Source organism: Barnesiella propionica (assembly GCF_025567045.1).
Lineage (GTDB): Bacteria > Bacteroidota > Bacteroidia > Bacteroidales > Barnesiellaceae > Barnesiella_B > Barnesiella_B propionica.
In genome coordinates this window covers 1-57,671 of sequence record NZ_JAOQJK010000003.1, presented here as the reverse complement: position 1 = coordinate 57,671, position 57,671 = coordinate 1, and the positions used below count along the sequence as shown (strand labels likewise).

At 42.9% G+C, this 57,671-nt stretch carries 42 protein-coding genes (1 of these 42 running past the window's edge); 30 read left to right on the top strand and 12 right to left on the bottom strand.

Going from position 1 to position 57,671, the window contains the following annotated elements:
* The 13 genes from OCV73_RS04965 to OCV73_RS04905 form a co-directional block, all read left to right on the top strand.
* Positions 1-2,574 carry the 3' portion of a SusC/RagA family TonB-linked outer membrane protein gene (locus tag OCV73_RS04965; RefSeq protein ID WP_147549824.1) on the top strand. Its footprint begins 402 nt before the window's first position, so the window shows 2,574 of its 2,976 coding nt (coding positions 403-2,976); the start codon falls outside the window, past its left edge; it ends in the stop codon at positions 2,572-2,574.
* A 12-nt stretch (positions 2,575-2,586) separates the two neighbouring features.
* Positions 2,587-4,188, top strand: coding sequence for a RagB/SusD family nutrient uptake outer membrane protein (locus tag OCV73_RS04960; protein ID WP_147549821.1), 1,602 nt, complete (start codon positions 2,587-2,589; stop codon positions 4,186-4,188).
* 21 nt (positions 4,189-4,209) lie between these two features.
* Positions 4,210-4,986, top strand: coding sequence for a SusE domain-containing protein (locus OCV73_RS04955; protein WP_147549818.1), 777 nt, complete (start codon positions 4,210-4,212; stop codon positions 4,984-4,986).
* 146 nt (positions 4,987-5,132) lie between these two features.
* The gene (locus OCV73_RS04950; protein ID WP_147549815.1) at positions 5,133-5,702 is read left to right on the top strand and encodes a manganese efflux pump MntP; all 570 of its coding nucleotides are present in this window, start codon (positions 5,133-5,135) and stop codon (positions 5,700-5,702) included.
* Positions 5,703-5,804: 102 nt separating this feature from the next.
* Complete coding sequence (locus OCV73_RS04945) at positions 5,805-6,827, top strand: FAD:protein FMN transferase (protein WP_147549812.1); 1,023 nt, start codon at positions 5,805-5,807, stop codon at positions 6,825-6,827.
* 128 nt (positions 6,828-6,955) lie between these two features.
* A complete protein-coding gene (locus tag OCV73_RS04940; RefSeq protein ID WP_147549809.1) occupies positions 6,956-7,381 on the top strand; it encodes a LexA family protein in 426 nt (141 codons plus the stop codon).
* Positions 7,336-7,935 carry a Y-family DNA polymerase gene (locus OCV73_RS04935; protein ID WP_262512873.1) on the top strand — a complete coding sequence of 200 codons (600 nt, stop codon included), beginning with the start codon at positions 7,336-7,338 and terminating at the stop codon, positions 7,933-7,935. The genes OCV73_RS04940 and OCV73_RS04935 overlap by 46 nt, the downstream gene beginning before the upstream one ends.
* A gap of 27 nt (positions 7,936-7,962) precedes the next feature.
* Positions 7,963-8,679, top strand: coding sequence for a DinB/UmuC family translesion DNA polymerase (locus tag OCV73_RS04930; RefSeq protein ID WP_262512872.1), 717 nt, complete (start codon positions 7,963-7,965; stop codon positions 8,677-8,679).
* Positions 8,680-8,997: 318 nt separating this feature from the next.
* Positions 8,998-11,448 (top strand): FAD-dependent oxidoreductase, encoded by a 2,451-nt coding sequence (locus OCV73_RS04925; RefSeq protein ID WP_147549806.1) that lies wholly within the window; start codon positions 8,998-9,000, stop codon positions 11,446-11,448.
* A gap of 465 nt (positions 11,449-11,913) precedes the next feature.
* Positions 11,914-12,267, top strand: coding sequence for a MarR family winged helix-turn-helix transcriptional regulator (locus OCV73_RS04920; protein ID WP_147549803.1), 354 nt, complete (start codon positions 11,914-11,916; stop codon positions 12,265-12,267).
* Complete coding sequence (locus OCV73_RS04915) at positions 12,264-12,638, top strand: rhodanese-like domain-containing protein (protein ID WP_147549800.1); 375 nt, start codon at positions 12,264-12,266, stop codon at positions 12,636-12,638. The genes OCV73_RS04920 and OCV73_RS04915 overlap by 4 nt, the downstream gene beginning before the upstream one ends.
* 132 nt (positions 12,639-12,770) lie before the next feature.
* Entirely contained in the window at positions 12,771-13,310 is a 540-nt protein-coding gene (locus OCV73_RS04910; protein WP_147549797.1) for an HDIG domain-containing metalloprotein, read from the top strand.
* A gap of 82 nt (positions 13,311-13,392) precedes the next feature.
* Complete coding sequence (locus tag OCV73_RS04905; RefSeq protein ID WP_147549795.1) at positions 13,393-16,158, top strand: putative LPS assembly protein LptD; 2,766 nt, start codon at positions 13,393-13,395, stop codon at positions 16,156-16,158.
* A 187-nt stretch (positions 16,159-16,345) separates the two neighbouring features.
* Here the strand turns inward: OCV73_RS04905 and OCV73_RS04900 are convergent, their stop codons facing one another.
* The 5 genes from OCV73_RS04900 to OCV73_RS04880 form a co-directional block, all read right to left on the bottom strand.
* Positions 16,346-17,938: an efflux MFS transporter permease gene (locus tag OCV73_RS04900; RefSeq protein WP_147549792.1), complete on the bottom strand. Its 1,593-nt coding sequence runs from the start codon at positions 17,936-17,938 to the stop codon at positions 16,346-16,348.
* 2 nt (positions 17,939-17,940) lie between these two features.
* Positions 17,941-18,975 carry an HlyD family secretion protein gene (locus OCV73_RS04895; protein ID WP_147549789.1) on the bottom strand — a complete coding sequence of 345 codons (1,035 nt, stop codon included), beginning with the start codon at positions 18,973-18,975 and terminating at the stop codon, positions 17,941-17,943.
* Positions 18,976-18,986: 11 nt separating this feature from the next.
* Positions 18,987-20,297 carry a TolC family protein gene (locus OCV73_RS04890; protein WP_147549786.1) on the bottom strand — a complete coding sequence of 437 codons (1,311 nt, stop codon included), beginning with the start codon at positions 20,295-20,297 and terminating at the stop codon, positions 18,987-18,989.
* Positions 20,298-20,875: 578 nt separating this feature from the next.
* A complete protein-coding gene (locus OCV73_RS04885) occupies positions 20,876-21,745 on the bottom strand; it encodes a 1,4-dihydroxy-2-naphthoate polyprenyltransferase (protein ID WP_147549783.1) in 870 nt (289 codons plus the stop codon).
* A gap of 9 nt (positions 21,746-21,754) precedes the next feature.
* Positions 21,755-23,317: a DUF4435 domain-containing protein gene (locus tag OCV73_RS04880; protein WP_147549780.1), complete on the bottom strand. Its 1,563-nt coding sequence runs from the start codon at positions 23,315-23,317 to the stop codon at positions 21,755-21,757.
* Between the two features lie 127 nt (positions 23,318-23,444).
* On the opposite strand from OCV73_RS04880, the gene OCV73_RS04875 reads away from it, so the two are divergent.
* Genes OCV73_RS04875 through OCV73_RS04865 form a run of 3 tightly spaced genes read left to right on the top strand, consistent with a single transcriptional unit; the run spans position 23,445 to position 24,988 of the window.
* Positions 23,445-24,053 carry a riboflavin synthase gene (locus OCV73_RS04875; RefSeq protein WP_147549778.1) on the top strand — a complete coding sequence of 203 codons (609 nt, stop codon included), beginning with the start codon at positions 23,445-23,447 and terminating at the stop codon, positions 24,051-24,053.
* 4 nt (positions 24,054-24,057) lie between these two features.
* Positions 24,058-24,603: a nitroreductase family protein gene (locus tag OCV73_RS04870; RefSeq protein WP_147549775.1), complete on the top strand. Its 546-nt coding sequence runs from the start codon at positions 24,058-24,060 to the stop codon at positions 24,601-24,603.
* A 16-nt stretch (positions 24,604-24,619) separates the two neighbouring features.
* On the top strand, positions 24,620-24,988 hold the full coding sequence (locus OCV73_RS04865; RefSeq protein ID WP_147549773.1) for a diacylglycerol kinase family protein: 369 nt from the start codon (positions 24,620-24,622) through the stop codon (positions 24,986-24,988).
* 251 nt (positions 24,989-25,239) lie between these two features.
* Here the strand turns inward: OCV73_RS04865 and OCV73_RS04860 are convergent, their stop codons facing one another.
* Together OCV73_RS04860 and OCV73_RS04855 are read right to left on the bottom strand one after the other, a co-directional pair.
* The gene (locus OCV73_RS04860) at positions 25,240-29,457 is read right to left on the bottom strand and encodes a T9SS type A sorting domain-containing protein (RefSeq protein ID WP_147549770.1); all 4,218 of its coding nucleotides are present in this window, start codon (positions 29,455-29,457) and stop codon (positions 25,240-25,242) included.
* Positions 29,458-30,094: 637 nt separating this feature from the next.
* Positions 30,095-30,691 carry a YqgE/AlgH family protein gene (locus OCV73_RS04855; RefSeq protein WP_167551210.1) on the bottom strand — a complete coding sequence of 199 codons (597 nt, stop codon included), beginning with the start codon at positions 30,689-30,691 and terminating at the stop codon, positions 30,095-30,097.
* 317 nt (positions 30,692-31,008) lie between these two features.
* Here OCV73_RS04855 and OCV73_RS04850 point away from each other — a divergent pair, with 317 nt between their 5' ends.
* Positions 31,009-31,935: a cation diffusion facilitator family transporter gene (locus OCV73_RS04850; RefSeq protein ID WP_147549765.1), complete on the top strand. Its 927-nt coding sequence runs from the start codon at positions 31,009-31,011 to the stop codon at positions 31,933-31,935.
* Here OCV73_RS04850 and OCV73_RS04845 read toward each other — a convergent pair.
* The 5 genes from OCV73_RS04845 to OCV73_RS04825 form a co-directional block, all read right to left on the bottom strand.
* A complete protein-coding gene (locus OCV73_RS04845) occupies positions 31,914-32,453 on the bottom strand; it encodes a GNAT family N-acetyltransferase (protein ID WP_147549762.1) in 540 nt (179 codons plus the stop codon). The two genes, OCV73_RS04850 and OCV73_RS04845, sit on opposite strands and share 22 nt — an antisense overlap.
* 12 nt (positions 32,454-32,465) lie before the next feature.
* Positions 32,466-33,215, bottom strand: coding sequence for a glycosyltransferase family 2 protein (locus OCV73_RS04840; RefSeq protein ID WP_147549759.1), 750 nt, complete (start codon positions 33,213-33,215; stop codon positions 32,466-32,468).
* Between the two features lie 4 nt (positions 33,216-33,219).
* The gene (locus OCV73_RS04835; protein ID WP_147549756.1) at positions 33,220-34,656 is read right to left on the bottom strand and encodes a B12-binding domain-containing radical SAM protein; all 1,437 of its coding nucleotides are present in this window, start codon (positions 34,654-34,656) and stop codon (positions 33,220-33,222) included.
* A gap of 76 nt (positions 34,657-34,732) precedes the next feature.
* Positions 34,733-35,356: a recombination mediator RecR gene (gene recR / locus OCV73_RS04830; RefSeq protein ID WP_147549753.1), complete on the bottom strand. Its 624-nt coding sequence runs from the start codon at positions 35,354-35,356 to the stop codon at positions 34,733-34,735.
* Positions 35,357-35,738: 382 nt separating this feature from the next.
* Positions 35,739-37,727, bottom strand: coding sequence for a fructose-1,6-bisphosphatase (locus OCV73_RS04825; protein WP_147549750.1), 1,989 nt, complete (start codon positions 37,725-37,727; stop codon positions 35,739-35,741).
* Positions 37,728-37,844: 117 nt separating this feature from the next.
* Between OCV73_RS04825 and yihA the strand changes: the two genes are divergently transcribed.
* The 13 genes from yihA to OCV73_RS04760 form a co-directional block, all read left to right on the top strand.
* Positions 37,845-38,441, top strand: coding sequence for a ribosome biogenesis GTP-binding protein YihA/YsxC (yihA, locus tag OCV73_RS04820; protein ID WP_147549747.1), 597 nt, complete (start codon positions 37,845-37,847; stop codon positions 38,439-38,441).
* Between the two features lie 65 nt (positions 38,442-38,506).
* Positions 38,507-38,977, top strand: a complete 471-nt coding sequence (locus OCV73_RS04815) for a nucleoside deaminase (protein WP_147549744.1) — start codon at positions 38,507-38,509, stop codon at positions 38,975-38,977.
* Positions 38,978-39,018: 41 nt separating this feature from the next.
* Positions 39,019-39,474: a DUF4494 domain-containing protein gene (locus tag OCV73_RS04810; RefSeq protein ID WP_147549741.1), complete on the top strand. Its 456-nt coding sequence runs from the start codon at positions 39,019-39,021 to the stop codon at positions 39,472-39,474.
* Complete coding sequence (locus OCV73_RS04805; protein WP_147549738.1) at positions 39,471-40,139, top strand: YggS family pyridoxal phosphate-dependent enzyme; 669 nt, start codon at positions 39,471-39,473, stop codon at positions 40,137-40,139. Before OCV73_RS04810 ends, OCV73_RS04805 begins: the two co-directional genes overlap by 4 nt.
* A 308-nt stretch (positions 40,140-40,447) precedes the next feature.
* A complete protein-coding gene (locus tag OCV73_RS04800; RefSeq protein WP_147549735.1) occupies positions 40,448-41,719 on the top strand; it encodes an MFS transporter in 1,272 nt (423 codons plus the stop codon).
* Positions 41,720-41,840: 121 nt separating this feature from the next.
* Entirely contained in the window at positions 41,841-42,929 is a 1,089-nt protein-coding gene (locus OCV73_RS04795; protein ID WP_147549732.1) for an aldose epimerase family protein, read from the top strand.
* Between the two features lie 36 nt (positions 42,930-42,965).
* Positions 42,966-44,120, top strand: a complete 1,155-nt coding sequence (galK, locus tag OCV73_RS04790; RefSeq protein WP_147549729.1) for a galactokinase — start codon at positions 42,966-42,968, stop codon at positions 44,118-44,120.
* A 147-nt stretch (positions 44,121-44,267) separates the two neighbouring features.
* Positions 44,268-46,301, top strand: coding sequence for a transketolase family protein (locus OCV73_RS04785; protein WP_147549726.1), 2,034 nt, complete (start codon positions 44,268-44,270; stop codon positions 46,299-46,301).
* Positions 46,302-46,597: 296 nt separating this feature from the next.
* Positions 46,598-47,788, top strand: a complete 1,191-nt coding sequence (locus tag OCV73_RS04780) for an OmpA family protein (RefSeq protein ID WP_147549723.1) — start codon at positions 46,598-46,600, stop codon at positions 47,786-47,788.
* A gap of 156 nt (positions 47,789-47,944) precedes the next feature.
* Entirely contained in the window at positions 47,945-49,117 is a 1,173-nt protein-coding gene (locus OCV73_RS04775; protein ID WP_147549719.1) for an ATP-binding protein, read from the top strand.
* A 52-nt stretch (positions 49,118-49,169) separates the two neighbouring features.
* A complete protein-coding gene (gene nifJ / locus OCV73_RS04770; RefSeq protein ID WP_147549716.1) occupies positions 49,170-52,721 on the top strand; it encodes a pyruvate:ferredoxin (flavodoxin) oxidoreductase in 3,552 nt (1,183 codons plus the stop codon).
* A gap of 141 nt (positions 52,722-52,862) precedes the next feature.
* Entirely contained in the window at positions 52,863-56,444 is a 3,582-nt protein-coding gene (locus tag OCV73_RS04765) for an RHS repeat domain-containing protein (protein WP_147549714.1), read from the top strand.
* A 12-nt stretch (positions 56,445-56,456) separates the two neighbouring features.
* The coding region (locus OCV73_RS04760) for a DUF6443 domain-containing protein (RefSeq protein WP_262512871.1) at positions 56,457-57,671 on the top strand (1,215 nt) is incomplete at its 3' end.

Sequence of the window (57,671 nt, the reverse complement as noted above, 5' to 3'; positions counted from 1 at the left end):
GAAGTCTCATCGGGACTGGCTACGTCGGTTCAGGATCTTTTAGTAGGGCAAACTCCGGGTGTTGTGGTAACACTGAATGGAGGGCGACCCGAAGGTAGCGGAGATATACGTATTCGTGGAGGTTCTTCTCTGAACGCTACGAACGATCCTCTTATCGTAATAGACGGTGTGCCTATTGACAATTCGGGAGTCACGGGTATGAATAATTCGTTAAGTATGATCTCTCCCGATAACATAGAGACCTTTACAATACTCAAAGATGCTTCGGCAACGGCTATTTATGGTTCGAGGGCTTCGAATGGCGTAATCATCATTACGACCAAGAAAGGACAGAGCGGTGCTCCCCAGATCAATTTCTCGGCCAATATGTATGTGAATACTCCCCGTAATACGGTAGGGGTATTGGATGCGAATGAGTTTCGCGAGGTGATTGCCCGTCAGTTTGGAGAAAATAGTGGGGCCTATGCATTATTAGGTAAAAGTAATACGAAATGGCAGGATGAAGTACTGCGGACATCGGTAAGTTCGGATTATAATTTGAGTGTGGGCGGCACTCTCAAAGCGTTGCCTTATCGGGTAGCGGTGACTTATACCAACCAGAACGGTATTCTTAAAACCTCGGCGATGGATCGCGCTACCGCATCTATCACTCTTACTCCGAAGTTTTTTGACAATACATTGAGTGTTACAGCGAACGTAAAAGGATTCTATTTGCATAATCGTTTTGCAGATGAGGCCGCGATCGGCGGGGCGGTAGCTTTTGACCCGACACAGCCGGTTAAAGTACCCGGACAAGAAGTCGGTAACGGATATTTTATGTGGTTCCAGCCGGGGACTACCAATCTTATAGGCATTTCTCCTTTAAACCCTGTTTCATTGTTAGACGGCCGTTCTATGAAAGCGAATGTTTACAGGAGTGTGGGTAATTTGCAACTGGATTATATATTACCGTTTTTTCCCGATTTGAGAGCAAATCTGAATATGGGATATGACGTGTTGAAAAGCGTTCAGCATAATATTATGGAACCTAATACTCCTATTACTTATAAAGAAAACAAGAAAATAGGTCTGGGGCAAGACGAACGTTTATTCCAGAAAAAGTGGAATCTTTTACTTGATTTTTACCTGAATTATACTAAGAATATTGAATCTATAGAAAGTAAAATAGACGTAATGGGTGGCTATTCCTGGCAACGGTTTCATAAGGAAAGCAGTACGAATACAACGCTTATGCCCGATAATGCCCCCTGGTACTATACCAGCGCGGCCGATCATCTTCAATTGCTTTCGTTTTTTGGGCGTCTAAATTATAACTATAAGGAAACTTACCTTTTCACTTTTACTTTACGAGGAGATGCGACTTCACGTTTCTCGAAAGATAACCGTTGGGGGGCTTTTCCGGCTGTAGCTTTAGGCTGGAAGATCATTAACGAACCGTTTATGGAAAGAGCGACCTCTTACATGAACGAACTTAAATTACGTTTGGGCTATGGTATTACAGGGCAACAGGATATAAGCGACAGTTATTTCCCGTATCTCCCTTTGTTCTCTTTAGGATATCCTACCGCGGCTTATCCTTTCGGAGACACTTATTATTATACCATTCGTCCTAACGGATACGATCCGAATATCAAATGGGAAGAGACGACTACCTATAATGTCGGTTTCGATTTCGGCTTCCTCAATAACCGAATCAATGGTTCTCTTGATTATTATTACCGGAAAACTAACGACCTTATCAGTCTCATCCCTGTCCCTGCAGGCTCTAACCTGACAAATGAAATATACACGAATATTGGTAGCCTGCGTAACGAAGGTATAGAGTTCAATATCAATACGAAGCCTATAGTTACAAAAGAGCTGACCTGGAACCTGGGATTTAATGTGGCCTGGAATTCCAATAAAATAACCAAATTGAATAAGAGCAACAGTGCCGATTATTTTATTCCTGTCGGCGGTATCGGTGGTGGGACCGGAAATACGGTACAAGCACATAAGGTAGGTTATCCGGCTTTCAGTTATTTGCTTTACGAGCAGGTTTACGATAAAGAGGGTAATCCCATAGAAGGACTGTACGTAGACCGGAACGGGGACGGTATAATAGACGAAAGCGATAAACGTATCGGCAAGAGCCGTGATCCGAAGGTGGTCTTAAGTATTAATACTTCTATAGAATACCGCAATTTCGATTTCGGTATGCAACTAAGGGCTAATATCGGAAATTATGTATATGATAACGTATTATCCCAGAATTCAAGTTATTCTACTATTTATAACAGCGTGGGTATTACCAGTAACTTGATGAAGCGCGGAGCCAAGTTCCAGAATACCCAGTTCATGAGCGATTATTATCTTAAAAATGCGAGTTTCCTGCGTTGCGAAAACATCTCTCTGGGATATACCTGGCATAATCTCCTGAACAATAAAATGAAACTTCGCTTATACGGAGCCGTGCAGAACCCGTTTGTGATCACGAAATATAAAGGTCTCGACCCCGAAGTATTCAGTGGGATAGATAACAATGTATATCCGCGTCCAGTGACATATACATTAGGTGTAGTAATTAATTATTAAATGCTGAAACGTATGAAAAAATCAATTTATAAATATATTGTTATCGGGTGTCTCGGCATGTCGGCAGCTCTTTCTTCCTGTCTGGACGATCTGGACCTGAAACCTATTGATAATAATATTATTCAGTTAGAGGATTTTCGTAAGAACCCTCAATATTATACACAGCTTGTAGCGAAAGTATATGCCGGGCTGGCTGTATCGGGACAGGAAGGACCTGCCGGTAAGCCCGATATACTTGGGTTCGATGAAGGGCAAGCCCAATATTTGCGTGCTTACTGGAATTTGCAGGAATTACCCACGGACGAGGCTTTGCTGGGATGGAATGATGCCGGTTTGCCCGAATTGAGCAAGATGAACTGGTCTGCAGCCAACGGTTTTGTTTATGTAATGTACAGCCGTGTATTTTTTCAGATAGCCATGTGTAATGATTTTCTTCGGAATACTACTCCCGAGATGCTCGCTAAGAATGATGTTTCGGAAGATCTGGCAGCGCAAATAGATAAATACCGTAATGAGGTTCGTATGCTCCGTGCTCTTTCTTACTGGCATGCCATTGATTTGTTCGGGAACGTTTCTTTCGTTACGGAAAAAGATAAAATAATGGATGTTCCTAAGCAGCATTCGCGCCTCGAGATTTATAATTTTTTGTTAAGTGAATTGAACGATATAGAAGGATCTCTGCCTCTTTACCCTGAATACGGACGCGTAGGACGTGGTGCTTTGTGGATGCTGAGAGCTAAATTATATTTGAATGCCGGAGTTTATACAGGTACTCCGCAATATGGTTTGTGTGCGGCCGAGTGTGAAAAGATCATAGCTCAGTACGGAACCGGGGCTACACATGGTCTGGCCGATACTTATAAGTTCCTTTTCTGTGCCGATAACGATCAGTATGCCCGAGGAGGCAGTAAAGGAGAGATCTTGATGGTTGTGCCTTTCGATAAAGATTCTATTCGTTCGTACGGAGGTACGATGTATTTGACGATAGGTTCTTATGGGGGTAAAATGACGCCTTCGAAATACGGTGTAAATGATGGTTGGGGCGGTCCTCGCTCTACATCTACTCTGGTGCAGTCGTTCGAAGCAGACGATAATCGTTCCCTGTTCTTTAGTGAAGGGGCTAATGTGGAAAATACCGACCTTACCCGTTATCAGGACGGATATGGTGTAATTAAATTTACTAATTTATTATCTACAGACTGGGATAATAAGGCCGGAAGAGCAGATCCGTATCCCGACACGGATTTTCCTTTATTCCGTCTGGCAGATGTATACCTGATGTATGCCGAATGTGCATGGCGGGGTGCCGCGAATCAGGGATTAGGATTGCAATATATGAATTATTTAAGGGAGCGGGCCGGTGTGAAACAGTTTGTTCAAGAAGATGTGAATCTGGATGTCATATTAGCTGAGCGGCTTCGGGAACTTTATTGGGAAGGGCATCGCCGTACCGACCTTATCCGTTTTGAGAAATTTACGACAGGTGATTATTTGTGGCCGTGGAAAGGCGGGGTACTTGCCGGAAAATCTACCGACACTAAATACCGGCTGTATCCGATACCAGCCAAGGAAATTGCTGCCAATCCCGGTGTACAACAAAACTTTGGTTATTAATTCAATAAAGAAGATGAGTATATGAAAGCTTATATAAAATATATTTTTATTGTGTTGTCTTTGGCGGGGCTCCTGGTTTCCTGTAACGATGATGACAGTCCGGCGTATGATTTCAAGCAAGCGCCTGTGATTTCTCCTCTTGCTTTCCCGTCTTTAGTATTAAATGAAAATGCGGCGAATTTTATTGCAGAGACGTTCTCTTGGACACTGGGAGATTATGGTTTTTCGGCAGCCCCTACTTTTATTTTGCAGGTAGATGATAGTAAGGAATTTGCCGATCCTATTATTCTGGGAGAATCTACGAAAGACTATGTATCGATTCAGGTTTCCAAATTGAATATGGCAACTATAATATTGGGCGGAGAAGCCGGAAAGCCAAGAACTCTTTATATACGTTTGCAGGCAAATCTGACCCCTTCGGTTTTTGTCTATTCCGAACCCGTAGATTTACAGGTTACCCCTTATGCCATGGTAATCGATTATCCTAAATTGTATGTTCCCGGAAACTATCAGGGATGGAACATAGAACAAGCTCCTACTTTGATCTCATATCGTATGAATAATAAATATGAAGGAGACCTGAATCTCGTGGTTGCCGATGATCCTTCGGGAGCGGTGAAGTTTAAATTAACGACCATGCCGGACTGGACCCAGGGTAATTCTTATGGGGCAGGAAGCGGACCCGGCACTTTGTCGCTGGGAGGAGGAGATATTACTTTTTCCCCTCAGGGCCGATATCATATGAAAGTAGATTTGAATACACTAACTTATACTATGACTCCTATTTCTGTTGATTAATTGATTTGTGTTCGTGTTATTGTGTGTTTTATGTTTGGGAAAAGCTTGTCATTTTTGGCAGGCTTTTCTTTTTGTAGGTAACAGGCTGGGTTTACAAATATAATTTATTTACTTTGCAGCACTGAAAAGTGTGAATAATACAGCTTATGAATCTACTTGAAATAATCATGATAGCTATCGGTCTTTCGATGGATAGTTTTGCTGTTTCGATCACCGGTGGGGTGGTTATGAAAAAATTTCCCGTAAGGCGGGCTATGAAGATTGCTTTTTTCTTATCCGTATTTCAGGCTGTTATGCCTTTACTGGGTTGGTTGCTGGGTAGTAGTTTTAGACAATATATTGTGGATTACGACCATTGGGTTGCTTTTGCCGTGTTGCTGTTTTTGGGAGGCCGTATGGCTTATGAAGGACTGCAAAAAAAAGAAGGGAATGATCTGTGCTGCTTCGATCCTTCCGGAACCCGTACTTTGTTAGGGTTGTCCCTGGCTACCAGTATAGATGCACTTGCCGTGGGAATATCTTTTGCTTTCCTGAATATCAGTATGACCGTTCCCACCCTTATTATATTGATTACGACATTCTGTTTGTCTTTTACCGGCATTTATATCGGAAGATACTGCGGACGGAATTTACAACATACAGCGGAAGTGTTTGGCGGTATTGTCCTTATACTTATAGGTGTAAAGATCTTAATAGAGCATCTTTATTTTTCCTGAAATTAAAGAGTTGTGAGATATTCCCTGATATAAAAAACATTTTTTGTTCCGTTCTTTTGGTTTTTAAGTATGAAATGTGCATAAATTAAACGATAAAGAAATATGAGGCGTGTAAACCGGGGCCTTGTTGCCGCAATTTTGTTTGTAATAATATTTCTGTTGATGTATTTTTTCCGTTCGGCCAAACCTGTTTATCAACGTGACGAAGGATTTATTTTCGGTACAGTCTATCATGTTACTTACCGGTATGATAAAAATTTGTTATCCGAAATACAGCGGGAATTAGAAGCGTTCGATTTATCACTTTCTCCTTTCAATGAAGCTTCCGTTATTTCAAAGGTGAACAGGAACGAAAGTATAGAGGTTGATGATTGGTTCCGCGCGGTATTTTTACGTTCGAAAGAAATATATAAGTCAACCGGAGGGGCTTTTGACCCTACATTATCTCCTCTTATAAACGCATGGGGATTCGGATTTAAAAATGGAGATACTATAACTCCGGTTATGATCGATAGTTTACTCGAGATAGTGGGTATGAATAAAGTGGAATTGAAGGGCGGCAGGGTCATAAAAGAAGACAACCGCGTAACGCTTAATTTTTCGGCGATCGCAAAGGGATATGCAACAGATGTCATCGGCAAATTTCTGGAGAAGAAAGGCATTACGGATTATCTGGTCGAGATAGGAGGGGAGATCATTGCGAAGGGTAAGAACCCGAAAGGAGAGTTATGGTCTGTCGGCATCAGTAAACCTCAGGAAGAAAATGATGTTCAGAACTCGGATATAGAAGAGATCATTCGATTTACCGATGCAGCAGTAGCTACTTCTGGCAATTACAGGAATTATCACCTTGTAAACGGTAGAAAAGTAGCACATACGATAGATCCGGCAAGCGGTTATCCTGTGCGGCATTCGTTATTGAGTGCTACGGTAATGGCTCCTGATTGTATGACGGCTGATGCATATGCTACTGCATTCATGGTATTGGGTGTAGAGCGGAGTAAAGAGATATTGGCTGCAGAGCCGGAACTGGACGCATTACTTATATTTGCATCAAAAGACGATACTCTCGGGAACGAATATTATATGACCCCGGGATTTGCGAAACGGGTACGGGAAAATTAATGACCGAGACGTGTGTACTCTCTGGATTCGGTTTTCACGGACGATATTGTATTGAATTAAGTCTTATCCCTCCTCTTTTTAACGCATTTTATCGGGATGATTGTAGTAAACGGGTATATATTTGTATAATGGAGATAAAGAAAATAGAGAATAATAAAGAAGTGACTCTTGCCCTGCTCGAGCAAGCTGTTCCGGCCGGATTCCCGAGTCCTGCGCAGGATTATACTGGCGATTCTATAGACTTGAACAAAGAGTTGATACATCATCCTTCGGCAACCTTTTGTGCCAGGGTAACCGGCCGCTCGATGCAGGACTGCGGAATTAATGACGGTGATCTGTTGCTGGTAGATAAATCGCTTCCTCCCTTGGATGGAAGCATTGCAGTGTGTTTTATTGACGGGGAGTTTACCCTTAAGCGCATATCCATACGTCCGGACGGTTTATATCTCATGCCCGCCAATCCGGCATATCCTACTTTGCGGGTGGCCGAGGGCAGTAATTTCCAGGTGTGGGGCGTCGTTTCCTATGTAATAAAAGATATGAAGAGGGGATAAATGCCATGTATGCTTTGGTGGACTGCAACAATTTTTTCGTTTCTTGTGAACGGGTATTCAATCCGTCTCTTAATAACAGGCCTGTCATTGTATTGAGCAGCAATGACGGTTGTGTCATTGCAAGAAGTAACGAGGCTAAAGCTGCCGGCATTCCTATGGGTATACCTGTATTCAAGGTGAGACAGGTAATAGAAAAGGGTAAATTTTCGGTGTTCTCGGCCAATCATGTGCTGTATGGCGATATGTCGAGGAGGGTCATGCAACTGTTATCCCGTTTTTCCTCCGAATTGGAAGTCTATTCCATAGACGAGGCATTCCTGTCCCTGGACGGAATAAAGCATGATGAACTTGAAAGTTATGCCCGGCATGTCCGGGAGACAATTTTGAAGCAAATAGGTATTCCTGTGAGTATAGGTATCGCACCTACCAAGACTTTGGCCAAGATAGCTTCTCATATTGCGAAAAAGGGCTCCGTATTCCGGGGGGCCTGTCTGTTGGATAAAGGCGATATGTTGCGGGATGCCCTTCGTTTTACTCCTATTCATGAGGTGTGAGGCATAGGTAGGCGGACAGCCCCGTTGTTGCAGGAAAAAGGGATCGTTACAGCATACGATTTTAGCCGTTTACCCCAGACTTGGGTAAAAAAAATACTGACGGTAGAAGGAGAAAAAACCTGGATGGAACTGAATGGTAAACCTTGTATTTCGCTGGATGTACAATCTCCCGATAAAAAGAGTATCACATCTTCCCGTTCTTTTGGAGATATGGTAACTACCTTTGATAATTTATCGGAGGCAGTAGCAACGTTCACTTCTCATTGTGCCGCCCGTTTACGACGGCAGAAGTCGTGTGCGGGGACGTTGCTGGTATATATACAAAGCAATCGTTTCCGTACCGAGATGGAACAATATGTAAATTCTTTTCAGGTGGAATTGCCTGTTCCTACGAATAGCGATATGGAATTGGTTCATTATGCAAATCTTTCTCTGCGGCGTATCTATCGGGATGGTATTGCTTATAAACGTGCGGGGGTCGTTGTTTCCCGCATTGTGCCGGAAGAAAATATACAGATGAATCTTTTTGATGAGGTGGACCGGGCACGCCACCGGAAATTGATGGATGCTGTAGATACTATAAATCGTAAAATGGGCAGGGACCAGGTTAAGCTGGCGGCCCGGGGAATTGTCTCCCGGTGGAAGCCTCATAACGAATATCTGTCTCCTTGTTATACAACAAACTTTAAAGATATCCTCCATGTGAAAGCCGATGAAGGACTTCCGTTAAAAAAAGAATATTAACCTGTAGACCTGAACGTTTTTAGTCGTATCTGCTTTATTGGCTACGTTTCCGGTTCCCCGATATTTATTATCTCGAATGTTTGCTGCGTATCATATTCCCTGTATATTCCGGAATAGTAATGGAATTATTGTAAAAATGTTGTCAACGAGGCGTTTATCTTAGATGTAAATAATTTGAAGAATTATATGTTCTTTGAATATGAAAAATATTCGGTTATTTTGTTTTCCATTGGAAAATAATTTATATTTTTGCATTGTTATATTCTTATGGAAATTATTTCCGTAGGAATATTTAGTGTAATATTAAAAAAATAAAATATGAAATACGTTATTATAGGAGGAGTTGCCGGGGGAGCTACAGCGGCAGCGAGAATGCGAAGAGCAGATGAATTTGCCGAAATCGTTATGTTCGAGAAGGGAAAGTATATATCTTATGCAAACTGCGGATTGCCTTACTATATAGGAGGGACGATCGGGGATCGAGATAAATTGTTTTTACAGACTCCTGCTACGTTTGGTGATAAGTTTAATGTAGATGTGAGAACCGAAAGTGAAGTTCTTGCAATCGATACAGAGGCGAAAATAGTACAGGTACGCCGTTCTGATGATTCGGTTTATACCGAAAGTTATGATAAATTACTATTATCGCCGGGAGCCTCTCCCGTTCGTCCGCCGTTGAAAGGAATAGATTCTGCAGGCATTTTTACTTTACGTAATGTGGAAGATACCGATCGTATCAAAAATTATATGACATCTTCAAAAGTAAAAGATGCGGTTGTAGTCGGAGCCGGATTCATCGGGCTGGAAATGGCTGAAAATCTGGTTCATGCCGGTGCACAGGTATCGGTAGTGGAGAGAGACAACCAGGTAATGGCTCCGGTCGACTTTTCTATAGCTTCGCATGTCCATCAGCACCTTTTGCAAAAAGGAGTTCGGTTATTCCTGGAAGAAAGTGTCGAACGGTTTGAGAAAAAAGGGGATAAAATAGAAGTGTCCTTTTCATCCGGGATAAGTCTTGTAACCGATATGGTTATACTCTCTATCGGGGTACGCCCGGAAACAGGGTTGGCGAAAGCGGCCGGATTGAAGATTGGTGAGACAGGAGGAATTTGGGTCGATGAGTATCTTGAAACTTCGGTAAAAGATGTTTATGCGATCGGAGATGCTATTGAATTTCCTCATCCTGTAACGGGCAAACCCTGGTTGAATTATCTGGCGGGTCCGGCCAATCGGCAGGGACGTATCGTTGCAGATAATATGGTATTCGGAAACAGGATAAAATATGAAGGGGCTATAGGTACTTCGGTTGCGAAGGTTTTCGATATGACGGTCGCATCGACCGGCCTTGCCGCCAAACGCCTGAAACAACAGGGTATCGAATATGCCAGCTCCACGACTCATTCGGCTTCTCATGCAGGTTATTATCCGGATGCTTTGCCTCTTACGATCAAACTTACGTTTGATCCCCGTAGCGGTAAATTATACGGGGGACAGTGTATCGGTTATGACGGAGTAGATAAACGTATAGATCAGATCGCTTTGGCAATCAAGAATAATGGAACGGTCTATGATTTGGCAAAAATAGAACATTGTTATGCCCCTCCTTTTTCCTCGGCAAAAGATCCCGTTGCAATAGCCGGTTATGTAGCCGGTAATATCGTCAGCGGAGCCATGCCGGTTGTTATGTGGAACCAGGTGCAACAGATGGATCATAAAAATATTTTGTTGCTGGATGTCCGTACGCGTGACGAATTTGCATTCGGGGCGATTCCCGGTTCGGTAAATATCCCTCTTGAAGAACTCCGTAGCCGGATCGATGAGCTTTCGGCCGACAAGGAAATTTATATATATTGTGCCATCGGACTGAGAGGCTATCTCGCTTTGAAAATTCTCACTTTAAGAGGTTTTAAGAATGTGAGGAATCTTTCGGGAGGGTATAAGACTTATCTGGCTGCAACCGCTCCGGTAATCAACCGAACCGCATCCGTTTTAGAAGAGGGTAAAACAGAAGGGAATACCGGGAATATGGATAATATAAAGATAAAAACGGTGAAAATAGATGCTTGCGGATTACAGTGCCCGGGGCCGATAATGAAAGTAAAACAGGCGATCGATTCTATAGGAGAAGGGGAACGTGTGGAGATAGCAGCGACGGATGCCGGTTTTTCGCGCGATGCGCAGGCCTGGTGTAATACTACGGGGAATTTATTGATATCTAATTCAGAGGAAAAGGGGAAATATACCGTAGTTATCGAGAAAGGCTCTCCTAAAACATGTGAGATCGTTACATCGTGCAACGGTAAAGCAAAAACGCTGATTATGTTTAGTGATGACCTGGATAAAGCTCTCGCTACCTTTGTCCTTGCTAACGGAGCGGCAGCGACAGGGCAGAAGGTTTCTATATTTTTTACTTTTTGGGGCTTGAATGTAATTAAGAAAGTTGCTAAGCCCAAGGTGAAGAAAGATATATTCGGGCGCATGTTCGGGATGATGTTGCCGTCGAGTTCACGGAAGCTGCATCTTTCGAAAATGAGTATGCTGGGAATAGGAGATAAGATGATGCGGTATATTATGAAGCAGAAAGGTATCGACTCGCTTGAGTCTTTAAGGCAACAGGCTCTTGACAGCGGTGTGGAGTTCATTGCTTGCCAGATGTCTATGGACGTTATGGGTGTGAAGCGTGAAGAACTGTTGGACGATGTGACCGTAGGTGGCGTGGCAACTTATATGGAGCGTGCCGAAAATGCGAATGTGAATTTGTTTGTTTGATTATATATGGGGAAATATTTTCCGGCCGAAGTTGTTATGATCAAGGTTGTTTTATCCTGAAAGCCCAAGATCGGGACGGACGTTATCATGAGCATTTACAGAGTGAAATAGGAATAAACATCGGGGACAGTTTATGGGATGTCTTAAAGAGTCGGGTTCCGGCATCCGGGCTCATTTATTATTTATCTCTTATGCGGGAGATGCCGATTGCCGGAAAGACACGTTTTTCTCTTCGTACAGAAAAAGGTGTACGAAGCGTTTCGTTTCGGTGATTTTCATTTAAGACCGGTAATAAGTTATGCATGAACAGAAGATTATTCTCATATTTCCCGGGGATTACATGTCGCAATGGCTTTTCAGGTTATATGGAATAATAAAGTGAGGATAGATAATACGGATGCTTTTCAGTCCGGCAAAAGAATAGGATAATCCTGCGGTCGGCTGGCTGTTTATAAGAATAGAAAAATGGAAAAATTGTGTAAGATACGTGACATTCAACGAGCAGTAGTTTGCTTTGAATCGAGATTTGAAAAAACGTACGGCATTTGTTTAAATGAAGGAATGGCGTTATGTTCATTGTGTAAGTCCGTAACACTATCGTCCGGAGAGATCGGAGAACTTTTAGGGCTCACTTCGTCGAATACTTCGAAGGTAATCCGTTCAGTTGAGAACAAGGGACTGGTACAGCGTGTTATAGGATCGGAGGACAGACGCCAGATGTATTTTTCTCTTACGGATAAAGGACGGGATTTGATCTTATCTATTAAATGTGAAGAAATAGAAACACCGGAATTACTTAACGATTTATTGAAAAGATGAGACGATTTTATACAATGATACTTGCATGCCTGATGGGAGGTACTGCATGTACACAGAGTCCGGCAAAGTTCATATCTCAAAATAATATTGATTTTGCCGGAACGGTTGCGGATACCGCCGTCCAGATTGTCGATGTGCGAACTCCTGCAGAATTTGCTTCGGGGCATATCCCTAATGCGGTTAATGTGGATGTAAACGGAATCAATTTCGATAAACAAATTTCTGCGCTCGATAAGAAGAGGCCGGTAGCGGTTTATTGCCGTAGCGGGGCGAGAAGTAAGCATGCGGCCCGAAAACTTTCCCGTATGGGCTTTAAAGTGTATGAGCTCGACCGGGGCATAATGAACTGGAACGGTGAAATCGTAAAATAGAGCGAATCGGGTAATCCGTTACCATTTTTGTTTTCAGGATGAACTTATTTTATTGTTATAATTGTAATAAAATCTTCTGAATAAACGGGTGAAAATTATATCTTTGTCAATAATAAATATATGACCGGATATATGGATGCACAAGCAGTTTTCGATAAGTATTATAAAAAAGGAACCCCTTTATATGATTTGGTATGGAACCATAGCCGGAAAGTCGCTGATAAAGCGCTTTCCATAGTCGATGCGCATCCTGAACTCGGAGCCGACCGGAAGTTTGTGGAGGAAGCGGCATTATTACATGATTTGGGCGTTTTTCTTACAGATGCGCCTGAAATAGAATGCCGGGGATATGAGCCTTATATATGCCATGGTATTCTGGGTGCCGAAATATTGAGGAAAGAGGGTTTTCCCCGGCATGCTTTGGTCTGTGAACGCCATACAGGAACAGGTCTTTCCCGTGAAGATATAGAACGCCAGAATCTTCCTATTCCCTCTCGTGATATGCTGCCGGAGAGCATAGAAGAAAAAATAATATGTTACGCAGATAAATTTTATTCCAAATCTCATCCCGACCGGGAGAAAACAGTGGAAAAAATACGGACGGGCATACAAAAGTACGGTACAGAATCTTTGTCCCGTTTTGATGAATGGAGCTGTTTGTTTCATCTCTAAAATATATTAAATAGAGTCAAACCCCCCGTTAGTTGTGGAAAATGTGTAATTTTGCAGCTTGTAACCTATAACAGGTTTATGCATGTCGTCAGGAAATAAGTTCTATATCATCATATTAGCATTGTTCTGCTCTTTGCTGTTCGTGCGTCTTAGTGCACAGCCAAAACGGTATTCTAACCGTATGGAACAGCCTGTAAACAGGACGGTGATGACCGATAGTACGGTTCGTACGGCAGCTCGCTCTTCCCAGACTTCCGGAAGATTATTGCCGGATACTTTACGTTCCGGGTCAGATTCTTTAATTACCGATTCCTTACGGGTAGACAGTATTCCTCCAAAAAAGAAAAATCCTTTGGATGCCGTAGTCGATTATTCGGCAAAAGATTCCATCGTATTTACAGGTGGAAATACAGCTTATATGTATGGAGACGGCGTGGTGAAATACCAGGATATAGAGCTCCAGGCAAATGAAATAACCATGAACATGGATAGTAGCATCGTTTATGCCGTAGGTCGTCCCGACAGTGTGGGAGAAATGCAGGGCAGCCCTGTATTCAAAGATAAGAGCGGGGAATATGAATCGAAGACAATGCGTTATAACTTCAAAAGCAAGAAGGGATTCATTACCAATATCGTTACCCAGCAGGGCGAAGGTTATCTTACCGGGGGGAAGACCAAGAAGATGGAGAATAACGAATATTTTATGCAGAACGGACGTTATACGACCTGTGACCTCCACGATCACCCCCACTTTTATATGCAGCTTACACAGGCTAAATTAAGGCCTAAAAAGAATATCGTTACCGGACCGGCTTACATGGTACTGGCCGATGTTCCGTTGCCCCTTGCCGTTCCGTTCGGTTTTTTTCCGTTCACTCAGAAATATTCGTCAGGTATCATTGTCCCTACTTTCGGTGATGAAATGGCCCGGGGATTTTATTTGCGCGATGGCGGATATTATTTTGCCATAAGCGATTATATGGATCTGGCATTAACGGGTGAGATATATACCAAAGGTTCCTGGGGTGTCAATGCCCAGTCGCAATATATAAAACGATATAAATACTCTGGTAATTTTAATCTGAGCTTTATCACTACGATTACCGGAGATAAAGGTATGCCCGATTATTCGAAACAAAAAAACTTCAGGGTAGCATGGACACATACACAGGATGCTAAAGCGAATCCTAATATGAGTTTCTCTGCCAGTGTGAATTTTACGACCAGCGGTTATACCCGTAATGACCTGAACAGCCAGTTCAGCAATAGTTTTACCGAGAATACGAAGAGTTCATCGGTAAATATGACTTACCGGTTTCCTAACTCGCCGTTCAGCATTTCCACCACGGCTAATATCACCCAGCGTACCCAGGACTCTACCGTAGCGGTATCGTTCCCGAACCTTACTATTTCAATGAGCCAGATATATCCGTTCAAGCGTAAAAATCCGGTAGGGAATGAACGCTGGTATGAAAAAATACGTCTCACGTATAGCGGTCTTTTTCAGAATTCGATCCAGACAAAACAAGACTTGTTCTTTAAATCCAACCTGATAAAAGACTGGAGAAACGGTATGAGGCATACGGCTTCGGCTTCAGCTACATTCAATGTATTCAAATATGTGAATATCAATCCCACTATCAGCTTTAACGACCGTATGTACACATCGAAGACACTTCAGAATTATGATCCAAACTTGAGCCGTCTGGTTCCCGTAGATACGACCTACGGCTTTTATAATGTTTATGATTTCAATGCGGGAGTGAGCATGTCTACGAAGATATACGGTTTTTTTCAGCCGATGAAATTTCTCGGGGACAAAGTCAAGATGATACGCCATGTCCTTACTCCGTCGGTGTCGTTTACCGCTCGTCCGGACTTTTCTTCTCCTGGCTGGGGATTTTATCATCGGTATAGTTATATAAAGGACGGCCAGATATTTGAGGGTAAATATTCTCCTTTCTCGGGAAATTTATACGGTACGGCTCCTCAAGGCAAACAAGGCATGGTTTCGTTTTCTTTGGATAATAATCTGGAGATGAAGATAAAATCGGATAGAGACACCACAGGAGAAAGAAGAATCTCATTAATAGAAAAATTATCTTTGTCGACTTCGTACAATATGGCGGCCGACTCCCTGAAATGGAGTGACCTGAATACCTCTATCTTGTTGAGACTGACCAAGAATTTCAATCTGAACCTGAGTGCAATCTGGGACTTGTACACCTATAACGACCAGGGAACCCGTATCAATAAAACGAGGTTACAGGCCGGGAAAGGTTTGGCCCGGTTGCGTTCGACGGGAACATCGTTTTCATATACATTTAATAACGATACTTTCAAGCGGAAGAAAAAAGATGATCAGTCTGCTTCTGTACCGTCTAATCCCGAATTTGCAGATGAACAGCAAGCCGGGGAGGAAGAGCCGCAGAATAATAAAAAAGAAGAGAATAAGGATGATTTTTCTTCGGACGGTTATATGAAATGGAATGTTCCCTGGAGCCTTTCGATCAATTACTCCATTAATTACGGATACGGGGCATTTAATAAACAGAAAAGGGAATATGAAGGGCGTATTACGCAGAATCTGAGTTTCTCAGGTAATATAAACCTGACGAAAAACTGGTCGTTTAATTTTTCCAGCAGTTATAATTTCGATACGAACCGCATTGCATATATGAATTGTGGTATAACCCGCGACCTGCATTGCTGGACAATGAGCGCCAGCTTTATCCCGGTAGGCCCTTATAAATCGTATAATTTTCATATCAGTGTAAAATCATCGTTACTGAGCGATCTTAAGTATGATAAGCATAGCAGTACGTATGACAGGTTGCAGTGGTATTGACATAAGGGAATTGTTAATACTTTGCGGTTCGGAAGGTTGGCCAACAGCATTGCGACGGCCACATAAAAGAGCAACACGCTCCTCCCGCCCAAGGAGTTTCGATAAATCGGCGGATTCTGCTATCCATAGAATGACGATAGCGAATCCAGCCCTATATAAATAACCTCATAATTTTCGGCTTAAATAATTATCCGTTGTTTCCTGCAACCGTCTTGTAAACATTTTTCCATACCTTTTTCCAACTGGGCATTGGCTTGAACTCCCGGCGCACAGGCGCATCGTGCAAAAGGAAAAGCAGGAGCAGGAAGATGCAGGCATAAATAGCCCATCCGTAAATCTGACGGACACTGACCTCCTGCATTTGTTCCATAAACTCCCCGGTGACATTGCCGGCGGTGATATGGTCTCGCCCGGCAGTTATCCGGTCTATTGCCGCACCGTAACGCGCTATATTGTCGGGCATATAATACGCCAGCGTACGTGAATAAATTGCCGAGCCAATCACACCGCCCAGCACCATGTGAAGCATATTGAATGCTGCCAATGACTGAAAAAAGTGGCGGAAATCCATAAGTTCCTCCATGCAAGTCATACATGTCACGCTTAACACAGCGTATGCAAATCCTCGACAAATCATTGGGAAATAAAGTTGCGACAGATGTATTTCCGCAGATATGGTGAAGTAAAACGTAATCAAATAACAAGTAATACCCGTCACACCTATCGCAATCAGCTTCACGAAACCGAAACGCTTAATATGCATCCACCAGTAGGAGAACAAACAGCCGGCCAATGCCCCGACAAGGATAGGCCCGTTCAACTGTACGCTGACCATTTCCTCGTAGTGCATCACTTCTTTAAGGAATACGTGTTCCAATACATGTTCGGTGGCAAAAAACATTTCCACTAACGTAATCAAAATCAGAACCGGAAAAAAATTGCGGTACGTCCACATTTGCGGTTCCAAGTACGGATGTCGTATTGTGAACATGCGCCATAGGCAGACTGTCAATGTAACCCCGATAACCCAACTCAACTGGCGGATGACGGGACTGTTCCACCAGTCGTAAAACTCTCCGTAATTAAACAGATAGGTAATTTCCAACGCTAAAACCGCCCAAAGGATTCCGCCTAACCAGTCGATACCGAACAACGGTAGTTTCTTGAATGTGCGGAAATGACGTATGCACGTTGTCAGAATCAGCAAATCGACCATCATGAATCCGCTTACGAGCAGGTGCATGTAACTCCAATGGAAATGATACATCAAATAGACCGCAAGCAAATCGGACAACTGCATGCTTCCGATGATAATAATATGAAGCACTGGAAAGAATACCGTAAAGTCGCGGGTCGGACTCATCCACAACTGAATGTTTGACATGCACTCGAATGTTCCCTGTATTTTACACATTCCTTCGATAAAGCATATAGCCCATAACAGGGGAAGATATGTAATGTGAGGGGCTACCAGATTGCAGAGTAATACACCCGTGGCTGCGCCCATCAGCAGCGTCTTGTTCGTAAAACGGAACTTCATGCGGAACAGCAATGGAAAATAAATCGCCATTCCTGCCAAGTTCGCGTAAAGACACATCAGCAAGTCTTCGCGCATTAATGTGGTTTCACCCATTATCTGGCTCAATGCTCCGAGATACATACCTCCCGAAAACTGGAATGTCAGGACGATGAATATATACACCCACGGCCGTATCCTTTCGGGAATACCCCCTCGGAACATCGGCATCGAAAAAGGTACTTTATGTGTAGATTCCGCCATATTCAATATTTTACCTTACATTCCACATTGAAACCTGCTCTCAAACGGCTGACGGCTTCGGTGTCATTCTCTTTCAGCCGGATACGCACGGGAACCCGCTGCTCCACTTTAACGAAGTTCCCTGTCGCGTTATCCTGCGGAATCATAGAAAAGGCAGCTCCGGTAGCGTCCGAAATAGACTCTACGAAGCCGGTATAAATAATACCCGGTACGGCATCAGCGGTAAAAGAGACTTCCGCCCCTTCCCGGATATTCCGAAGCTGTGTTTCCCGATAATTGGCAACCACCCATAAATCGCCATTATCGACTACATCCACCATCGTCTGCCCCGGTTGTACCAACTGCCCCTCGTGGATTTCCTTACGCCCGGTCACGCCGTCGCAAGTGGCGATAATCACGGTATAGGAGAGATTCAACCGCGCCAAATCCACAGCGGCTTCCGCCAGGCGTATACCTGCTTCGTTTTGTCCTAACCGGTGTGTCTGCTCGTCCTTTGCAAGCAAGGTAGATTGGCGCATACGCGACACTTGCTCATAACGTGCTTTGATGGCTTCGTATGCGGTCAGCACATTGTCGTATTGCTGTTGCGTTACGGCATCTTCGTCCAACAGTTTCTTGTAGCGGTTCAGTTCACGTTCGGCATTCTCCTTTTGTACACGTACTTCCTCGATGGTCGCGTCGTTCACACTCAAATTGTTTTGGGTCGTGGCAATTCCAGCATGAGTGGCCTGCTGTCCCGAAAGTGCATTGGCAAGGTCGGCTTCGGCTTGAGCCAAACGCAAACTGAACTCCGCATCCTCGATAACGAGCAGCGTATCGCCTTTATGTACCGGTTGGTATTCATCGAAATATATCTTCTTGATGAATCCCTGTACGCGAGTGTTGATAGGCGTGATGTGTTGTTTTACCTGTGCGTTGTCCGTATATTCCACATTTCCCAAATGGATGAAACGCGAGCAGACATAAACCAGTCCTCCCGCCAAAAGGCAGACAATAACGGTATTGTGAATCAGCTTTTTTGTTTTTCTTGCCGTCATAATGTTACGAATTATAAAGTGTGAGTAATGTATTTCATTTTATAGTAATTGTATATCACATTGATACGCGCATTCGCAAGTCCGAGGTCGGCACTTATCTTCATGTTGCTTGCATCCAGCATATCCGTGAGTAAAGCCATCTCGTTCTGATAGCGGTTACTGGTTACGGAATAGTTCTCATCAGCCAGTTTTACACTATTTTCCTGTGTGTGTAAATCAGTAAAAGCCGTCAGAAAATTCGTATAACCTGCTTGTACCGCATTCTCTACCTGTTCCTGTGCCAACTGATATTGTTCCTGTGCCCGACGGACATTCACACGGGCAGCCTTTACCTTTCGATTGTTCTTGTAAAGGGACGAAATCTTGAAACTCACTCCGACCCCGACATACCAGTAGTTGAAATTATTGTTCAGTACGGGGACTTCTATGGTAATCGGCCCGTCCAAATGGTCGGCGGCAACAAGGGAAATATGCGGCAGTAGTTCCGACCGTTCCTGCTTCACTTTCTGCTCGTTCATACGAATCGCTGTTTGCGACTGTTGCAAGGTGATGTTGTTATCTTGCGCCAACTTCTGCCAGTCGTTTTCGGCCAAAGTCACAAATTGTTGCTCCAACAAGGTCGTGTCCGGCATTATCTCCGTACCCTCGGGCAAATGCAGGGTTGTTACCAACTGATGATTGAGGATTTTCCGGTTGTCCTGCACCTTTGCCAATTGTAATTTGATTTGTTCACGTTGGAGTTCATATCGGGTAATGTCGTTTTTAAGCACCGTACCCTGTTCCCGGCGGACAATCATATCGGCCAATATCTGCTCCGTCAGTTCAAGATTCTTTTGCAGGACTTGTATCTGATTGTCCAGTTTGTAGAGATTCAGGTAATTTCCGGCAAGCAAAAACCGAACCTCCTGCCGGTTTTTCTGCCAGTCGAGTTCCGCCAACAGCCTCCCCAGTTCCGCCTGTTTTATACCGCTGCTGATTGCTCCGCCGGTATAAATTACTTGTTGGGCTTCTAATGCAAAGTTGTTCCCGAAATGCGGCATATCTACTTTCATACCGTTGCCGAAATCCCTGTCCCACAACACGCCGTTACCCCAATAACTCACGGAGGCAGATACATTCAACTCAGGAAGACGTTGGGCTTTAGCTGCTTTCAAAGCCTCGTCCGCGGCCTCCCGACCGATATTGTACGCCTCGAGACTCGTACTTTTTTCGTCAGCCAGGCTGAACATTTCTTCTATGCCCATCAATCGAGTCTGGGCATATAGACTCTGGCTGCATAGCGCTATATAACATAGCACTATGAGCCTGTTTCTTTTGCTCATAATTGATTATTTTATTTGATGAAAATTGAAAAGGAGAGAATCGTAGAGACTAAATCGTGGTCTCTACCCATGTATGAAAGTCGCAAATCTTATTTTTATAGCGAACTATCTGTTTAATAGTATATTGCAATCCTGATATATGTTCCATTTCGGGTGCAAAGGTAGCCAAAAAACCCATAACTTGTGACCCCAACAAAGCGACTTTTTTTGCTTTTTTAACAAGGTAATACAGGTATGTGATAAGTATATATTGCTAATAATAAGTAATTTAAATGTTGTGTCGGCAATATTCTAAAAACACCGTTACCGACTTTCATAGAGAAAAAGAATCCCGATGAATTCAGGTTGTCGAATGTTTGTAGATTACGAAGTATACGATGTGATTTCCTACATGGAAATTTCGGTTATTTCATTTCCTGCTTATTAGCTATTTTAATCATATTCTATTCAAAGAAGTTGTTTCAAAAAGATAATATCGTGACATTATTTTCGGTGATATGTAATTATATATCAGAAGCCAAATACAGCAAAGGAGGTCATTTATAATCTCCTTTGCTGTATTTGAAACTTAGCCTGTATTAGAAGCAGATCAATGTAATTGTTATAAGCAGTGTAAAGATGAGAAGGTTTCGCGCGGTACGTCCCAGAACTTTATTTAGCTCCCTCCCTTTCAGTTGCAATAGCGCCCTCCACGATGCATAATGCAATACCATGAAAAGGAAGGGGACCAGAACGGGAAATATGGTGGATAATTTCCATACCGGCCATGTGAGAATAACGGCGAAAAGTCCGTTAAGCAGATAGATTATTCCCATGGTTTTTCTGCCGAATAATACTACCGTTGTTTTTTTATGAGCGTCTTTGTCGTCTTCCATATCCCGGTAGTTGTTCACGATAAGTACATTGACCGACAGTAATCCGATGGCTATACTTGATAGAAATACGTCCATATCGAATGTCAGTGCTTGCACATAGTAGGTAAGGTTTACTGCAACGAGTCCGAAGAAAACAAATACGGTTATATCTCCTAATCCGTGATAAGAAAGAGGATAGGGGCCGGCTGTGTAGGCAAGTGCAAATAATGCGATAAGAATACCTGCCGGAATAAGCCACCATCCCGTATACCAGATAAGGCCGCATCCGAATAAACAGGCTGTTCCTAAAGTTATCAAGGTGGCCGAGAGCATGGCCCGGGGAGAAATATCTCCCGATACGACTGCACGGCGGGGACCTACGCGACCGATTTTGTCGCTTCCTTTTTTGAAATCGAAGTAGTCATTGGCGAGATTTGACGCTATTTGTGCCAGCAGCGCAAACATCAGGCACAAAAGTGCCGGTACCCACCGGAAGTTTTGGTTATGCCACGCGAAAGCTGTGGCGGCGATTACCGGCCCGGCAGATACGGGCAATGTCCGTGGCCGGGCGGCAGAAATCCAGTCTTTAAGCATATTTATTTTTTAATTAAGACCGAAACATGCTTTGATCGCTTTGCGAAGGTAAGCGGCATCGGCTTTGTTCTCTTTTAAAATTGAAAGTACAAAGCTAAGGTATTTCTCTTTACCGGACAAGCCGCAAAGTTGTGCAACTTTGCTTTGGGGCAACATTCCTTTCTGATTATATACACGGAGGATGGACGAGTAGTCTTTGTCCCTGACAAATCCCCTGAATTCGTTACAAATACTCTTAAATACGAATTTGGAGTCTATATCGGCCGTAAGGTTGTTGATATGGTTAGAAAGTTCATCTATAGTCTTGACGCGCCGGTCTATCGTGTATTCGAGTTGCCTGCGTATCCTGTGGCGGGTGTGCAGCAAGGCCTGTTCCTCCAGTTCTTCTGAAAATAAGGCGATTACATTGTCACGTACCTGACGGAATACGTTTTCGGGATTCTGCATCATCCGGCGGGCTACCGTGCGTATCACGGCTTCCAGCATTAACAGATTTTCTACTTCCGCCACCTCCGGTACGAAAACATTTCTTTCTCTCAGGTAGGCTATTTCGTTGCGGGTACGTCTGTCCCTGTCTACAATTCCTTTCGATTCCAGATGATGGAAACTTTTGAGTTCGGCAAAGGCCCGTGTCGTTTCAATCACTCTGGTACATCCTCCCAGCGGTTTGACGAGGTATTCGGGGAATATATGCGGGTATAATTTAATATCTATGCTGCTGTTATCGGTTCCTTCTATAAAAAGAACGGGTTTCCGGCTGCCCAATATGTCCAGGTAGACAGCTTCCGGCAAATCTCCGTGTGCGTCGATAAATTCATAATCCCAGGTTATGTGTTCGGCGTCGAACGATTTTATCCAGACGCATTTGCCGTCGGAGCGTGAAGATGCGAACTCTATATCATGTGTCAGATATATGAAAGTGCAATCTGTACGAAGTTGTTCGATGGAATCCCATAAGTTTTTAATTACGGAGTTGTGCAGGAACATTTCGGGATCGTCTACGAGAATGACGGATTCTTTTTCGGCATATAGGGTGGCAGCGATGAGATAGAAAACCACTTTTTCTCCCTGGCTCATACGTAAAGCATTATAGGGTTGTGTGCCTTCGTTGCCGTGTATAAGAAGTTTTCCTGCAATCCGCATTAATTTGTTTTTCGGGAAGATACTTTCCCATAATTCCTTAGTTTTATCAAAACGGGTCCGGGGTAATGCTGCTTTTCCTTTTTGTTTTAATTCGTCTTTGTATATGATAAGGCTGCGCAGCTCTTCATTGAGCAATAGGAATATGAGTTGTTCGAATTCGGAGTTTATGTCCCGGGCTACATACGGGGAGACATCCAATGTTTTTTTATAGAGGTCTCTTATTGACCCCGGTTTCACCGGCTCGTCCGGAATGGTGCATAATGCATTGAATGCACTGATCCGGAAACTGGCATTCTTTTGAGTCCGCTCTATTTCATCTCCGAAACGGCTTTTCCCGGAACCGTTGGCTCCGATGATTGTAACGGCTTTCGGATTTATCAGTTTTTCATGTTTGGAATTATCGTTTTTTGAAGGAAGAAGTATTTCCATAATCGTACACTTTAAAGATAACGCGTAATCCAAATGTAGTGATTTTATGTATAAAAAGCTCATGTGTCCCAACTATTTTTTATATTTTTGGGACTTGAAATAAAGTTAACATTAAAAACCGTACGCTATGTTTTCCGGAATTGTAGAAGAAGCGGCTGTCGTTACAGCCTTATGCCGGGATAAAGGAAATCTTCATCTTACTTTAGAATGTTCCTTTACCCATGAGTTGAAGATAGACCAGAGTGTGTCTCATAACGGAGTTTGTCTTACAGTTGTGAACATAGATGGCAATACTTATACCGTGACGGCCATAAAAGAAACGCTGGAACGTAGTAATCTTGGGCTTCTTCAGATAGGAGATAAAGTGAACGTGGAACGCAGCATGCTTATGAACGGTCGTCTGGACGGCCATATCGTTCAGGGACATGTGGACCAGACGGCTCGTTGTACGGAAGTTTCCGAGGCGGACGGAAGCTGGTATTATACGTTCGAATATGATCTGGATGAAGAAATGGCGGCACAGGGATATATGACTGTGGAAAAAGGCTCGGTAACGGTGAACGGCGTGAGCCTTACCGTATGCAATTCTCAGGATAATAGTTTTCAGGTAGCGATAATTCCCTATACTCATGAACATACCAATTTTCACCGTCTCAGGGAAGGAAGTGTCGTGAATCTTGAGTTTGACATTATTGGTAAATATATCAGCCGGATTATGCATTTCTCTCAAAAATAGGAGAATGGAAACTTTTCTCGAACTGGCGTTGCAGCGTCAAAGCGACCGTGCATTTGATATGTCCCGGCCTGTTGAGCCGGAAAAAATAGAACGTATTCTGAGAGCGGCTTGTGCAGCACCTTCTGCCTGTAATGCCCAGCCATGGCATTTTATCGTGGTGGACGATCCTGTTTTGAAAAATCAGGCGGCCGATGCCACTTCCAGCCGGGTATTAGGTATGAACCATTTTACAAAACAGGCTCCGGTACATATCGTTATCGTAGAAGAGAGCCCCAATATTACATCGGGTATAGGCTCTCTGGTAAAAGATAAGCAATTCACACAAATTGATGCGGGTATTGCGGTTGCTCATATCGTACTGGCTGCTGCCGACGAAGGGCTAGGGAGTTGTATTATAGGTTGGTTCGATGAGAAAAAAATGCGTAAACTCCTGGGAATTCCTTCTTCCCGCCGTGTTTTGCTGGATGTCTTGTTAGGATATTCCGTGCAAGAGCACCGGGAAAAGAAACGAAAAGATTTTTCGAAAGTAATATCTTATAATAAATATTGATCTAAAATTACCGGATATGAAGCAAGAGCCTTTCTCATTTAAAAAAAGGGCGCGTAGTTTTAGATATGCGTTTAACGGTATCCGCCTTTTGCTGTCTACCGAACATAATGCCCGCATACATACAGTCGCTGCCGTATGTGCGGTATGTGCCGGTTTTATTTTCGGTATATCGGCTATGGAATGGATGGTGGTAATTATACTTATCGGGATAGTTTTTGCGGCCGAGGCTTTTAATTCAGCGCTCGAGGTATTGGCCGATTATGTTTCTCCGGAATACCGCGAAGCAATAGGCCGTGCCAAGGACCTTGCCGCAGGTGCTGTATTGTGTGTGGCCATTGCGGCTGCTATTACAGGTTGTGTTATCTTTCTGCCCTATATTTTTTAATAAGGAATGGGCTGTTTTATGAGTTACGAATATTCCGGGAACCGTATGAGATAAAAATAAATCGTTAGGTTAATACCGGTAAAATTATAGTTGGTATTTCATTAATGAAATTGTTTCCGGGATGAATATAGGTTCCGGATCTTTGGGTAATCTGCTGTTTAAGAGATGTATGTGCATTGTTTTTCAAATAAAAGAAATGGCGGAGGAAAATTTTCCTCCGCCATTTCTTTTATGTATTGAGTCGTTTAAGGTTATTTCTTAATTACTTTCATTGCTTTTCCGCCGTTTACTTTTACGAAGTAAGTACCCGGGGCTACATCGTTGATGTTGATCTGCTGTATGTTATCACCGTTACCGTTTACTTTGGTAACCAGCATACCGGCTGTGCTATATACTTCGATATCTTCTATAGCCTGAGAAGAAGATATGTTCAGGATTCCGGTTGTAGGATTAGGATAAACCTTTTCTACTGTTTCTACAGCATCTTCTACGTTTGACGGGGCTTTATATTCTTCTGTAATCGTGACTTTTTCAGAAGCGACTTCTTGTTCGCCGTTCTGATAATATGCCGTTACGGAATACTGGTAAATGCCATCGGTCATATTTGTTTGAGCCCATTCGGTAGTACCGGCCTCAACGGTTGCTGTTTCTGGGGTCTGAGCTACACCTTCGATGACGGTTGCGTATTCTACTACGTAACGGATCGGGGTCTCGGTTCCGGAAGGAGCGTCCCAGGTTAATACCATTGTTTTATCGGTATAGTTAGGTTCAGCAGCAAGATTTTCTATTGGATCGTATACTTTTACTTCTACATAATTCAGTAAATTGTCTTTGCTGCAAGGAACGGCTGTTTTGTTTTCAGCTTTCGGCAAAGCGTATGCGGCATACCATTCACCGGAGTTGGAAACTGCGTGCAGGTTACCTGCGTAGTCGAACGCCAGAGCATTCAGGTTGGCTCCTATACCTAAATCGTAAGTAGCGCCTTCGGTCAGAGTCGGTGTCCCGTTTTCGTCATAAACCACATCATATAAGGTAACGGTCGGAGAACTGGAACCTTTTGAAGAAGAAACCGCCAGTGTTTTTCCGTCCAGCGTCATCGCCATACCACCGCCATAGCAGAAGTTAGGACGTTCGGTATCGGCCGAATAACGTGCGTAATCGCGTATACCTGCTGCATTGTAGTGCATCAATGTCGGTTCTGTAGAGTTACCTGCTGCACGGTGCTGGCTAACCCAGTAACCACCCATAGGATCTGCCAGTATCTGGTTAGCTTGAGTGTTGGTAAGTCCTTCGGGAACTGTTAGAGTCTTACTTGGCGTTTCATTCCATGTTTTCTTGTCTCCTATGTTATACAGAGAGAGGAACATATCGTTGATGCTGAATGAAGAAGCTCTGTCTTTAGTTCCTACAACATACAGTTTCTGGTCTTTTCCTGTACCAGTGAAAGACATCGCCATGGTACCTCCTGCGATGAAATTACCGCTTGCGTCTTTAATAATACCGTGTTCGTCCTGTGTACCTTCGAATACCGGGCTCCAGGTGTCGGGTTGGTCGGGATCGATCGTATAGAGCGGATCATGTGTAGTCGTGTTACATCCGAGGAATAAGGTGCCGTCTGCCGCTACTTTTACGGTTCTGGGATCAAAATATGTTCCGTTGGCTTGCGGATCAAAAGTTATTCCTCCATCGAATACTGTTTTTTCATTGATGGTTCTGCGTTGCAGGTTCTGGTCGTAAATGAATAAACCGCGTTTAACGGTAATCTTTCCGTCTGATTTTGTGCAATCTCCTTCACCGGAATTGGTTACATATACCTGTCCGAAATGTTTGGATTCGGGGTTGTTGTCAACGTCCACACCGTAGGGAGCCCACGCTGCATAATCCATGGTTTGAGGAGTGATACGTGCCATTTCGGTAATGGCTGTTCCTGTGGCTTCTACTTCCCAGGATACGTTTTCTCCTTGGATATCGTGTTTTGCCACATTTACTACATTACCACTGGCAGCGGTTCCGCCGTTATACGATTTTATTACTTTACCATCTGCATTTTTTATATTTATGGTAACGTCTGCGGCATCGGTATTCAGTTTATATTCCAGTTTGTAATTGTTGCCTTCGTCCGTAGCTGTGAGGTCGTAAGCAAAGATATTACGGTCTGCTTTCAATTCTTTTTTGTTCAGCATATTGTCTTTGCTGCAGGGAACGGCTGTTTCATTTTCAGCTTTCGGCAGAGCGTATGCGGCATACCATTCACCGGAGTTGGAAACTGCGTGCAGGTTACCGGCATAGTCGAACGCCAGAGCATTCAAGTTGGCTCCTATACCTAAATTGTAAGTAGCGCCTTCGGTCAGAGTCGGCGTCCCGTTTTCGTCATAAACCACATCATATAAGGTAACGGTCGGAGAACTGGAACCTTTTGAAGAAGAAACCGCCAGTGTTTTTCCGTCCAGTGTCATCGCCATACCTGCCCCGTAACTTAAATTAGGAAGTTCGGCATCGGCCGAATAACGTGCGTAATCGCGTGTACCAGCTGCATTGTAGTGCATCAAGGTAGGTTCGGTTGTATTTCCGGCTCCGCGGTGCTGGCTAACCCAGTAACCGCCCATAGGATCTGCCAGTATCTGGTTAGCTTGAGTGTTGGTGAGTCCTTGTGGAACTGTTAATCTGGCACTAGGCGCCTCGTTCCATGTTTTCTTGTCTCCTATGTTATACAGAGAGAGGAACATATCGTTGATGCTGAATGAAGAAGCTAATTTCTTAGTACCTACTACATACAATTTTTGATCCTTTATACCTCCTATAAGTGACATTGACATGGTACCTCCTGCGATGAAATTACCATCAGCATCGGTAATAACGCCTTCTGTATCTTGGGTTCCTTCGAATACCGGAGTCCAGGTATCGGGCTGGTCGGGATCGATCGTATAGAGCGGAGCATGCGTCGTTGCATTACATCCGAGGAATAAGGTACCGTCGGCAGCTACTTTTACTGTGCGAGGATCATAATAGGATCCAACCGTTTCGAAGGCTACACTACCGTCGAATACTGTTTTTTCATCGATGGTTTTGCGTTGCAGGTTCTGGTCGTAAATGAATAATCCTTTTTTTACAGTAATCTCTCCGTCTGGTTTTGTGCATTTTCCTTCACCGGAATTAGTTACATATACCTGTCCGAAATGTTTGGATTCGGGGTTGTTGTCAACGTCCACACCGTAGGGAGCCCACGCTGCATAATCCATGGTTTGAGGAGTTATACGTGCCATTTCGGTAATGGCTGTTCCTTTGGCAACGACTTCCCAGGAAAGATTGTCGCCTTGGATATCTGCTTTAGCCACGCTTACCGAGTTTGCCCCGGCAGCCGTAGTTCCTTCAATCGTTTTTACGACAGTTCCGTCTGCATTTTTGATATTGATCGTAACATTCATCGCATCCGTATTCAGGTTATAAGCGAGCGTATAGTTCTCACCTTCTTCGGTTGCGGTAAGTCCGTAAGCAAAAATATTACGGTCTGCTATGGCCTGTTCGACAATAGCTGGAACCGTAAAGGTATATTTCGCTACGAAGTTTCCGGGGCTATACTGGTAAATTGATGCCGTATTGTCGTTTTCCACATCGGCGTATAACCAGTTTGCAGTCGCACTTGAGGATGCAACAGCACTTGCTCCTTCTTCATGTACGGCTACTACTTCTCCTGTTTCCTGATTGGCAACGGAGAATCCGTCTTTGTAATTTGTTCCGGTAGGATATACGACATAAGTCACGCCGTACAATTTAAATATAGCGAATCCCGCCGATGAATTTATGTTCGGTGTCTTGAATGCCGTAGCTGTCGTTTTTGCTTCATCGAATTGATAAATCGCTTTGTCCGTACGTACCTGATAAACAATCTTTCCATCATAAGAAGATGCTATGGAATGTGTTTGTCCGTTATTGGCAGAAGTAATGGTTCCTGTTTCAGTAATTCCTGTCTGCACTCCGTTTTTGATTTCAACGCATTGGACTTTTGTTGCAGTCGGAGGTAAGAAATACATGGTTCCACCTTCCGCACTCATAATATTTCCGGTCATTTTTCCCATAAAGTCTACGCGACCGTCCAGATTCAATGTAAGGGTTAAATCTTGAGAACTGGTACCTCCCGCCGGGCAGATTGCCTGAGAAGCAGCCGTACTTACAGGAAATTTTTGAGCATATACGAGGTTTCCGGCATCATCCACAGTTATGCTGGTTCCTGCTGCACTGGCTATTTCGGTCTTTTGTGTGCCATCATAGACATAGATTTTTTTTGCTCCTTTATCTTGTACATAAATTTTTCCACCGTAGGCGGAACCTTGTCTTGCATCGGCGTGGCCAGGAATGTCAGTCTGTTTCCATACTTCCGTCAGAGTTTCTCCTTCGGCATAAACTTTCATACTGGTCGCCAATAAAGCTACTCCCATTAATGAAAGCCACGTTCGTAGTGTTTTTTTCATAAGATAATGATTTAATTAGTGTTAGAAAATTAGTATTAGAATTTTTAAATTTCAATTTATCATCAATATTGTTTTATAATTCACCACCATTTATAAAACAAACTAACCACAAATATATATATTTAAAACATAAAACAAAAGAAATTATTGAGTTTTTTATTAATTACTCTGAAATTATTGTTAAGAAAATTAATATATATAGAAACCAGATTTTTTTGAATATATTTAAATTAAAAAGAGTAAAGCAATGGTCGTACGATATGGCAGTTTCTTACTTAATAATTATTTACAGTGAACGAGACTGGCTTAGAGTCATTTGTTCGTGATATGGTATTGAAATACCGATATAAATAATGCCTATATTATTTTTAATTAATTTCATATGAGTATTATCCGGTTCAAGGCCCGAATGATCGGCTTTTCCACCGGCATGAAAACCGGAAAGATATTGCATTTATAAAATGGATAGATACGGGATGTTACGGAATAAGGGACGAGGGTATGTTTTTAAATTCGTTTATAATTTAAAAACAAGTATAAAATAGTGTAGCGATAGATATGTAATGAGAGAAGCTTGCTTTTTAATATATATGTGGGATATATAAGAGCGCTGTTTCCTGAAATTACAAGGCTTGATTCAGTTATAATACGGTTCTTTAGGACAGCTTAGCCAGGTGCGATATTGATTTCCCATTTTTTTTACACTTTCTTTCCAGAATATATCGCCTTCTCCGGCCAGACATTCTGACGGATCGCAGCACGGAGAGACAGCCCATATATGAGAGCCAATTTCCTCGTCGAGTTGTCCGGCGCTCCAACCGCTATAGCCCAGGAAAAATTTAATATGTTGTCTTATTTTATTCCCGCTTTTGAGATAAGAGGTAATGGCTTCGAAATCTCCTCCGATATAAAGTCCCGGTTTTATTTCGATTGAGTCGGGGATGAGATACCCTAATGTATGCATGTAAAAAAGTCGGTCGTTTGATAGGGGCCCTCCGTAAAATACCGGGATCTCTTCCACGTCGCTTAATCCTTCTATGAGATTATTAAGATATAATTCAGACGGTTTGTTCAATACCAGTCCCATCGCTCCGCTTTTATTATATTCTACCAAACAGATAACGCCTCTCTGGAACCATATTTCTTTGAGAAACGGTTCGGCTATTATGAGGTTGCCCGTGCGGGGTGCTTGCTGGTCATAATTGATGCGGAATATTTCGGACTTTAATTTCATAGCTTTGTTTTTATAGTCAAAGGGGAGATTGTGATTATTCATAAGAATGAGGACTGATAATTCATATTCAGGAAGAGTGAATAATAATATATCTGATCACAGATGTCTCCTCTTGGTCATAAACTTGTGAATAAAGTTATGTAAATGAAACGGGAATTACAACCTTTTTCATGTAAATTTTAAAGATAGTACTGTTTTTTATGCTTTTTCATGATTCCTGTTCCGCAAATATCGGGGGAATGATGATAACTCGGGCTTTAATATTGTTGATTACATAATACTTGCTATTTTTGTAGTTTAAATTTAACTCTTTCGATATGGAAAATAACCTTTTACCGGCTGAAAAGCAGCGTGTCTCGGAGGCCAGAAAAGTTACGTGGATAGGCTTTTTCGTGAATCTTGTACTCTCCGTGGGTAAGATACTGGCCGGTTTCTGGGGGCGAAGCAGTGCTATGATCGCCGATGGGGTGCATTCTTTATCCGATTTTGTTACCGATCTTATTGTGATCATATTTATCGGGATATCATCTAAAGGAAAAGATGAAAACCATCAATACGGGCACGGAAAATTTGAAACTTTTGCGACAATGATAATCAGTTTTGCATTATTTATTGTTGCGTTCGGCATTTTGTGGAACGGTTGTGTGACCGTATATGAATCGTTTCACGGCAAAGCAATAGGCCGTCCTTCGGCGATAGCCTTATGGGCCGCTCTTATTTCCATTGTTGTGAAAGAGGGGTTATACTGGTACACTGTTATCGTGGGGCGTCGAATAGATAGCCCCGCCGTTATTGCCAACGGCTGGCATCACCGTTCCGATGCGTTGTCGTCCATAGGTACTTTAATAGGTATTTCAGGTGCGATGTTTCTGGGAGATAAGTGGCATATTCTGGATCCGCTGGCTTCTATCGTCGTGAGTGTTTTTATCTTTGGTGTTGCTTATAAGCTGGCTTTACCGAGTATACAGGAATTACTGGAGGAATCTTTGCCTGCGGAAGTTGAAAAGCGTATAGGGGAGCTGGTCATGAATGTTCCGGGCGTAAAAGCGTTCCATCATTTGCGAACCCGCAAGAACGGACATGTATTCATCATAGACATTCATATTAAAGTGGATAAAAATATATCGATCGTAGAAGCACACGATATCGCTACTCAGGTGGAACAGACTATGCGCAGGACTTTTGGGGACCAGACACAGACGAACGTACATGTGGAACCTTATTATCCTAAAGATGGTTTTTGATTTTTATTGATTAATTGCATCGTGATTACTGATGAATAACCGTTTCCCTCTTTAAGCCATTCTTGCATGTAACCGCAACGGATGAAACCGCAAGATTCGAAAAGCCGTAAACTGGCGGTATTATTTTCGGGAATATAGGTATATACCTGATGCAGTCCCAGGTATCCGAATGAATAATTGACCAGGGTGTTCAGTGCATCGCGGCCTAAACCCTGTCGCTGGTATTTCTCGTCGATGAGTATTCCTACGGCTGCCCGGTTATGATAAGGATCGTAATCGTACCAGTCCAATGTTCCAATAGATATATCTTTGAATGTGATCATCAGGCGGAGTTGCCTTGTTTGGTAAATATCCGTAGTATAGTCCTGCAGATACTGGCGAAGAATATGCCGGGAGAAGGGAGCCAGTGTGCTGCCGTATTTCCACAATGAGGGTATATTTTCCCAATGATATAGAATTTCCAGATCTTCTGGTTCCAGTGCCCGTAACGTGATATTTTTTCCGGTTAAGTATGGCATGACTCCCTTAATTTAAAAATAACGGTGGTGTTTTTTGTAAAAATAAAATAAAGCCCGAATGTGTTTAAATGCTAACCGGGAGAAAATGTTTCTGTTCGTTACCCGTTTCCAATGATGTACAATTGAAAATTGCGGCAGATATACGACTTTGAATTTGCAGTTTCGTACCCGCAGGCAGAAGTCGGCGTCCTCCGGGCCGTAAAATATATGTTCGTCCAATAATCCTGCAGCATTGATGGCTTCTCTGCGAATCAATTGGCAGGCTCCGATCAAATATTCCGGCTCGTACTCGGAAATGGGAAGGAAGGTTTTTTCTTTTCTTTGTGTATACGAGCGGAAAATATTTCGGCATTTAACGCCAATTCCCGGATATTCTTTATCGCTTTTCTGTATCTCGTTCCTGGCATTTGTAAGCCGGCATCCGCATATCCCTGTCTCGGTATGGGATTCCATATAAGCAATCATTCCGTAAAGAGCTTCTTTGTTTGCTACGGTATCGTCATCCAAAAGGAGAATGTATTTTCCGGAGGTTTTTTCGATCCCCCGGTTACGGGCGTATGCCACACCCCGGTTTTCAGGTAAAATAATACGCTGGATATACGGATAGTTTTTTTTAATAAATTGAGAGGCCCCGTCTGTTGACCCGTTATCCACCCATATAATCTCTGTATCTTCCCATTCCTGTATGAATCGCAGTGATTTCAGGCAAATTTCGAGATAGGGCAGAGAATTCCATGATATGATAACTATCGATAACCGCATATCTTTATCCGAAAAGTTTAATTTTTAATGCTTGTAAAGCGTATGAAAATTCTTTGATTGAGGTAAACCGTTTTAATTGAGTTGAAATAAAATAAAAAGAGAAAAAATAACTCAGATTGCTGCGAAACAGTATTTTCTCCATTTCGTGCGACGATAGATGGGGATAGTTCAGTATCGATTCCCGTTGAACATCTGTCGGAGTATATTCTCCTCCCTTAATCCAACCGTTTTGCTTTGCCATAGCATAAAATTCGGTGCCGGGGAACGGAGATACGATGTTGAACATGATCTGGTCTACTTTTAACTCTTTAGCCTGTCGCAAAGTATCTTTCAGTGTTTCTTTTGTTTCTAACGGACTTGTTCCTATCAGAATATTCAGTTTTACGGGGACGTTGTATTTCTTTAAATAACCGATGGCATCATATATCTGTTTCCGGGTAATTCCTTTTTTTATAAACCGGAGAATATCTTCGTTGAACGATTCTACTCCAAGATCGACATATTTACAACCTGACGTGCCCAGTGCGCGGGCTATCGTGTCGGTTATCGCATCTACGCGGGCCTGGCATCCCCATGAGAAGCCGTATTTCTGCATGATATGGCAGATAGCCAGAGTACGTTCTTCGTTCCAGATGAAATTATCATCCATGAATCCAATCGCTTTATATCCTTGTTCGTGAAGAAGCTTCATCTCTTTTTCAATGTTTTCAATAGAACGGAATGAAATAAACGGTTTTTTTTGACATTCCTTCCGGTTTTCGATTTCCCGGGCGAAAGTTAATGAACTCGGGACGCAATAGATACATTGATGAGGACAATTGCGCGATGTGACTGCCGTGGTATAAGGTGTTGTCTTTAGCTTGGGGTTGTGGTAGTGCCTGTTAGCAATATAATGCCGCGCCGGGAAAGGCAGCGAGTCGAGATCTTTCACTAACAGATGGGGTTTGTTATGAATGATTTTCCCGTTTTCCATAAATGAGATGCCTTCAGTTTTCTTCCAATCCTTACCGTCTCGGAAAGCATTGGTCCATTCTTTTATGATGACTTCCGGTTCTCCTCGTGCAATAATGACTTTTTCATCGGTAAAAAAGCGGTCGGTGAAATAAGTAGGTCCCGGACCCATAAAAACTACAAAAGCGTCGGGCCGGTATTTGCGGATAAGTTCTAATGCGATAAGATCATTTTCTATCGACAGGTTGACCGTCCAGATGTAGTAAATATCGCTGTTGTCTTCTTTCAGGAATTTTTCAAATTTTTTCCGGGAAGTACGGTAATAAACAAAATCTTTATATATAGGAACGTATCCTTCCTCTTCGAGCACGGATACGACAGTCAATTCATAGATATTAGGGGCTGCGTATACGATGCGCGTACAGCCGGCAGTCCGTTCGGCAGGTTTATTATGGTCTAAAACAGGAGGAACTAAGAACGTTAATTTCATGAATATTAATTTGTTTAGCGATTTTATATGTATAAACGGGTGATTTGGTGAATTTCGTATAAATTTATTCGCTTTTTTATGGCTTGAATGTTTCGTTAAATGGCATTCGGTTCATAATCGATCTTCCCAGAGTGATTTCGTCGGCATACTCCAGTTCGTCACCTATGGAAACTCCCCGGGCTATAATCGTAATTTTTATATCGTAGGGCGCGAGTTTCCTGAAAATATAAAAATTGGTCGTGTCGCCTTCCATTGTTGCACTCAGGGCCAGGATGACTTCTTTTATTTCTCCTTCAGATACACGTTGTACAAGGCTTTCTATTTCCAAATCGCCGGGGCCTATGCCGTCCATTGGAGAAATAATACCTCCTAATACATGGTAAAGCCCGTGGAATTGGCGCGTATTTTCTACTACCATTACTTCCTTGACATTTTCCACGACGCAGACAATTGAAGAATCTCGTCCTGTATCGGAGCAAAGGGTGCATATATCGTCATCGGATATATTATGGCATACGCGGCAATATTTGATTTCTTTTCGGAGACGGATGATAGAATTTCCGAAGTTTTCGGCTGTTGATTCATCCTGGCGCAACAGATGCAATACCAGCCGGAGGGCCGTTTTCCGTCCTATGCCCGGAAGTTTCGAGAATTCATTAACAGCGTTTTCGAGTAGTGCCGATGAAAATTGTTGGCTCATATAATGTTCGTTAGTTTCGGAGAACAAAGATAAAGGATAATACTTGTGTGATGAAATGCCGGAGACTATCTTTTGTCAAAAAAATTATTCTTATGTTATTAATGCTCTTGCAAGGAAGGTTATCCTATGTGCCTGCCGGTCTTCATATTGGGAGATATAAAATTTTTGCTGTACTGGTAACCTGTTTCGGAGCTGCTTTTCTGATAGGAGACATACATCGTTATGTATAACAAATAAAGATTGGAAAAAATCCTGTAAAAAACAGTTGGTTATGTTATTCCGCCGGTTCCGAAAAACCGGAAAACAGATAAACCTTGTATTTTATTACTTAAGGTTTATCTGTTTTTCCTTACAGTCTGTATTTTTGTTTACACACCTTTCCTCAGGATTTTTCTTTTATATATCCGTTACGGTAGGCAAAAAGCAATTTTTTCAGATCCTGGATCTGAGTGATGAGTTCTTTCCCGATGTCGGTATCTTTTACCATCATGCGCTGGGAATTGAACTCCAGAATGAAACTGGTAGATATGATGTCTATACCTTCTTCTATTGCTTTTTGTGCCGATTGGAACGGTTCGTGTTGTGCCAGCTGTAATCCGCGGGAGTGATAGATGAGGGTATATCCGGCGATACCTGTTTCGGACTGGTAGGCTTTGGAAAATCCCCCGTCTATTACAAGCAATTTGCCGCCTGCCTTGACGGGCTTTTCTCCTTTAAGTGTTTTTACGGGTATATGTCCGTTGATAATATGCGAATGAGGCTTGTCAAGGCCGAATTCCTGAAGTATCATGTCGCATACAGATTCTTCATTACGCAATTCGTAATAATATCCTTTTTTCTCTTTCGACAGGGATTTATCTTCTATGAAGTAACGTTCGAAAGTTGCCATCTTATCTTTGTCGAATGATGGCGAATCCGGGCCACACCACAGATACCACATATAATCCAGTGCGAAGCGGTGGTCTTCCGTGTCCTGATCGTCGAAATAGGCTGTGCGTATGATCTGGTCTACTTTATCGAATAATGATTTTCCTTTGTAATATTCTTCTTGTATGGAAACTTCCTTGAATGTGCCGTCGGCATTGAGCGGCATCGAAGCATGAAAGAGCAGGTTGGAATTGCGTACGAGGTAGATGCCTCCGTTTGCATACAAGCACCGGATGTGCTTACGTAATTTTTCGCTGTTGGTGAACGAATGGCGTAATTTATTCACAACTTGTTCTTCCTCTTCTGATAACCTGAACGGGTCTGTCGGGTCTATGGTCGGGAAATAGGCGTCTTTTAACGAATATTCTTTCCCGTCCAGTGTGATGATGCCGTGAGTATAATCTATCTTATCCAGCATAAGACGGTCGTCCATTCCGAAATCGGGATGCCGTAAGATGGTTTGCGCTTCCAGTTTGAACTGTATGATCGCTATGGCTTTATGCATTTGAGCGATAAGCCTCATCGTCTTTTCATTGTGAGAAGTTCCTCCGGCTTTCGGGGTGAATACCTCACATGGGTCGTTTTCATAAGTTTCCATGGCGAAGGTTGCTAACGGCAGGATATTGATCCCATAGCCGTCTTCTATTGTCGCGAGATTAGCATAACGCATGGCGAGCCTGAGTACATTGGCTATGCAGCAGTCGTTCCCCGCGGCCGCTCCCATCCATAATATATCGTGGTTGCCCCATTGAATGTCGAAGTTATGATAATTGCAAAGAGTGTCCATGATGATATGTGCACCCGGGCCTCTGTCGTAAATGTCTCCTACAATGTGCAGCGAATCGATAATAAGACGTTGTATGAGATGGCACATGGCAATGATGAAATGGTCGGCGCGCCCTATGGAGATAATGGTAGTTATGATTCCATTTACATAGGCTTGCTTGTTCGGGTCCATTTGCGACTCATGCAATAATTCCTGCAGGATATAAGAAAATTCTGCGGGTAATGCTTTACGTACTTTAGAACGTGTATATTTGGAGGACACATTCTGGCATACCTTGATGAGCTGATGTAATGTGATAAGATACCAGTCGTCAATATCTTTTTCTTCTGTTTTTATTATTTCCAGTTTTTGTTCCGGATAATATATCAGTGTACAGAGTTCTTTCTTTTCGTTTTCGCGTAAAGTCCTTCCGAAAATTTCATCTACTTTTCGTTTTACGGAACCGGAAGCGTTTTTCAATACATGCTGGAACGCTTCGTATTCTCCGTGGACATCGGTAAGAAAATGTTCCGTTCCTTTCGGCAGATTTAATATTGCTTCGAGGTTGATAATTTCGGTACATGCATCCGCGATAGTCGGAAAATTATTAGATAACAAATTGAGGTAGCGAAGATCGTTGCTAATTATTTCGCTGGTAATTGTTGCATATTTATCCATATTATGATTGACGTCATTATTGTTTTCAAAAATAGCCTTTTTTTCTGAAAAAAAGCAGTCTTATTGTGTTAAACCTGTATATTTGCATATATAAATGCTGAAAAAGAAAGATAATTTATGGAAATAAAAACGGCTAAATTTGTCATTAGTAATTCCGATGTGCGCAAATGTCCTGATAACGGATTACCCGAATACGCCTTTATAGGACGTTCCAATGTAGGTAAATCGTCTCTAATTAATATGCTGGCCCGGAAAAAGGGACTGGCCATGACTTCGTCTACACCCGGTAAGACTTTGCTGATTAATCATTTTCTTATCAATGACCAGTGGTATCTGGTAGACCTGCCTGGTTATGGTTATGCGCAACGGGGGAAGGCGGGCCGGGAGGCTATACGCCGCATTATTGAAGATTATATCCTGAAACGTCAGGAAATGACCTGTTTGTTCGTACTCGTCGACAGCCGCCACGAGCCTCAGAAAATAGATCTGGAATTTATGGAGTGGCTGGGTGAGAACGGAGTTCCGTTCGCTATAGTTTTTACGAAAACGGATAAGATAGGCTCCGATGTTCTTAAAAGGAATATAGCTGTGTATGAGAAACGAATGTATGAGGTATGGGAAGAACTGCCCCCTATGTTTTTTACTTCTGCCGAAAAGAAGACAGGCCGGACCGAACTGCTGGATTATATAGAAAGTATTAACCGGAATCTTTGAAAAAGGTCCCGACTTTTTATATCTTTGTAATTTATGAAAAGATAAATCTTTGAAAACATAAGACTATGGATAAGAAAAATGAATTTATGCGTGAAGCTATAGAGCTGTCCGTTAAAAATATAGATAATGACGGCGGCCCTTTCGGGGCAGTTATCGTGAAAGACGGAGAAGTCGTAGCGCGGGGTGTGAACCGTGTGACAGCTTCAATAGATCCGACAGCTCATGCAGAAGTGAGCGCTATACGGGAAGCTGCTAAGAAACTGGGTACTTTCGATCTGAGCGGCTGTGAAATTTACAGTTCGTGCGAACCATGCCCGATGTGCCTGGGTGCGATCTACTGGGCTCATCTGGATAAGTTGTATTATGCCAATACCAAACTGGATGCTAAGAATATAGGATTTGACGATTCTTTTATTTACGATGAGATAGATTTAAAACCTCAGGACCGTAAATTGCCGTCGGAAACATTATTGCGCGATGAAGCTATCAGGGCATTTGAGAAATGGCAGGAAAAAACGGATAAGACCGAATATTGATAATATCCGGTTTATAATGAAATACAAGAATAGAAAAGGTTATGGCAAATTGGTTTGAATGTAAGGTCAAATATGATAAGATGATGGAGAATGGCATGCAGAAAAAGGTAAATGAACCTTATCTGGTCGATGCTCTTTCTTTTACCGAAGCGGAAGCGCGTATTATAAAGGAAATGACGCCGTTTATTTCCGGAGAATTTTCTGTTTCTGCCGTGAAGCGTGCCAATATCAGCGAGTTGTTTTTTGATGAAACGGGAGACCGTTGGTATAAATGTAAGGTTAATTTCATCACGCTGGATGAAAAGAGCGGTATGGAGAAAAAGACCGCAAGTTATATTTTAGTGCAAGCTTCGGACTTTCAAAGGTCTGTGGAAAATCTGATGGAATGTATGAAAGGAACTTTAGCGGATTATGAAGTTGCCTCGATTACAGAAACGCCCTTGATGGATGTATATCCTTTTGAGGCGGACAGTGTGAAAAATGACAGGCCGGAATGACTGGGATAGGGGAACGCATATCGTATTATAAGCGACAGTTGCCTGAAACGGCACGCTTGGTCGCAGTCTCAAAGTTTCATCCCGTGGAAATGCTGTCTGAGGCGTATGATGCCGGGCAACGTGTCTTCGGGGAGAGCCGGGTACAAGAACTGATAGCCAAACGTGAAATGCTGCCCGATGATATCGAGTGGCATTTCATCGGTTCCTTGCAGACGAATAAGGTAAAGCAGATCGTACCTTTTGTTTCTATGATACATGCGATCGATAGCGAACGCCTGCTTCTTGCCGTGGAAAAAGCCGCTTCGGCTATCGGCCGGGAAGTACGCTGCCTGTTGCAGATACATATAGCAAGGGAGGAAACGAAACATGGTTTCTCTTTTGTTGAGTGCAGGGGTATGCTGGACAGGGGAATAATTAAAGAACTGAAATTTGTACGTATATGCGGATTAATGGGAATGGCTACTTTTACGGACGACCGGGAAGAGATTGCCAGGGAATTCGGTAACTTACAAAATTTTTATATGGAATTAAAAGAGGGAGTTTTTTCCGGAAATAACGATTTTTGCGAGTTGTCTATGGGCATGACAGAAGATTATGTGGAGGCCGTAAAATACGGAAGCACTATGGTCAGGATAGGCAGCGGTATATTCGGTGAACGTATTTAACCTGTTCGAACAAAATGTAGTCAAATGGCATGTTAAAAAAGCTGAATGCTTAAAAACATGCTTTTTTATTATTCTTTTTCCAAATAATTGCGTTATTTTTACCACAAATAATTTATAATATTATTTGTTTGGATATTAGGTATTTATAAGAGCGTAGGAATAGGTTGGACATGGAGAGCACATAATCAAGGGGTTTTCTTGATTTTTTATTATACTCACCAGAGATGAACGATTTCTTTTCGTCTTTTTGATAAATTGCCCTGAAAAACAGCTTAAAAACAAAATAACAACTTAAACTTTTATCAAAAATGAATTCTGTTCAGAAAAAGAATTATGCTTTACCCATAGCGATGATGTTTGCGCTTTTTGCCATGATATCGTTTGTGACAGGCTTGCAAAACCCTATGGGAGTGATCGTTAAGAATCAATTTGGAACTAGTATCTTTCTTTCGCAGCTGGGAAATGCCGCGAATTTTATTGCTTATGCATTTATGGGGATACCGGCAGGTTTGCTTTTACAGCGTATAGGTTATAAAAGAACTGCTTTGGCCGCCATTGTCGTAGGTTTCGTTGGAGTGGGTATTACTTATTTGTCCGGAGTAGCATCCAGTTTCGGAGTCTATCTTACGGGTGCATTCGTTTCCGGTTTTTCTATGTGTATGTTGAATACAGTGGTAAATCCGATGTTGAACACATTAGGCGGTGAAGGCAAAAGAGGAAATCAGTTATTGCAATTCGGCGGTTCGTGCAATTCACTGAGCGCTACTATCGTCCCCGTGCTCGTAGGTTATTTGATGGGCGATGTCGCCCGTACCACTATCGATAAGGCTAACCCGGCTTTGTTTATCGCTATGGGAATTTTTGCTCTCGTATTTGTTGTATTATTGCTGGTAAATATTCCGGAGCCTCGTTTAACTGTCAGTAAAGTGTCAAAGACCAAAGATAAATATAGTGCTTTGTCTTTCCGTCATTTTTTATTAGGAGCGCTGGCAATTTTCGTATATGTAGGTGTAGAAGTAGGTATCCCTAATATAGCCAATCAATTCATGACTAATGAACTGGCTATAGATGCCGCCGCTGCCGGAACGGTTGTGGGAACTTATTGGTTCCTGATGCTGGTAGGCCGTCTTTTCGGGGGAGCTTTAGGGGGTAAGATATCCAGTAAGGCTATGATGCTTTTTGTTACTACATTAGGGCTTGTCCTTGTATTGGGGGCTATCGTCTGTCCTATGAATTTGACAGTAAATATGCCTGTCTTTAAATCTGATATTTCGTTCGGTCTTATAAAAGTTCCCGTAAGTATCATGCTGCTTATTTTGTGCGGACTTTGTACTTCGGTGATGTGGGGGGGGATCTTTAATCTCGCCGTTGCCGGTTTAGGAAAATATACCGAGGCTGCTTCGGGTTTCTTTATGGTAATGGTATGCGGCGGAGGTCTTTTGCCTCTCTTGCAGGGTAGTGTTGCCGACTGGTTCGGTTATATGTCCAGCTATTGGGTTGTCGTGGCAGCGATTGTTTATATGCTTTATTACGCTTTATACGGTTGCAAAAATGTGAATAAAGATATTCCTGTGGAATAATTCCGGTTTGCAAAATAATTATAGGCCGGGATATGCTATCTGAAGAGATTATTCCGGCTTATTATTTCTTTATATAATTATTTATCCGGTTGAAAAAAGACCGGAAGAAAGGCTAGATAAAATGAAAAATACATCACAATCCGGAGTTACTGTTTCCGGAATTAAGACAAAAGATTTTGAAACCGTTTTGGACGGAAAAGATGTCAGGTTATATGTTCTGTCCAATCGTAAAGGAGCGGAGATATGTATAACTAATTTTGGAGGTATAGTAGTTTCTCTCGTCGTACCCGACAGGAGCGGGCATCCTGTAGACGTAGTATTGGGATATGCTTCTATCGAGAAATATCTGAATACTCCTGAAAAATATCTGGGAGCTTTGATAGGACGGTATGGAAACCGGATAAAACGAGGAGAGTTTGTTCTGGACGACAAAGCATATAAAATACCTTCCAATAATCCCGACTGCGCCCTGCATGGCGGTCTTATAGGATATAATAATGTAGTGTGGGACGCTGTACAAAATGACGACAATTCTCTTGACCTGACATATGTTTCTCCGGATGGAGAAGAAGGCTTTCCCGGAGAACTAACGGTAAAAGTTCGATATACGCTTACGGATGATAATGAAATGCGTATTGATTATGAGGCGAAAACGGATAAAGCTACGGTCGTTAATTTGACGCATCATTCGTTCTTCAATCTTAACGGAGATAACGGAGGAGAAATAACAAATCATGTGGTGACTATTCATGCCGACCATTTTACTCCTATGGATGATAAATCTGTCCCGACAGGGGAAATAAGAAAAGTGGCCGGAACACCGATGGATTTCAATACTCCTCATGTTGTAGGGGAACGTATAGATGCTGATTATGAACAATTGCGTTTCGGACGGGGATATGACCATAATTATGTATTAAATAAAAGATGGGTGGGAGAAATGGTTTTGGCGGCTAAAGCAGTTTCGCCTAAGACCGGAATTTCGATGGAAGTTTATACGACCGAACCGGGTGTCCAATTATATACGGGCAATTGGTTGAACGGTTTTTTAGGAAAAGAAGGGCATTGTTATAGTGAACGTACAGCGATCTGTTTTGAAACACAACATTTCCCGGACAGTCCGAATAATCCCCATTTCCCTTCTACCGTGTTACGACCGGGAGAAAAATATACCCAGACGTGTATATATAAATTCGGGGTTGAAGGGTGAAAATATGAAAAATTGATAATTAAAAATATAAGTAAAATGAAAAACAAAGAAATAGTAAAAGCGAAATTTGAAAAACAATTTGGTACAACAGGAGCATTTTATTTTTCTCCCGGACGTATTAATCTGATCGGTGAACATACCGATTATAATGGCGGTTTTGTTTTGCCGGGTGCTATCGATAAAGGTATGTTGCTTGAAATTAGAGAAAACGGGACCGATTTGATACGGGCTTATGCTGTGGATTTGGATGAATATGCCGAGTTCGGTATGGAAGAAAAAGACGCGCCTTCTCAAAGTTGGGCCCGTTATATATTCGGTGTAGTAAGAGAAATCGAAAAACGTGGAGGCAAAGTGCGGGGATTCGATACTGCATTCTCCGGAGACGTCCCGTTGGGAGCCGGCCTTTCTTCTTCGGCAGCATTGGAAAGTGCTTTTGCTTTCGCATTGAATGATATGTACCATTTGGGTATAGATAAGTTTGAACTGGCTAAAATAGGACAGGCTACCGAGCATAATTACTGTGGTGTTAAATGTGGTATTATGGACCAGTTTGCTTCGGTTTTCGGTAAGAAAGGACATCTTATTCGTTTAGATTGTCGTTCTCTTGAATATGAATATGTGCCTTTTGACCCGAAGGGATACAGGGTCGTTTTGGTGGATTCTGTTGTGAAACATGAGTTAGCATCGTCTGCTTATAATAAAAGGCGTGAGTCTTGCGAAGCGGTTGTTGCCGCTATAGCTAAACGCCACCCCGAAGTAAAACTGCTTCGTGATGCGAACCGGGCTATGCTGGATGAGGTCGCTGCTGAAGTTTCACAGGAAGACTTTATGCGTGCCGAATATGTGATCGAGGAGATACAACGATTGTTGGATGCCTGTGATGCATTGAATAAAGGAGATTATGAAACCGTGGGAGAAAAGATGTTCGGAACGCATTACGGTATGAGCCAACTGTATGAAGTGAGTTGCGAAGAACTGGACTTCCTGAATGGTATTGCCCGTGAATGCGGTGTGACCGGTTCGCGCGTAATGGGCGGAGGTTTTGGCGGATGTACGATCAATCTGGTAAAAGATGAACTTTATAAACCGTTTATTGATATGGTTCAAAGCCGCTTCCCTGAAAAATTCGGAAGAGCTCCTAAGATTTACGATGTTGTTATTGGCGATGGTTCGCGTAAATTGGAAGATTGATAAAGTAAAGTATTTAAAGAAAATTACAAAAAGAGCGTCTTATTATAAGACGCTCTTTTTGTATCATATTTTTATCTATGGAGATATTCATCTTGCTCAATTGTGCTGTTAAATAAAAATTGTATATTTGTAGGAAAGAAATTTATTATGGACAGTACGGTTAATATGAACAAAGCGGCCGATAATATACGTATCCTGGCTGCATCTATGGTAGAAAAGGCCCGGTCCGGGCATCCGGGCGGGGCGATGGGTGGAGCTGATTTTATAAATGCTCTGTATTCCCGTTTTCTGGTTTATGACCCTGAAGATCCGCGCTGGATATTGCGGGACCGTTTTTTTCTCGATCCAGGTCATATGTCTCCTATGCTCTATGCGGTATTGGCTCTATGCGGAAAGTTTGCGATGGAAGATTTAAAACAGTTCCGCCAATGGGGGAGTGTAACTCCGGGGCATCCTGAAGTAGATGTAGAAAGAGGCGTTGAAAATACATCCGGTCCGTTGGGACAAGGCCATACCATGGCTGTAGGATCGGCTATTGCCGAACGTTTTCTGGTCGCCCGTTTCGGTGAATGGATGAGTCATAAGACTTATGCTTTTATTTCGGACGGAGGGATTCAGGAAGAGATTTCTCAAGGTGCAGGCCGTTTAGCCGGATATCTGGGTCTTCATAATTTAATCATGTTTTATGATAGCAATAAAGTACAGTTGTCTACCGATACCGAAGCCGTGACCGATGAAGATACCGCTGCAAAATATCGTGCATGGAACTGGAATGTAATAGAGATAAACGGAAATGATCCTGTTGCCATATGTGATGCTTTGAATCTGGCGGGAGAGGAGAAAAAACGTCCGACATTGATCATCGGGCACACTGTTATGGGTAAAGGTGTCATAACAGATGCAGGAGAAAATTTCGAGGGCAAATGTTCGACACATGGCCAGCCCTTAAGTAAATCGGGCGCTTCTTATGAAAAGACTGTTGTTAATCTGGGCGGAAATCCTGAGGATCCGTTCGTAATCTTTCCCGAAGTAAAGAAACTGTATGAAGACCGGAAAAAGGATCTGGAGAAAATGGTGTCTGAACGCAGGGCGATTCAGGAGAAATGGGAAAAAGAAAATCCGGAACTTGCCGTACAATTGAAAGATTATTTTGCAGGAAAACTGCCTGAGATTGATTACAAGGCGATTATACATAAGGCCAATCAGGCTTCACGTACGGCTTCGGCCAATGTATTAAGCGTTTTTGGTGAGAAAATAAAAAATATGGTCGTTTCTTCTGCAGACCTTGCGAATTCTGATAAGACGGACGGATTCTTAAAAAAGACACATGCATTTACGAATGGCGATTTTTCAGGAGCCTTTTTGCAGGCCGGGGTTTCGGAGCTTACGATGGCGGCGGTTATGAACGGTATCGCTTTGCATGGAGGAGTTATAGGTGCATGTGGTACGTTCTTCGTATTTTCCGATTATATGAAACCGGCTGTACGTATGGCTGCGTTGATGGAATTACCGGTGAAATATATCTGGACTCATGACGCTTTTAGAGTGGGAGAGGACGGACCTACGCACGAACCTGTAGAACAGGAGGCGCAGATAAGATTGATGGAAGAATTGAAAAATCACAGCGGAGAAAACAGCATGTTGGTGCTTCGTCCCGCCGACAGTGCCGAGACTACAGTTTGTTGGAAATTGGCAATGGAAAACAACTCCACTCCTACAGGATTGATCTTGTCACGACAAGACTTGAATGATTTGCCGGCAGAGTCGGGCGATCGTTTTAAAGAAGCTTTGCAATGCAAGCAGGGGGCCTATATATTGAATGGAGATGAGAATCCTGATATCGTTTTGGTTGCTAATGGTTCGGAAGTTGGACTTTTGGTCGATGTCGCAGCTGAGCTGAGGAAAGAAGGAACCCGGGTGCAGATTGTTTCGGCTCCTTCTACGGGATTGTTTTTTAATCAGCCTGCTGGTTACAGGGAGAAAGTGATACCTCCTCATATTCCTGTTTTCGGACTGACTGCAGGATTGCCTTCTACTCTTTATCGGTTGGTAGGTCCCGAAGGGAAGGTCTATGGGTTGGATCATTTTGGAAGTTCGGCGCCGTATAAAGTCCTGGATGAAAAGTTCGGTTTTACGACTGCTCATATTTTAAAACAGGTAAAAGACTTTTTAAGTAAATAAGAATACATAAAAAATATAAACTAAAGAGCCGGTGGAATTTTCTACCGGCTTTCTTTATAGATAAAGTTCTATGTGTAATACATTGATTATAAGATATTGATTATAAGATGTGCAGTGTAGCATATAATTTAAATATTTAAACGTGAGAGAAATTTTTTTTATAAATATTTGTATATAAAATGTGCAATGTGTTTTGTAAGTCAAAAATAAGTGTTAACTTAGCCGCATAATTTATCTGAAATAAGGTAAAAAGAATATTGTAGCGTATATATATTAATTAAGAATTTTAGAAGGATATGAAAAAACTATCTTCAGTAGTTTTATTATTTGCACTTATTTGTGCTCCGATAGCTAAAGGTGCTACTGCCTCCGAAGAGAGCAAATCGGAAAGAGTTCCTGTAAAAAGTCTTTTGATGAATGGTTTTTGGGATAATTGGTTTATCTCTGCAGGAGCGGGTGCTGATGTTTATTTGGGACAACAAGATTCCAAGTATGGTTTCGGCGATCGCATCACACCCAGTTTCAATATAAATGTAGGAAAATGGTTCACTCCTGTGATCGGTTTGAGATTAGGCGCCGATTATTATGGAATGCGTGGTCTTACTACAGGCAACAGTTTTGTTTACGGACAGCCTTATGAGAAAGACGGTGTGCTGTACCATAAACAGAAGTTCGGTTTCTTTACTCCTCATATTGATGTGATGGGGGATTTTTCTTCTTTGTTCTGCGGGTATCGGGCGAACCGTGTATATTCTCCTATTTTATATTTAGGAGGAGGTGCGGCTATCGGTACCGATTTGAATGAAGGAAGTTCATTATACCTGCGCTTGGGATTTTTAAATCGTTTCCGTTTAAGCAAAGCATGGGACTTGAATCTGGATATCAATGCCGGTATGGTTGAGAATAACTTTGACGGCGATGGTGGAAAACGCGGTGATTTTATCGTAGGTGCGACTTTAGGAGTTGCCTATAAGTTCAAGGAAAGAGAATGGAAAGCTCCGGTAATGCCGGTTGTCGAACCTGTGATGAGTAAATATAGCGATCAGGAAGGCGATGCGCTGGTAGCCCAGTTGAAAGATGCCAATAATAAGATTGCTAATTTGGAACAACAATTGGCCGATGCCCAGAAACAGCAGCCGGTAGTAGTAGAGCAGGCAGAAGAAACGCCTTGCGCTACGATCTATTTTTCCGCCGACCGTTCCGATGTTACCCGTAAAGACCTTACTATCTTGAAAGCCTTGGCAAAGGTGATGAAAGCTAATGAGAATACCAAATATGTCGTAACGGGTTATGCCGATAATAAAACAGGTTCTGCTTCATATAATGCTAAATTGCGTGAAGCCCGTGCACAGAAAGTTTATAATGTATTGGTTCAGAACTTCGGTGTTAATCCTAAGCAACTCGAGAAGACTACGAATGACGGTAATTTGAATTTATTCGGTTCTTATACGCTGGATCGTGCTGCAACTATTGCACCGGTTAAATAACCAGTGCGCAATATAAAATTTATAAAAGAGAGGCGTCTGTAAAGCAGGCGCCTCTCTTTTATAATTCGTCTTTTGAGAAAAAGTTGTAAAATTGCTATGTCAACTTTGCAAAAGATGGATTAATGTGTATATTTGTATCCTATTTGTAACTAGGAAGTGGAATCATTTTATAAGACACACAAGTATCTGGTAGAGCATGTTAGCTCACCTGTCAGGCGACATCTGATGGATGAGATTGATTGGAATGCCCGTTTAATAGGTATTAAAGGCTGCCGTGGCGTCGGAAAAACTACTTTTTTATTACAATATGCACGCGAGAAGTTCGGAACTGACCGCAGTTGCCTGTATATCAATACGAACAATCTTTATTTTACCGAGCACAGTTTACGTAAATTTGCAAAAGAATTTCTTTCACAAGGAGGAAAAACTTTGCTGATAGACCAAGTGTTTAAATATCCGGGATGGTCCGATGAATTAAGATATTGTTATGATAACTTTCCGGAACTTAAAATTGTATTTACGGGTTCGTCCGTAATGAGGCTGAAAGAGGAAAATTCCGCTTTGTCAGGATTAGTAGATTCTTATAATCTGCGGGGATTCTCGTTTCGCGAATATATAAATTTGCTTGCGGGAACCGATCTTTCTTCGGTAACGTTAGACGATATCATTACCCTTCATAAAGAGATTGCACATGAAATATATGCGGCTGTGAATCCTCAGGAATATTTGCAGGGGTACTTGCATCATGGTTTTTATCCTTTTTTCCTGGAAAAAAGAAATTTCTCGGAAAACTTGCTGAAAACCATGAACATGATGATGGAGATTGACATATTATTCCTGAAACAGATCGAGTTGTCTTATTTGCCGAAAGTAAGACGTCTGCTTTATCTGCTTACCGTGAGTGCTCCGGCTGCACCCAATGTGAGCCAGTTGAGCAAAGATATCGAAACGTCCCGGGCTACGGTTATGAATTATATTAAATGCCTGAAGGATGCGCGTCTTATCAATATGCTGTATAAAGAAGGAGAGGAATATCCCAAAAAACCGGCGATGGTATATATGCATAATACCAATCTTATGTACTCCACCCGCTCTGTGCAGGTAGAACCTCAGGCCGTAAGGGAAACTTTCTTTTATAATATGTTGCATAAGGATAATCATTTGAATATAGGGGGAAAAGGTTTTCAATTTCTCGTGAACGGAGAGATGCCGTTCAGGGTGGGAACCGTTCCCAGGAGGGCGAATCCTAACTTGTATTATGCAGCCGATGAATTGAAGACAGGGCATGATAATGTGATACCGTTATGGTTATTCGGATTTTTATATTAAATTTGACAAGAAACAAACAGAATTTTTAATTATATACCTAATATACTAAAAAATGAGCAAACAAAAGAAGTTCTTAACATGTGATGGAAATCAGGCTGCCGCACATATCTCGTATATGTTCTCGGAAGTTGCTGCTATTTATCCCATCACTCCTTCATCAACGATGGCAGAATATGTTGATGAATGGGCTGCTGCAGGGCGGAAAAATATCTTTGGCGAAACAGTATTGGTACAGGAAATGCAATCGGAAGGCGGTGCAGCGGGTGCTGTTCACGGTTCGTTACAGGCCGGTGCTCTTACTACGACTTATACGGCATCTCAGGGTTTGCTGCTGATGATACCTAATATGTATAAAATAGCAGGAGAATTGCTTCCCTGCGTGTTCCATGTATCGGCTCGTACCCTGGCATCGCATGCCTTGTGTATCTTCGGTGATCATCAGGATGTTATGTCTGCCCGTCAAACGGGTTTCGCTATGTTGTGCGAAGGTTCGGTTCAGGAAGTGATGGATTTGGCCGGTGTTGCCCATTTGGCTACTATTAAATCGAGAGTTCCGTTCATGAACTTCTTCGATGGTTTCCGTACTTCTCATGAAATACAGAAAATCGAGATGTTGGATAACGATGACCTGGCTCCGTTGATCGACCAGGAGGCTTTGTCCGAATTCCGTTCCCGCGCCATGAATCCTGAAAAACCGGTTGCTCGCGGTATGGCCGAAAACCCCGACCATTTCTTCCAGCACAGGGAATCCAGCAACTCTTACTACGATGCGGTTCCTGCTATCGTAGAAGAATACATGGACAAAATCTCCGAACTCACCGGTCGTAAATACGGTTTGTTCAATTATTATGGTTCCGAAGATGCCGAACGCGTGATCATTGCGATGGGATCTGTTACCGAAGCAGCCCGTGAAGCTATCGACTATTTGATGGCGAAAGGTGAAAAAGTAGGTCTGGTTTCGGTACATTTGTACCGTCCGTTTTCTGCCAAACATTTCCTGGCAGCCGTTCCTGCATCGGCTAAGCGGATTGCCGTACTGGACCGTACGAAAGAACCGGGTGCAAACGGCGAACCCTTGTATCTGGATGTAAAAGATTGTTTCTACGGAAAAGAGAATGCTCCGCTTATCGTAGGAGGCCGTTATGGTCTGGGATCGAAAGATACTACTCCGGCTCAGATACTTTCTGTATATGAAAACCTGGCTTTACCGGAACCTAAAAATCAGTTTACGCTGGGTATTATAGATGACGTTACCTTTACTTCTCTTCCTCCCAAAGAAGATATCGCATTGGGCGGAGACGGTATGTTCGAAGCTAAATTTTACGGGCTGGGAGCAGATGGTACGGTAGGAGCCAATAAGAACTCCGTTAAAATCATCGGTGATAATACCGATAAATATTGTCAGGCATATTTTGCTTATGACTCTAAGAAATCTGGCGGTTTCACTTGTTCGCATCTTCGTTTCGGAGATGAGCCTATCCGTTCTACCTATTTGGTGAATACGCCTAATTTCGTAGCTTGCCATGTACAGGCTTATTTACACATGTATGATGTTACCCGTGGCCTGCGTGAGAACGGAACATTCTTGCTGAATACGATATGGGAAGGTGACGATTTAGTGAAGAATCTTCCGAATAACGTGAAACGTTATGTCGCTCAGAAGAATATTTCGGTTTATTATATCAATGCAACGAAGATTGCTCAGGAAATAGGTTTGGGTAACCGTACCAATACGATTCTTCAATCGGCATTTTTCCGTATAACCAATGTGATTCCTGTAGACCTTGCCGTAGAGCAGATGAAAAAATTCATCGTTAAGTCTTATGGCAAGAAAGGCGAAGATGTCGTAAATAAGAACTACGCTGCTGTTGACAGGGGCGGAGAATATAAACAGCTTCCTGTAGATGCTTCCTGGGTTAATCTTCCTGAAGATCCAAAACCCGTGAACCACGATCCTGCATTCATTAACGATGTAGTTCGTCCTATCAATGCACAAGACGGAGATCTGTTGAAAGTTTCCGCTTTCAAGGGAATCGAAGACGGAACCTGGTATCAGGGAACGGCGAAATATGAAAAACGCGGTGTTGCTGCATTCGTTCCTACCTGGAATAAAGATAATTGTATTCAGTGTAATAAATGTGCCTACGTTTGTCCTCACGCTTCTATCCGTCCGTTCGTACTGGATGAAGCCGAAATGTCGGCAGCTCCGTTCGGCGAAAACGATACGCTCAAAGCTGTAGGAAAAGCCTTCGACGGAATGCGTTTCCGCATACAGGTCGATGTTCTCGATTGTCTCGGTTGCGGTAACTGTGCCGATGTATGCCCCGGAAACAAACAGGGAAAAGCCTTGAAAATGACAGACCTGGAAAGTCAGTTAGGCGAAGTTCCCAACTGGGATTACTGTGCCGACAAAGTGGCTTCCAAACAACATCTGGTAGATATTAAGGCTAATGTTAAGAATTCACAATTCGCAACTCCGCTGTTCGAATTCTCGGGAGCTTGTTCCGGTTGCGGTGAAACTCCGTATGTAAAACTGATTACACAACTTTACGGAGACCGTGAAATGGTAGCGAATGCAACAGGTTGCTCTTCCATTTATTCCGGTTCGGTTCCTTCAACTCCTTACACGACAAATACCAAAGGACAAGGTCCGGCATGGGCCAATTCGTTGTTCGAGGACTTCTGTGAATTCGGCCTGGGTATGGTTCTCGCGAATGAGAAAATGCGCGAACGCCTTGAAAAACTGATGAACGAGGCTCAAATCTGCACATGTTGCAGCGATGAACTGAAAGCCCTCTTTACCGAATGGATCGAAAATAAAGAAGATGTAGAAAAAAGCCGTGAACTGGCCGAAAAGATCGTCCCGATGGTGAATGCTTGCGATTGCGACCTTTGTAAAAAAATCGCAGAGCTCAGTCATTACCTCGTAAAACGCAGCCAGTGGATTATCGGTGGCGACGGTGCTTCATACGATATCGGTTTCGGAGGTCTCGACCATGTACTGGCATCCGGTAAAAATGTAAATATCCTGGTTCTCGATACCGAGGTTTACTCCAATACGGGAGGTCAGGCTTCCAAAGCTACACCTGTAGGAGCTATTGCCAAGTTTGCCGCATCAGGTAAACGCATCCGTAAAAAAGACCTGGGATTGATAGCTTCCACATACGGTTACGTATATGCCGCACAGATTGCTATGGGAGCCGATCAGGCACAGACGCTGAAAGCCATACGTGAGGCCGAAGCTTATGACGGGCCTTCCATCATCATAGCTTATTCGCCCTGTATCAACCACGGACTTAAGAAAGGCATGGGTAAATCGCAGGCCGAAGAAGCTGCAGCCGTAGAATGCGGATACTGGCACTTGTGGCGTTATAATCCCGAATTGGAGAAAGAAGGAAAAAATCCGTTCACGCTCGATAGTAAAGAGCCGCAATGGGATAAATTCCAGGATTTCCTCAAGAGCGAAGTACGTTTCGCATCGGTCATGAAACAATATCCGGCCGAGGCCGAAGAACTGTTTCAGGCTGCCCAGAACAATGCCATGTGGCGTTATAATAACTATAAACGCTTGGCCAAGCAGCAATGGGGTGTCGATCCGGAATAATTAGGACTATAATATAGTTGTAAAGAGGTGGTTTTTGAGCCACCTCTTTTTTTGTTACATAAAATTAGGTATATAAATAAATTTTTATTATAATTGCATATCTTTTGTGATTGTACGCATTATTTTAAATTTCGGATACATATGATGAAAAACCTCCTTTTGATTTTATACCTGTTTCCTTTATTGCTTTATGCTCAAAGAAATTACTCCGACGAACCGTTGCACAGGCAGTATGCCAACGTATTGCCGCCGTCTCCCGAAGCAGCATCTTTATGCGAATATGCCGAGACGCCGGTGAGCTATTTTTACGGTTTACCACAGATAGATATTCCTTTATATACCGTACAGGAAGGCAGCTTTTCTTTACCCGTTTCCATCAGTTATCATGGAGGGGGAATAAAGGTAAACGAGTTGGCGAGTCGGGTGGGGCTGGGCTGGGTGTTGAATGCAGGCGGAGTAATCTCCCGCACGGTTTGCGGTTTGCCCGATGAGACTATCACCAGTAAAGAGGAGGCTCCAAACGAGTCTGATACAGACTATAGGCTGAGAGGATTCTTTCATTTATCGAAATTCGATAAAGAGTCGATCCGGTATAATATGACAAAGAACCCTAATTACGATCCTTCCACATTTGAGTATGTGCCTCCTACTGAGGATAATCTTAAAGATTCCAGTTATTATAAGTCTTCTCATTACAGGTTAATGAAACAACTCCGTTTAATGGGGAACTTCGAGGGCGGTTTTATGGACAGTGCTCAGGATATGTATAGTTTTAATTTTATGGGATATTCGGGAGCATTTATGCTAAACCAAGTCTCAGGCTTTCCGGGAAATTTGCACGCCAGGTATGAGGTGAAAGTTCAAACGGACAGTCCCATAGAATTTGTCGGTGTACATTTTCCCGATTCATTTTCCATACGCGACCGGAAAGGAGTGATGTATTATTTCCAGGAAAAAGAATTTTCTTATCATCCCTATAAATGTTATGATCCGCTTAGCGGTGAACCAGGGGGAGTGGCAGATATTTATAACGATACGATTCCTTATGTTTCTTCCTGGTATCTTACAAGGATAGAAATCCCCGGGGAGGGGAGTATTTCTCTCAGTTATAAGAATAATAACAGATTGTGTGTCTACTCCGGGGGATTTCAAATGCGGCATGATGCTGAAGTATTGCCTGGGAGACCTACATTTTTTTCTACAGCTAATTATACGGTTATAGCCCCTAAAATGTTATCGTCTGTTAGTAACGGTAAAGTCGAGGTGCTTTTTATCAACGATGGGACACCTCGGCGGGATATCAATAACGATATAAGCAAACTGGACTATATATATGTAAGAACCAAAGACGGAAATTATATCAGGAAGTATAAATTCTGTTATTCTTATTTTTCAAAAGGGTTGTATGACGACCATACAACAGGATGTGCGTTAAAGCTCGATAAGATAGAAAAACTCTCGCTGAGTGATAATGCGTCTGTTTTATACCGTGGGTTTACCTATGACGGAGATGGTTTCCTGCCGTGGACCGATTACGGACAAGATCACTGGGGATATCCGAACGGAAAAGATAATCTTTTCCTGGTTCCCGAATTTGTGGAATTTCCTGGAAGAGGAGGAGCCGACCGGAACAGCGACCGGGAAATACCTAAAAAAGGCTCATTAACGGCGGTGTCTTATCCTACCGGAGGACGGGTGGAATATGAATGGGAGCCGAATACATATTCCTATGTAGGCGGAAGCCGCCTTACGATAAACGACACGAGCGATCGGGAAGAGATTGTATATAAAGATACTATATGCGGATTGACCGGACGAGGAAAAAAAGAGATAACGATTGATATTCCCTATCCGCAAAGTATTAAATTGTACCTGAACAAATATTATTGGGGACTGGGTGAATTTCTGGCTACCTGGATGGACTATTCCTGCGACCATATCAGATCCGGTTGCGATAATGTCTTTCCCCGTCTGATAATACGTTATCTCGATCAGCCCGATATCGAGGCGTCCCGGTCTGTTATTTACCTGGACGAAATATCGACCCGTACATTGAGCGAGCCGGGCGGGACGATTGTTTACCGCCAGTATCTGGAGAAAGCCGGTACGTATAAAATTTCGTTGGAATATGAAGATCAGATACCGGTCTGGCAACTAAAAGATAAATTCGATAATCCGGGGATAGGAACCTCCATGTATGGAAATATTCCTATAGAATATTTTCATTATAAAGAGCCGCAGGCCCCTCCCGGAAATGCCGAAGCATTGGGAGGCGGTTTGAGGATCAAAGAGATACGGTCGTTATTCAGCGGAGATACGGTCATTAAGCGTTATAGCTATAATTATTTTAACGAACCGTTACATTCGAGCGGTGCATTGCCGGAACGCCCCAATTATACTGCTCGAAAATATGTGCGGTATGCTTATGATGCCTGGCATACTCCCCCGCCTACACCATTTAAGTTGCATACCAACTATTCTTCGGGTTTCTATCGGACTCCTGTAGGTGCACCTCGGGTCGAATACGGGTATGTTTCGGAACAATATATCTATCCCCATTCCGATCCGGCGAAAGAAAGCGGAGCACCCCATGTCGACCGTTACTATACGACCACTGTCGATAACGTTCGTTATCAGGATCTCGATGAAATGGGGTATTCTCTTCAAGCTCCCCCTTCGAGCCGTATTCGTACCTCCATGGCGCATTACCGGGGTAATCTTAAAAGAATTTCTTATTGTAATGCAGAGAGTTTTTATTCGATAAAAGATGTCTATTATGATTATCAGATAGTGGAAGATACCCTTGAATACTATTTTGTGGGAGGTCTTTTTGTACTGGCCGATTTTACTTTGCTGCCAAATAATGCCGCAGGATTTTCTTACAACAGCGACTACGGTATAACTAAATTCCGTATCGTCCCGTATAATAAAAGACTAAAAAAGATGCAAGAAGAATATTCTAATTATTCCGTTACGTCCGAATACACCTATTTTTCAGGTTTCCATACTTATGGAATGGAAGGAGACTTGCCTTTATCCGTAACCCGCGAGACATCTACCGGGGGGAAAGAGATCGTTTATTATACCTATTTGAAAGATTTTCATAACGGTTTTATAACCGATAAAGTGACTTCCGAAATACGGGTAATCGACGGCTATATTGTGGATGCCAAGCGTAACCGATACGATCTGTTGGGGCGGCTTACTTCTTCAGCCTCTTCTTCATGCCTGGGAAAACCTGCCGGCGGATACCCTTTAGGAAAAACTCTCGAACTGACATCCGGACTGGAGAATTTGTTCGATGTTCCCGGCCCTTCCTATATATACGATGCCGGGGGGCATATTCTTGATATAGAATATTGTTTTGTACCAGTAGCCAGTTTCTTATGGGGGTATGGCGGCAGCCATCCGGTAGCGGAGTTCAGGGGTATGACCTCTGCCGATGTAGATAATATATTACGTAATGCGGGTCTTACCCGCCGCGATTTTCTGGAGAATTCCTCCCGTACCGAAGAATATTTAGGACGTTTGAGAGCGGCACTTCCTGCAGGTTCGGATGTGACGACACTGACTTACCGCTGGCTGGTCGGGGTCGTTTCCGAGACCGACGGCCGCGGAGTAACCACTTACTATAACTATGACGACTACGGACGGTTAAAAGAAATAAGGGACTATAACCGGCATCTGATACGCAAATATACCTATAATTTGAAATCCCGTTAAACCTATCAGGCTATGAAAGCATTATATATTATTATCTGTATCGTGATATTGTCGGGAAAAACCGTTTACAGCCAGAGTATGGACCGGAATTACATAAAGAGCGTGGACCCTCTTATACCCTGTACGGATGTAAGTGAGGATGAATTAGAGGCACTGGTAACCGTAAAGTATTACGACGGCCTGGGTCGCCTGGAACAGACCGTGCAGCGCGGCATCAACCCCGGTGTATATGATGTCGTTAATTATGTCCAGTACGGTTTCAAGGGATTGCCCGTTAAAGAATGGCTTCCCGTACCTGTGAACGGAGACCAGGGCAACTATGTACCTTTTACACAGGTAAAGGCCGCAGGTATTTCCTTTTACGGGGACGATAATCCTTTTTCCGAAACCGTATATGAACGCTCGTTGCTGAACCGGGAAGTGGAAAAAATAGGGCCTGGGGAGGCCTGGAGGAATGCCGGCATAAGCGGAAACCACAGCCGGAAAACAGAATACCTGTTTAATACCGCTTCCGGCGAACTCTCCGTTCGTAACTATCGTTTCACCAGCTCTTTGAAAAATAACGGAAATTATCCTGCCGACGTACTCACTGCCGTGAAATCCGAGGATGAAAACGGAAACGTAAGCTATGAATTTACCGACAAGAGCGGTCGCCTTATTCTGTTCCGGCAGATAAACGGGAACGACTGGTGCGACACTTACTATATCTACGATACGGCAGGCCGCCTTCGTTATGTTCTTCCTCCCCAGGCCAGCGATATGACTTCGGAAGAGAAATCTTACAATATGGCACAGCTCGCCCCTCATGTATATAAGCATGTTTATGATTCCCGGGGCAGGCGCAATACTTTCCAGCCTCCCGGTTGCGAACCGATTTATTATATATATAATAAACTGGGACGTACCGTGCTTAGCCAGACGGGCAACCAGCGTCTGACAAATGAGTGGAGCTTTACCAAATACGATATACAAGGTCGTGCGGTCCTTATGGGACTTGTGCACACCGACGACAGCCGGACTGTAATGCAGAATGGGTTTAACGATTATTATTACGTATGGGAGAACTATGTAGGAAATACAGGAGACGGGGTTGAGAATCTGGGTTACAGTAATCAGTGCGAACCCCGTCAGCAGCTGAGGCCCCGGAGCGCGATCTATTACGACACCTACGCCTTTATCCCCCCCGGGCACACCTTCACACCCGAAAGCGGTTACGACCCCTGCTGG

Bases quoted from the DNA above. Each gene is read 5' to 3' on its own strand.
- OCV73_RS04960 (WP_147549821.1), top strand. From the start codon at position 2,587: ATGAAAAAATCAATTTATAAATATATTGTTATCGGGTGTCTCGGCATG.
- OCV73_RS04955 (WP_147549818.1), top strand. From the start codon at position 4,210: ATGAAAGCTTATATAAAATATATTTTTATTGTGTTGTCTTTGGCGGGG.
- OCV73_RS04950 (WP_147549815.1), top strand. From the start codon at position 5,133: ATGAATCTACTTGAAATAATCATGATAGCTATCGGTCTTTCGATGGAT.
- OCV73_RS04945 (WP_147549812.1), top strand. From the start codon at position 5,805: ATGAGGCGTGTAAACCGGGGCCTTGTTGCCGCAATTTTGTTTGTAATA.
- OCV73_RS04940 (WP_147549809.1), top strand. From the start codon at position 6,956: ATGGAGATAAAGAAAATAGAGAATAATAAAGAAGTGACTCTTGCCCTG.
- OCV73_RS04925 (WP_147549806.1), top strand. From the start codon at position 8,998: ATGAAATACGTTATTATAGGAGGAGTTGCCGGGGGAGCTACAGCGGCA.
- OCV73_RS04920 (WP_147549803.1), top strand. From the start codon at position 11,914: ATGGAAAAATTGTGTAAGATACGTGACATTCAACGAGCAGTAGTTTGC.
- OCV73_RS04915 (WP_147549800.1), top strand. From the start codon at position 12,264: ATGAGACGATTTTATACAATGATACTTGCATGCCTGATGGGAGGTACT.
- OCV73_RS04910 (WP_147549797.1), top strand. From the start codon at position 12,771: ATGGATGCACAAGCAGTTTTCGATAAGTATTATAAAAAAGGAACCCCT.
- OCV73_RS04905 (WP_147549795.1), top strand. From the start codon at position 13,393: ATGTCGTCAGGAAATAAGTTCTATATCATCATATTAGCATTGTTCTGC.
- OCV73_RS04900 (WP_147549792.1), bottom strand. From the start codon at position 17,938: ATGGCGGAATCTACACATAAAGTACCTTTTTCGATGCCGATGTTCCGA.
- OCV73_RS04895 (WP_147549789.1), bottom strand. From the start codon at position 18,975: ATGACGGCAAGAAAAACAAAAAAGCTGATTCACAATACCGTTATTGTC.
- OCV73_RS04890 (WP_147549786.1), bottom strand. From the start codon at position 20,297: ATGAGCAAAAGAAACAGGCTCATAGTGCTATGTTATATAGCGCTATGC.
- OCV73_RS04885 (WP_147549783.1), bottom strand. From the start codon at position 21,745: ATGCTTAAAGACTGGATTTCTGCCGCCCGGCCACGGACATTGCCCGTA.
- OCV73_RS04880 (WP_147549780.1), bottom strand. From the start codon at position 23,317: ATGGAAATACTTCTTCCTTCAAAAAACGATAATTCCAAACATGAAAAA.
- OCV73_RS04875 (WP_147549778.1), top strand. From the start codon at position 23,445: ATGTTTTCCGGAATTGTAGAAGAAGCGGCTGTCGTTACAGCCTTATGC.
- OCV73_RS04870 (WP_147549775.1), top strand. From the start codon at position 24,058: ATGGAAACTTTTCTCGAACTGGCGTTGCAGCGTCAAAGCGACCGTGCA.
- OCV73_RS04865 (WP_147549773.1), top strand. From the start codon at position 24,620: ATGAAGCAAGAGCCTTTCTCATTTAAAAAAAGGGCGCGTAGTTTTAGA.
- OCV73_RS04860 (WP_147549770.1), bottom strand. From the start codon at position 29,457: ATGAAAAAAACACTACGAACGTGGCTTTCATTAATGGGAGTAGCTTTA.
- OCV73_RS04855 (WP_167551210.1), bottom strand. From the start codon at position 30,691: ATGAAATTAAAGTCCGAAATATTCCGCATCAATTATGACCAGCAAGCA.
- OCV73_RS04850 (WP_147549765.1), top strand. From the start codon at position 31,009: ATGGAAAATAACCTTTTACCGGCTGAAAAGCAGCGTGTCTCGGAGGCC.
- OCV73_RS04845 (WP_147549762.1), bottom strand. From the start codon at position 32,453: ATGCCATACTTAACCGGAAAAAATATCACGTTACGGGCACTGGAACCA.
- OCV73_RS04840 (WP_147549759.1), bottom strand. From the start codon at position 33,215: ATGCGGTTATCGATAGTTATCATATCATGGAATTCTCTGCCCTATCTC.
- OCV73_RS04835 (WP_147549756.1), bottom strand. From the start codon at position 34,656: ATGAAATTAACGTTCTTAGTTCCTCCTGTTTTAGACCATAATAAACCT.
- recR (WP_147549753.1), bottom strand. From the start codon at position 35,356: ATGAGCCAACAATTTTCATCGGCACTACTCGAAAACGCTGTTAATGAA.
- OCV73_RS04825 (WP_147549750.1), bottom strand. From the start codon at position 37,727: ATGGATAAATATGCAACAATTACCAGCGAAATAATTAGCAACGATCTT.
- yihA (WP_147549747.1), top strand. From the start codon at position 37,845: ATGGAAATAAAAACGGCTAAATTTGTCATTAGTAATTCCGATGTGCGC.
- OCV73_RS04815 (WP_147549744.1), top strand. From the start codon at position 38,507: ATGGATAAGAAAAATGAATTTATGCGTGAAGCTATAGAGCTGTCCGTT.
- OCV73_RS04810 (WP_147549741.1), top strand. From the start codon at position 39,019: ATGGCAAATTGGTTTGAATGTAAGGTCAAATATGATAAGATGATGGAG.
- OCV73_RS04805 (WP_147549738.1), top strand. From the start codon at position 39,471: ATGACTGGGATAGGGGAACGCATATCGTATTATAAGCGACAGTTGCCT.
- OCV73_RS04800 (WP_147549735.1), top strand. From the start codon at position 40,448: ATGAATTCTGTTCAGAAAAAGAATTATGCTTTACCCATAGCGATGATG.
- OCV73_RS04795 (WP_147549732.1), top strand. From the start codon at position 41,841: ATGAAAAATACATCACAATCCGGAGTTACTGTTTCCGGAATTAAGACA.
- galK (WP_147549729.1), top strand. From the start codon at position 42,966: ATGAAAAACAAAGAAATAGTAAAAGCGAAATTTGAAAAACAATTTGGT.
- OCV73_RS04785 (WP_147549726.1), top strand. From the start codon at position 44,268: ATGGACAGTACGGTTAATATGAACAAAGCGGCCGATAATATACGTATC.
- OCV73_RS04780 (WP_147549723.1), top strand. From the start codon at position 46,598: ATGAAAAAACTATCTTCAGTAGTTTTATTATTTGCACTTATTTGTGCT.
- nifJ (WP_147549716.1), top strand. From the start codon at position 49,170: ATGAGCAAACAAAAGAAGTTCTTAACATGTGATGGAAATCAGGCTGCC.
- OCV73_RS04765 (WP_147549714.1), top strand. From the start codon at position 52,863: ATGATGAAAAACCTCCTTTTGATTTTATACCTGTTTCCTTTATTGCTT.